The 57,671-nt window shown below is 43.5% G+C and carries 52 protein-coding genes, 4 pseudogenes and 1 CRISPR repeat array (2 of these 57 cut by a window edge); of the genes and pseudogenes, 28 read left to right on the top strand and 28 right to left on the bottom strand.

Annotated elements, in window-relative coordinates; translation table 11 throughout:
- Together B1A85_RS02455 and B1A85_RS02445 are read left to right on the top strand one after the other, a co-directional pair.
- Positions 1-187 carry the end of an ABC transporter ATP-binding protein gene (locus tag B1A85_RS02455; protein ID WP_104545327.1) on the top strand. Its footprint begins 623 nt before the window's first position, so only the last 187 of its 810 coding nucleotides appear in the window; its start codon lies off the left edge, out of view; its stop codon occupies positions 185-187.
- Positions 188-367: 180 nt separating this feature from the next.
- Positions 368-1,177: a dipeptide/oligopeptide/nickel ABC transporter ATP-binding protein gene (locus B1A85_RS02445; RefSeq protein WP_104545326.1), complete on the top strand. Its 810-nt coding sequence runs from the start codon at positions 368-370 to the stop codon at positions 1,175-1,177.
- 109 nt (positions 1,178-1,286) lie between these two features.
- Here B1A85_RS02445 and B1A85_RS02440 read toward each other — a convergent pair whose 3' ends face one another.
- The 5 genes and pseudogenes from B1A85_RS02440 to B1A85_RS02420 all read right to left on the bottom strand — a co-directional run bounded on the left by B1A85_RS02440 (position 1,287) and on the right by B1A85_RS02420 (position 11,302).
- Positions 1,287-4,190: an S-layer family protein gene (locus B1A85_RS02440; protein ID WP_104545325.1), complete on the bottom strand. Its 2,904-nt coding sequence runs from the start codon at positions 4,188-4,190 to the stop codon at positions 1,287-1,289.
- A 340-nt stretch (positions 4,191-4,530) separates the two neighbouring features.
- Positions 4,531-4,956 (bottom strand): annotated as a pseudogene (locus B1A85_RS02435) (M16 family metallopeptidase); the annotation flags it as partial.
- Positions 4,957-5,107: 151 nt separating this feature from the next.
- On the bottom strand, positions 5,108-7,684 hold the full coding sequence (locus B1A85_RS02430; protein ID WP_168192333.1) for a fused MFS/spermidine synthase: 2,577 nt from the start codon (positions 7,682-7,684) through the stop codon (positions 5,108-5,110).
- A 380-nt stretch (positions 7,685-8,064) separates the two neighbouring features.
- On the bottom strand, positions 8,065-9,558 hold the full coding sequence (locus tag B1A85_RS02425; RefSeq protein WP_104545323.1) for a pitrilysin family protein: 1,494 nt from the start codon (positions 9,556-9,558) through the stop codon (positions 8,065-8,067).
- Between the two features lie 175 nt (positions 9,559-9,733).
- Positions 9,734-11,302 (bottom strand): pitrilysin family protein, encoded by a 1,569-nt coding sequence (locus tag B1A85_RS02420; protein ID WP_104545322.1) that lies wholly within the window; start codon positions 11,300-11,302, stop codon positions 9,734-9,736.
- A 127-nt stretch (positions 11,303-11,429) separates the two neighbouring features.
- Here B1A85_RS02420 and B1A85_RS02415 point away from each other — a divergent pair, with 127 nt between their 5' ends.
- On the top strand, positions 11,430-12,047 hold the full coding sequence (locus tag B1A85_RS02415) for a TetR/AcrR family transcriptional regulator (RefSeq protein ID WP_104545321.1): 618 nt from the start codon (positions 11,430-11,432) through the stop codon (positions 12,045-12,047).
- Positions 12,048-12,156: 109 nt separating this feature from the next.
- Positions 12,157-13,470: an aminopeptidase P family protein gene (locus B1A85_RS02410; RefSeq protein WP_104545320.1), complete on the top strand. Its 1,314-nt coding sequence runs from the start codon at positions 12,157-12,159 to the stop codon at positions 13,468-13,470.
- A 2-nt stretch (positions 13,471-13,472) separates the two neighbouring features.
- Here the strand turns inward: B1A85_RS02410 and B1A85_RS02405 are convergent, their stop codons facing one another.
- The 5 genes from B1A85_RS02405 to B1A85_RS02385 form a co-directional block, all read right to left on the bottom strand.
- Positions 13,473-14,183, bottom strand: coding sequence for an SDR family oxidoreductase (locus tag B1A85_RS02405; RefSeq protein WP_104545319.1), 711 nt, complete (start codon positions 14,181-14,183; stop codon positions 13,473-13,475).
- Positions 14,184-14,404: 221 nt separating this feature from the next.
- A complete protein-coding gene (locus B1A85_RS02400; protein WP_104545318.1) occupies positions 14,405-15,394 on the bottom strand; it encodes a pentapeptide repeat-containing protein in 990 nt (329 codons plus the stop codon).
- A gap of 17 nt (positions 15,395-15,411) precedes the next feature.
- On the bottom strand, positions 15,412-16,143 hold the full coding sequence (locus B1A85_RS02395; RefSeq protein ID WP_104545317.1) for a gamma-glutamyl-gamma-aminobutyrate hydrolase family protein: 732 nt from the start codon (positions 16,141-16,143) through the stop codon (positions 15,412-15,414).
- Between the two features lie 9 nt (positions 16,144-16,152).
- Positions 16,153-17,478, bottom strand: coding sequence for a type III glutamate--ammonia ligase (gene glnT, locus B1A85_RS02390; RefSeq protein ID WP_104545316.1), 1,326 nt, complete (start codon positions 17,476-17,478; stop codon positions 16,153-16,155).
- A 218-nt stretch (positions 17,479-17,696) separates the two neighbouring features.
- Positions 17,697-18,581, bottom strand: coding sequence for a phytanoyl-CoA dioxygenase family protein (locus B1A85_RS02385; protein ID WP_104545315.1), 885 nt, complete (start codon positions 18,579-18,581; stop codon positions 17,697-17,699).
- 151 nt (positions 18,582-18,732) lie between these two features.
- Here B1A85_RS02385 and B1A85_RS02380 point away from each other — a divergent pair, with 151 nt between their 5' ends.
- The 5 genes and pseudogenes from B1A85_RS02380 to B1A85_RS25905 all read left to right on the top strand — a co-directional run bounded on the left by B1A85_RS02380 (position 18,733) and on the right by B1A85_RS25905 (position 20,705).
- Entirely contained in the window at positions 18,733-19,443 is a 711-nt protein-coding gene (locus B1A85_RS02380; protein ID WP_104545314.1) for an ABC transporter substrate-binding protein, read from the top strand.
- A gap of 5 nt (positions 19,444-19,448) precedes the next feature.
- A complete protein-coding gene (locus B1A85_RS25500) occupies positions 19,449-19,739 on the top strand; it encodes a Uma2 family endonuclease (protein WP_168192332.1) in 291 nt (96 codons plus the stop codon).
- Between the two features lie 35 nt (positions 19,740-19,774).
- Positions 19,775-19,960, top strand: a complete 186-nt coding sequence (locus B1A85_RS25495) for a Uma2 family endonuclease (RefSeq protein ID WP_146087127.1) — start codon at positions 19,775-19,777, stop codon at positions 19,958-19,960.
- A 130-nt stretch (positions 19,961-20,090) separates the two neighbouring features.
- Positions 20,091-20,381 (top strand): annotated as a pseudogene (locus B1A85_RS02370) (nucleotidyltransferase family protein); the annotation flags it as partial.
- A gap of 26 nt (positions 20,382-20,407) precedes the next feature.
- A pseudogene (locus B1A85_RS25905) lies at positions 20,408-20,705 on the top strand (DUF86 domain-containing protein).
- A 202-nt stretch (positions 20,706-20,907) separates the two neighbouring features.
- Here B1A85_RS25905 and B1A85_RS25490 read toward each other — a convergent pair.
- The 4 genes from B1A85_RS25490 to B1A85_RS02350 form a co-directional block, all read right to left on the bottom strand.
- Entirely contained in the window at positions 20,908-21,033 is a 126-nt protein-coding gene (locus B1A85_RS25490) for a hypothetical protein (protein WP_256387427.1), read from the bottom strand.
- A 122-nt stretch (positions 21,034-21,155) separates the two neighbouring features.
- Positions 21,156-21,455 carry a hypothetical protein gene (locus B1A85_RS02360; protein WP_104545313.1) on the bottom strand — a complete coding sequence of 100 codons (300 nt, stop codon included), beginning with the start codon at positions 21,453-21,455 and terminating at the stop codon, positions 21,156-21,158.
- A 135-nt stretch (positions 21,456-21,590) separates the two neighbouring features.
- Complete coding sequence (locus B1A85_RS02355; protein ID WP_104545312.1) at positions 21,591-21,812, bottom strand: type II toxin-antitoxin system HicA family toxin; 222 nt, start codon at positions 21,810-21,812, stop codon at positions 21,591-21,593.
- Positions 21,809-22,036: a type II toxin-antitoxin system HicB family antitoxin gene (locus B1A85_RS02350; RefSeq protein ID WP_104545311.1), complete on the bottom strand. Its 228-nt coding sequence runs from the start codon at positions 22,034-22,036 to the stop codon at positions 21,809-21,811. The genes B1A85_RS02355 and B1A85_RS02350 overlap by 4 nt, the downstream gene beginning before the upstream one ends.
- 66 nt (positions 22,037-22,102) lie before the next feature.
- Here B1A85_RS02350 and B1A85_RS02345 point away from each other — a divergent pair, with 66 nt between their 5' ends.
- The 3 genes from B1A85_RS02345 (at position 22,103) to B1A85_RS02335 (ending at position 24,497) form a co-directional block, all read left to right on the top strand.
- Positions 22,103-22,336: a hypothetical protein gene (locus B1A85_RS02345; protein ID WP_104545310.1), complete on the top strand. Its 234-nt coding sequence runs from the start codon at positions 22,103-22,105 to the stop codon at positions 22,334-22,336.
- A gap of 162 nt (positions 22,337-22,498) precedes the next feature.
- The gene (locus B1A85_RS02340; RefSeq protein ID WP_104545309.1) at positions 22,499-22,735 is read left to right on the top strand and encodes a hypothetical protein; all 237 of its coding nucleotides are present in this window, start codon (positions 22,499-22,501) and stop codon (positions 22,733-22,735) included.
- Positions 22,736-23,030: 295 nt separating this feature from the next.
- Complete coding sequence (locus B1A85_RS02335; RefSeq protein WP_104546279.1) at positions 23,031-24,497, top strand: glutamine synthetase family protein; 1,467 nt, start codon at positions 23,031-23,033, stop codon at positions 24,495-24,497.
- 78 nt (positions 24,498-24,575) lie between these two features.
- On the opposite strand, the gene B1A85_RS02330 is transcribed toward B1A85_RS02335, so the two are convergent.
- Entirely contained in the window at positions 24,576-24,776 is a 201-nt protein-coding gene (locus B1A85_RS02330; protein WP_210404137.1) for a GNAT family N-acetyltransferase, read from the bottom strand.
- Positions 24,777-24,904: 128 nt separating this feature from the next.
- On the opposite strand from B1A85_RS02330, the gene B1A85_RS02325 reads away from it, so the two are divergent.
- The 3 genes from B1A85_RS02325 to B1A85_RS02315 all read left to right on the top strand — a co-directional run bounded on the left by B1A85_RS02325 (position 24,905) and on the right by B1A85_RS02315 (position 28,446).
- On the top strand, positions 24,905-25,795 hold the full coding sequence (locus tag B1A85_RS02325) for a DUF3445 domain-containing protein (protein WP_104545308.1): 891 nt from the start codon (positions 24,905-24,907) through the stop codon (positions 25,793-25,795).
- Between the two features lie 161 nt (positions 25,796-25,956).
- Complete coding sequence (locus B1A85_RS02320; RefSeq protein WP_104545307.1) at positions 25,957-26,505, top strand: hypothetical protein; 549 nt, start codon at positions 25,957-25,959, stop codon at positions 26,503-26,505.
- A 168-nt stretch (positions 26,506-26,673) separates the two neighbouring features.
- A complete protein-coding gene (locus B1A85_RS02315; protein WP_104545306.1) occupies positions 26,674-28,446 on the top strand; it encodes an ATP-binding protein in 1,773 nt (590 codons plus the stop codon).
- Positions 28,447-28,610: 164 nt separating this feature from the next.
- On the opposite strand, the gene B1A85_RS02310 is transcribed toward B1A85_RS02315, so the two are convergent.
- Positions 28,611-29,975: an MATE family efflux transporter gene (locus B1A85_RS02310; protein ID WP_104545305.1), complete on the bottom strand. Its 1,365-nt coding sequence runs from the start codon at positions 29,973-29,975 to the stop codon at positions 28,611-28,613.
- A 107-nt stretch (positions 29,976-30,082) separates the two neighbouring features.
- On the opposite strand from B1A85_RS02310, the gene B1A85_RS02305 reads away from it, so the two are divergent.
- Together B1A85_RS02305 and B1A85_RS02300 are read left to right on the top strand one after the other, a co-directional pair.
- A complete protein-coding gene (locus B1A85_RS02305) occupies positions 30,083-30,763 on the top strand; it encodes a GntR family transcriptional regulator (RefSeq protein WP_104545304.1) in 681 nt (226 codons plus the stop codon).
- Entirely contained in the window at positions 30,756-31,442 is a 687-nt protein-coding gene (locus B1A85_RS02300) for a haloacid dehalogenase type II (protein WP_104545303.1), read from the top strand. The genes B1A85_RS02305 and B1A85_RS02300 overlap by 8 nt, the downstream gene beginning before the upstream one ends.
- Before the next feature lie 38 nt (positions 31,443-31,480).
- Here the strand turns inward: B1A85_RS02300 and B1A85_RS02295 are convergent, their stop codons facing one another.
- Entirely contained in the window at positions 31,481-32,869 is a 1,389-nt protein-coding gene (locus B1A85_RS02295) for a flavin monoamine oxidase family protein (RefSeq protein ID WP_104545302.1), read from the bottom strand.
- Positions 32,870-33,134: 265 nt separating this feature from the next.
- Here B1A85_RS02295 and B1A85_RS02290 point away from each other — a divergent pair, with 265 nt between their 5' ends.
- From B1A85_RS02290 to cas2, 8 genes and pseudogenes are all read left to right on the top strand, one after another.
- The gene (locus tag B1A85_RS02290) at positions 33,135-34,121 is read left to right on the top strand and encodes a YafY family protein (RefSeq protein ID WP_104545301.1); all 987 of its coding nucleotides are present in this window, start codon (positions 33,135-33,137) and stop codon (positions 34,119-34,121) included.
- Between the two features lie 4 nt (positions 34,122-34,125).
- Positions 34,126-34,779, top strand: a complete 654-nt coding sequence (cas6, locus tag B1A85_RS02285) for a type I-MYXAN CRISPR-associated protein Cas6/Cmx6 (RefSeq protein WP_104545300.1) — start codon at positions 34,126-34,128, stop codon at positions 34,777-34,779.
- Entirely contained in the window at positions 34,769-37,042 is a 2,274-nt protein-coding gene (locus tag B1A85_RS02280; protein WP_104545299.1) for a CRISPR-associated helicase/endonuclease Cas3, read from the top strand. The genes cas6 and B1A85_RS02280 overlap by 11 nt, the downstream gene beginning before the upstream one ends.
- On the top strand, positions 37,039-38,514 hold the full coding sequence (cas8a1, locus tag B1A85_RS02275) for a type I-MYXAN CRISPR-associated Cas8a1/Cmx1 (protein ID WP_104545298.1): 1,476 nt from the start codon (positions 37,039-37,041) through the stop codon (positions 38,512-38,514). The genes B1A85_RS02280 and cas8a1 overlap by 4 nt, the downstream gene beginning before the upstream one ends.
- Before the next feature lie 79 nt (positions 38,515-38,593).
- Complete coding sequence (gene cas7i / locus B1A85_RS02270) at positions 38,594-39,448, top strand: type I-B CRISPR-associated protein Cas7/Cst2/DevR (RefSeq protein WP_104545297.1); 855 nt, start codon at positions 38,594-38,596, stop codon at positions 39,446-39,448.
- Between the two features lie 5 nt (positions 39,449-39,453).
- Positions 39,454-40,110, top strand: a complete 657-nt coding sequence (cas5, locus tag B1A85_RS02265) for a type I-MYXAN CRISPR-associated protein Cas5/Cmx5/DevS (RefSeq protein ID WP_104545296.1) — start codon at positions 39,454-39,456, stop codon at positions 40,108-40,110.
- A gap of 190 nt (positions 40,111-40,300) precedes the next feature.
- A pseudogene (gene cas1, locus B1A85_RS25075) lies at positions 40,301-41,968 on the top strand (type I-MYXAN CRISPR-associated endonuclease Cas1).
- Positions 41,969-41,977: 9 nt separating this feature from the next.
- Positions 41,978-42,271 carry a CRISPR-associated endonuclease Cas2 gene (cas2, locus tag B1A85_RS02255; RefSeq protein ID WP_015189441.1) on the top strand — a complete coding sequence of 98 codons (294 nt, stop codon included), beginning with the start codon at positions 41,978-41,980 and terminating at the stop codon, positions 42,269-42,271.
- Positions 42,272-42,524: 253 nt separating this feature from the next.
- Positions 42,525-45,762: direct repeats of the CRISPR family, unit length 36 nt; unit sequence GTGTTTTCACCTTAGATGCCACAAGGCGTTGATCAC.
- 139 nt (positions 45,763-45,901) lie between these two features.
- On the opposite strand, the gene B1A85_RS02250 is transcribed toward cas2, so the two are convergent.
- From B1A85_RS02250 to B1A85_RS02220, 8 genes are all read right to left on the bottom strand, one after another.
- Positions 45,902-46,099, bottom strand: coding sequence for a hypothetical protein (locus B1A85_RS02250; protein ID WP_104545295.1), 198 nt, complete (start codon positions 46,097-46,099; stop codon positions 45,902-45,904).
- Positions 46,096-46,281: a hypothetical protein gene (locus B1A85_RS23515; protein ID WP_146087125.1), complete on the bottom strand. Its 186-nt coding sequence runs from the start codon at positions 46,279-46,281 to the stop codon at positions 46,096-46,098. Before B1A85_RS23515 ends, B1A85_RS02250 begins: the two co-directional genes overlap by 4 nt.
- Before the next feature lie 253 nt (positions 46,282-46,534).
- Positions 46,535-47,008: a hypothetical protein gene (locus B1A85_RS02245; RefSeq protein WP_104545294.1), complete on the bottom strand. Its 474-nt coding sequence runs from the start codon at positions 47,006-47,008 to the stop codon at positions 46,535-46,537.
- A gap of 8 nt (positions 47,009-47,016) precedes the next feature.
- On the bottom strand, positions 47,017-48,846 hold the full coding sequence (locus B1A85_RS02240; RefSeq protein ID WP_210404134.1) for a DUF1989 domain-containing protein: 1,830 nt from the start codon (positions 48,844-48,846) through the stop codon (positions 47,017-47,019).
- A gap of 35 nt (positions 48,847-48,881) precedes the next feature.
- Positions 48,882-49,700 carry an MOSC domain-containing protein gene (locus B1A85_RS02235; protein WP_104545293.1) on the bottom strand — a complete coding sequence of 273 codons (819 nt, stop codon included), beginning with the start codon at positions 49,698-49,700 and terminating at the stop codon, positions 48,882-48,884.
- A 9-nt stretch (positions 49,701-49,709) separates the two neighbouring features.
- Positions 49,710-50,111 (bottom strand): hypothetical protein, encoded by a 402-nt coding sequence (locus tag B1A85_RS02230; RefSeq protein WP_104545292.1) that lies wholly within the window; start codon positions 50,109-50,111, stop codon positions 49,710-49,712.
- A gap of 15 nt (positions 50,112-50,126) precedes the next feature.
- Entirely contained in the window at positions 50,127-51,542 is a 1,416-nt protein-coding gene (locus B1A85_RS02225; protein ID WP_104545291.1) for an ammonium transporter, read from the bottom strand.
- 316 nt (positions 51,543-51,858) lie between these two features.
- Positions 51,859-53,301: an acyl-CoA dehydrogenase family protein gene (locus tag B1A85_RS02220; protein WP_104545290.1), complete on the bottom strand. Its 1,443-nt coding sequence runs from the start codon at positions 53,299-53,301 to the stop codon at positions 51,859-51,861.
- 162 nt (positions 53,302-53,463) lie between these two features.
- Here B1A85_RS02220 and B1A85_RS02215 point away from each other — a divergent pair, with 162 nt between their 5' ends.
- The 3 genes from B1A85_RS02215 to B1A85_RS02205 are packed head-to-tail and all read left to right on the top strand — an operon-like array spanning position 53,464 to position 54,512.
- Complete coding sequence (locus B1A85_RS02215; protein ID WP_104545289.1) at positions 53,464-53,925, top strand: chemotaxis protein CheW; 462 nt, start codon at positions 53,464-53,466, stop codon at positions 53,923-53,925.
- Positions 53,861-54,037 (top strand): response regulator, encoded by a 177-nt coding sequence (locus B1A85_RS02210; RefSeq protein ID WP_104545288.1) that lies wholly within the window; start codon positions 53,861-53,863, stop codon positions 54,035-54,037. Before B1A85_RS02215 ends, B1A85_RS02210 begins: the two co-directional genes overlap by 65 nt.
- Positions 54,038-54,056: 19 nt before the next feature.
- A complete protein-coding gene (locus B1A85_RS02205; RefSeq protein ID WP_104545287.1) occupies positions 54,057-54,512 on the top strand; it encodes a chemotaxis protein CheW in 456 nt (151 codons plus the stop codon).
- A 126-nt stretch (positions 54,513-54,638) separates the two neighbouring features.
- Here B1A85_RS02205 and B1A85_RS02200 read toward each other — a convergent pair whose 3' ends face one another.
- The 3 genes from B1A85_RS02200 to B1A85_RS02190 form a co-directional block, all read right to left on the bottom strand.
- Positions 54,639-55,952, bottom strand: a complete 1,314-nt coding sequence (locus B1A85_RS02200) for an FMN-binding glutamate synthase family protein (RefSeq protein ID WP_168192331.1) — start codon at positions 55,950-55,952, stop codon at positions 54,639-54,641.
- Positions 55,953-55,987: 35 nt separating this feature from the next.
- On the bottom strand, positions 55,988-56,689 hold the full coding sequence (locus tag B1A85_RS02195) for a hypothetical protein (RefSeq protein WP_104545286.1): 702 nt from the start codon (positions 56,687-56,689) through the stop codon (positions 55,988-55,990).
- Positions 56,690-56,752: 63 nt separating this feature from the next.
- A protein-coding gene (locus B1A85_RS02190; RefSeq protein WP_104545285.1) for an amidophosphoribosyltransferase crosses the window boundary here: on the bottom strand, positions 56,753-57,671 show its 3' portion. The gene runs 17 nt beyond the window's last position; only the last 919 of its 936 coding nucleotides appear in the window; the start codon falls outside the window, past its right edge — the gene reads right to left on this strand; the stop codon is at positions 56,753-56,755.

Raw genomic sequence — 57,671 nt, 5'->3', positions numbered from 1 at the left:
GATTTTGCTGGTGACGCACGATCTGGGTGTAATTGCTCAATTAGCTGATGAAGTTGCCGTAATGTATCAAGGAGAATTTGTCGAACAAGCAAATGTTAGGCAACTATTCGACCAACCGCAACATCCTTACACGCGATCGCTGCTTGCGTCTCGTTTGCAAGTGAGGACTGATACCGTTTCATTTTGAAGTTACTACAAAGAGGGAGCAGAGGAGCAGAGGAGCAGAGGAGCAGAGGAGCAGAGGAGCAGAGGAGCAGAGGAGCAGAGGAGCAGAGGAGCAGAGGAGCAGAGGAGCAGAGGAGCAGAGGAGCAGAGGAGCAGAGGAAGAAGTTACTTGTAGTTTTTATTTAGTGAAATGGTATGAGGTATGACGCTGTTATCGATTCAGAGGGTGTCCAAAACCTATGAGGTTCAGCAAGGTTGGTGGGGGCAAAAGCACTTGGTAAGGGCATTACAAGACGTTTCGCTTACGGTTGAACTTGGTTGCTGTCTGGGAGTTGTCGGCGAGAGTGGTGCGGGTAAAAGTACTTTAGGGCGGATTGTGCTAGGGCTAGAACAACCCGATCGCGGAGAAATTTGGTTTCAAGGCAAAAATCTGAAACATTTGAATCGCGCTCAACGGCGAATTTTGCGTCGCGATCTCCAAGTTGTGTTTCAAGATAGTTTGAGTGCGGTGAATCCTCGGTTAAGCGTGGGTGAAATTATCGGCGAACCGATGCGGAACTATCTTAATTTGTCGGCAACGCAGATGAGCGAACAAATCCAGCAGTTGCTAGAAATTGTCGGATTACGTGCAGCCGATATCGATAAATATCCTCATCAGTTTAGCGGCGGACAATTGCAGCGCGTTACCATTGCGAGAGCGATCGCGCTTAAGCCTAAGTTGATTGTTCTCGATGAACCTGTTGCGAGTTTAGATATGACGATTCAAGCTCAAATTCTGCACTTGCTAGCAGATCTTAAAGAACAGTTTGAGTTATCTTATTTGTTTATTTCTCACGACTTAGCCGCAGTTTCCTTCATAGCGAATAAACTCGTGGTGATGTATCAAGGGGCGATCGTAGAAACAGTTGAAGATCTTAAACAATTGCATCACCTTCAGCATCCTTATGCTCAACAACTGATGGCTGCGCAATTACCGTCTCATCCAGGCGATCGCTTGCTGTTTACTTCCTAATAGTAGGGGTCAGGATTAAAAGCCTAGCGACTCCCTGCGCGGCTCATAAAAAAAGACCACCTTCGCGGTCTGATTGCTAATATCAGCTTTAACTTTAATTGAGATTGAATCAAGAAATAGTTTGCGTGAGGTCAGTACCAATTAATAGCGTTGCTGCTCCAGCAGTAAACTGATTGTACGTGATACCATTGAGTGTTGTTTCATCACCACGAATCCATCCTTGACCAGTAGACGTTACCGAATCGCCAGCATTACCATTGACAATCAAGCGATTGGTAGTATCCGAAAGATTGAGTAAATTTAAGCGCGTCAGGATGAGGTTGTTATCACCTGTACCAGTCAAGTCAATAATTTCAATCGAGCGAATTTGATTGCGGGGTAGAGTCGTTAAGTCAATTGTGGTGTTGCTAATGTCAACAGTGAGAGTATCTGTACCGCTACCGCCATCGAGACGGCGATCGCGTACGCCAAAGCTGAGGGTATCATCGCCAGCACCACCGTAGAGGACATCAGCACCGCGCCCACCGATCAGGCGATCGTTCCCTCTGCCACCAATGAGGATATCATCACCATTTGTGCCAATGAGAGTATCATCGCCATCAGTACCCAGGTGAGTAACAGAGTTTGTAAAGTCGCGACCAAAAATGACGTAGCTTTCTCCTGCATCATATTGACCTAAAAAATTAGCACCAGGTGCGTCAATAATTAAGTCAGCAAAGCCATCGCCATCAATATCTCCTGCACTGCTAACAGAACTTCCTGAGAAGTCGTATGCATTAATGCCATTAATGACAAAACCATCGCTACTATCGAGTGTTGCTAAATCAAGACTGGCATCAAATCCCGATGCTTTACCAAAAATAACGTAGCTTTGTCCGGCACGAATTTGTCCATTAGAAGGAACATTTGGTGCCCCAATAATCAAATCATCATAGCCATCACCATTGACATCTCCCGCATTACTAACAGAACCGCGTGAGTAGTTATTAACCTCGACATTATTAATAACAAAACCATTGCTACCATCGAGCGTTGAAACGTCGATATTTGCATCGAACCCCGATGCTTTACCAAAAATAACGTAGCTTTGTCCGGCATATTTGTATTGACCCAGCGGTTTAGCGAAAGGTTCATAAACAATCAAGTCAGCGAAGCCATCACCATTAATATCTCCCGCATTACTCACTTCTCCACCAGCACCACTAATCACAAAACCATTGCTACCATTGAGTGTCGTCAAATTAAAACTAGCGGCAAACTCTGACTCTTTTCCAAAGATAACGTAGCTTTGTGCAGTATATTGCCCGTTAGACTTAGCCAAGGGAGCATTAACAATTAAGTCATCAAAGCCGTCACCATTAACATCTCCTGCAATACTGACTGAAGAACCTAAAGAGTCGCGCTCACTAATGGCAGGAATTGTAAAACCATTTCTACCATCAAGTGTCCCAGCCTCGAGATTGGCACTGAATCCCGATGCTTTGCCAAATACGACATAGCTTGCCCCAGCATAACGTTTACCGTCAGGATTAGCATTAGGTGCACCGATAATCAAATCAGCAAAGCCATCTCCGTTGATGTCTCCTGCACCACTGACTGAAGCGCCAAAACCATCAGATGTGTAAATACCATTAACGGCAAAGCCATTGCTACCATTGAGTGTTGCTAAGTCGAGACTAGCACCAAACCCTGATGCTTGACTAAACACAACATAGCTTACTCCTGTCCTAGTTCCATATGTAGAGATAGCACTAGGTGCACCAATAATTAGGTCAGTAAAGCCATCACCGTTGACATCTCCCGCATTACTGACAAAGAAGCTAGTGGAGTCACGTTCATCAATGATGGCAAAGCCATTGCTACCATCAAGATCTGCCAAGTCGATACTTGCATTAAATCCTGATGCTTTACCAAACACAACATAACTTGCTACCGCGATGTCATCAAAACCATCTCCGTTAACATCTCCTGCATTGCTAGTCGCAACACCATTAATCACAAAGCCATTGCTACCATTGAGTGTCGCAAGGTCGATTTCATCATCAGTAAACTTAAAATAGTTACCATCCAAACTCAGTGAGGAATTTCCTTGAATAATTGCAATCAATTCATCCGCTTCTCCATTAACTTTGCGGAAGATTGCAGTTCCTGCTGGTAAATTGTCTTCCCCAGAAGAAGCGCTTAAGAAATAATCAGTTCGTTTACCGTTGAGACGGATAAAATCATCATTGATATTGAAATCGGTAATTAATGCATAGTCGTTCAATCCTGCAGATGTACTGTTGCGATCGTCATAAAACACAGTTGTGGCATTTCCTAAAATAAACGTATCTCTGCCACTACCACCTGTGAGCGTGTCTTTGTCACCTATAGTTCCATCAGTACCGACAAGAGTGTCATTACCTGCATTTCCAATTAATAAGTCATTACCAGCCCTGCCATGAAGTATGTTATTCAGTGAATTTCCAGCGATCGTGTTGTTAAGATTATTTCCAACACCAAAAAAAGCATCATTATTCTCTATTAATGTTAAATTCTCTACATTCGCACTCAACTCATTAATAGAACTAGAGTCAACAATGACAGTATCTATGCCTGAGTTAGGATCTTCAATAATTTGTGTATTAGGGTTGTAGACTAATACATAAGTATCGTCACCTTGACCGCCATACAAAAAGTTTTCCCCATAAGATCCTCCATAGAGTGTGTCATTACCTCCACCACCATAAAGTGTGTTATTCCCTTCAAAGCTGGCGTAAAGCCGATCATTGCCTAGACCGCCATAAAGTACATTATTACCTGCATTGCCCTCAAGTACATCATCACCTGCATCGCCATAGAGAGTATCATCACCATTATTACCTCTAAGCGTGTCCTTTCCTCTGCCTCCTCTAAGAACATCATTACCTCTTCTACCCAACAGCAAGTCATCGCCGGCAAAACCCAACAGTGTATCGGCGAATTGAGTGCCTACAAGAGTGTCGTTACCCGAAGTTCCTCTAATGATTGCCATAAAGTGCCTGCCTATGATAGTAAATAAAAACAGGTTAAAAGCTGATAATTTTTGACAGCAAAAACCTACTATTTCCCGAGAAATGATATTAGGAAATAGCAGCAATTATGAAGTTGAATTGAGAATATTTTTCCTCAAGCCCGATAATTTGAGATTAATTGAAAAGTCAAGCTCAAACTATGAATTTTTGATAAAGAAATCGGGCAAAAACACGCATAAATTAAAGTTGCGGTAAATTCTTAGTAAGTACAAGTGTATAAAAAAAGAAGATGGTAATACAAAATCTAGTAAAAATACACATCTTCTGGCAAAAAGTATTAAGTACTCAGTTATATTGCACTTAACGATTTTGTTGTGTTGCCACAGGTTCAGCTTCAGGAATTGTGATGTCGATTGATGTCACTTCTGATGCTAGTGCTGTTAATGGTGGTTGAATTGCACTGGCGTTACCTACGACTAAAGTGACTAAGTTTTCCGGTTTGAGGTGAGTTTGGGCGACGCGTTGGATATCTTCAGCCGTAGTGGCTTCGACAGCTTGACGATAGCGGAAGAGAAAATCGGCAGGATAGCCGTAATATTCGTAACGTAAAAGTCGCGTTAGAGTTTGTGCTGGGTCTTCAAAGTTGAACACAAAAGAATTGAGAACAGAATCTTTCGCTAAAGCAAGTTCTTCTGGCGTGACTAATTCTGTTTTGAGGCGTTCAATTTCTGTTTGCATTGCTTGAATAAACGACACTGTGGCATCAGATCGCGTTTGTCCGCCAGCAGGTGATTCAGATTCCGCAGTTGTGAAAGAATTAATTGCTGTATTAGTTGAAGGTTGAGTAGGTTGCTACAGGAAAAGATTTTGCAAGTATTGCCAGTGGATTGAATGCGAGAATGGCACCTTTGCGGAGTGTTGAGCAAATAATAAATATTTACTGCCTTAGCAACATTCTAGCTGGAGATAAGTTTTCTGTTGTATTAGGTGGAGAAAGTGCTTGAAATTTCTCGAAGTAAGCACGAGCTTGCGCTCTGTTGCCTTGGACAGATAACTGAGCAGAAAGAGAATAATTGCGTCCTGCTTGCACATATTCATATTGTTTTGCAGTCAGGTTAGCAAGGTAGGGATCAGTTTCAGGACTGACAGTAGAATAGATTTGCTTGTATAACCGCTCGCGCTCAGAGCCGATTAGAAAGCTGGCTGTTTTGGTTTGCACCTGGCGCTGAGTTTGTGGTGCTAGATACTCAATTAAAGGACTGTTGTCGGTATTGAGTGGATAGTTATCGAACAGTCCACTAGTGGTGATGTTGCCGACATATAAACGCAGCAAAAGAGCTAATAATGCTTCATCGGTTGTATTAGCTGTAGCGCGATCGCTTACTGCTAACTGATTCATCAATTGATGACCGTGCTGAATAATCGCTTGTGGAGCAAGTGGCTGTGCCTGATTTTGCCCAACTAGTGCGATAATCGAGCGTTCAGGTGCCAAATCACCGCGCCACATCACCACCTGCGGAAAAACTTCTGTCATTGTTCGAGCGATGATACCTAACTCGCGCTGTGACACTTGATATAAGGGAACCCACTGAACAAAGATACCATTTGGTTCCAAGCGTTGCTTAGCAATTTGATAGCTTTCAAGCGTGTAAAGATTACCTGTTCCTCGTTCCCACGGGGTAAATAAGTCGCTGATAATCACATCGTAGCGATCGCGACTGCGGCTGAGGCAGTTGCGTCCATCTTCTGCATAGATCGTTACCCGTTCGTCATCAAATAATCCTCGTGTCCAAGAGGTAAAATGAGATTCAGCTAACGAGACGACTTCTGGTAATAGCTCGCAGACAACAACTCGCTTGACTGGAAACGCCAAAGAAGCTCCTGCTGTAATTCCTGTACCCATTCCTAGATAAAAGACAGATTCAGGGCGGGGATGGGTCATCATTGGTATAACTGTTTGATTTTGCTCTAAGTGTAAGTTGCGCGAACTGCCAAGCGTGTAGTAGGTATTCACTCGAATCGCTCGCCCTCCGCCGGATACATCCACCACTGCAACTGTGGCATGGGATCCTTCCTGAATTTCCACAATTCGGTCATTTACCCATACTCGAATTGGTACTGCTGGTAGTGTTTGCCAATTGATCCCAGTTAACAAGACTGCTGCTGTAACAGCAAGTCCAGCAGTCATAAGGCGGGTAAAGGTTGTACGAGTCAGGGCAATTGCTACTAGAATTACCAAATAAACCGCAGCTAGCAGCAATAAACTTCGCCAGGCTCCCAATTGTGGCAGTAGCAGGAAACCGGTGCTCAAAGAACCCAAAATGGCACCTAGTGTATCAGCCGCAACCAGTCGTCCCACGCCTTCGCTGGGATGTTCAAGATGAGTTTCGAGCATTCGCATGAGGTATGGTAATACTGTGCCCAGCACCATAGCTGGGAGTAACATCACGAGTCCTGCCACGCGGGCGATCGCCAGGAGATAGCCACTCCAGCCTAGATCTTGCCCTAGATAAGAAAATCCGTCGGTCACTTCATAAAATAACCAAGGAGAAAATGCTGTCATACTACTTGCTAGCAATAACAGTCCACAAAGAATTGCGGTTGGAGTAGGATAGTGTAGCCATGAAAGGGCATTAGCGATCGCTGCTCCTAACGCTAGGGCAAGCAAGAATGTTGCCAAGACAAGGGCGTAGGTATAGACAGAGTTCTGTAGAACTTGAGAAAACAACCTAGTCCAGATCACCTCAACTCCCAAAGTGGCAAAGCCAGAAAAAAAGGCTGTTGCCCAAATTAAGGACGTAGGTAGTGGGAAAAACTGCGGTGGTTGTTCTAGAGATGTAGTATCGCGAGTAAATTTTGTTGAACTGTGTTTGTCATGCAGTTGACATGCCAGTAAAACTGCTGAAAACCCCACTGTAAAATCCAGTCCCACAGCTAACAAATAAGTGTTGCGAAATCCCAACACCAGAGGTAATACAAAGCCAGTTGCTAAAGTTCCTAATGCGGATCCAGCTGTATTCACGGCGTAAAGTCGAGTACCCACTGTTGCTAATTGATTGGGATAGCGTACGCAGTGTTGCACCATTAATGGCAAAGTTCCTCCCATCAAAAATGAGGCAGGAAGAAGCAATGTTGCCGCAATGAGAGCTTTTGCTAGGGTATCTAATACGGTAGAATGACCGAGTGTTGCGTAGAGTATGGGATACAGAACGTGATAGGCATCCACCAGCACAAAATGTCCGAGTGCAGTTAGCGCTACTCCCATTTCCAAATACCCAAACCAACGCAGGCTAGAGGTAAAGTGAGGGGCGCGACGACCCCAAAACCAGCCGCCAGAGGCAAGCCCACTAAAGAAAATTGCCACAGTCAGTGCAGCAGCTTGGGCTGTGCTGCCAAAGAGTAATCCTAATTCCCGTACCCATAGCACTTGATAAACTAGCGCAGCAAAGCCTGAGAAGAATAGCAAAATAAGTAGTAAGCTATTTAAGGCAGGTAAGCGATTAGTTTTTGGCATGTCCTGGTTCATCTATCTAAGTTATGAACATCTGGTTGGGATTATTTGTGGGAATTGCTATTAATTTTTAGTCAATAAACTATGCGTTTAATAATTATTTATTAGCGTTATATGTTTCTACTAAATAAATGATTGGTTATTACAGTTTAACAAACTATTTCATAGCTTTTATACGAATTTATAGTCTAATATTTAATCAGTATTTATACTAGAAAAATTTAGACAGATTTGAAATTAAATTATAATATTTTCCAGACTGGAATATAAAAAAATACTTAAGTAAATTATGCCAAAAAAAGTCTGTTCAGTAAGAATGAAGATGGCAATAAATATTAGGAATATTGCACATCTTCTGATAAAAAACAATCCAATTAATGAGTTTATTTTGTGGCAATAGGTTCTGGTTCAGGAATTGTGATGTCGATTGATGTCACTTCTGATGCTAGTGCTGTTAATGGTGGTTGAATTGCACTGGCGTTACCTACGACTAAAGTGACTAAGTTTTCCGGTTTGAGGTGAGTTTGGGCGACGCGTTGGATATCTTCAGCCGTAGTGGCTTCGACAGCTTGACGATAGCGGAAGAGAAAATCGGCAGGATAGCCGTAGTATTCGTAACGTAAAAGTCGCGTTAGAGTTTGTGCTGGGTCTTCAAAGTTGAACACAAAAGAATTGAGAACAGAATCTTTCGCTAAAGCAAGTTCTTCTGGCGTGACTAATTCTGTTTTGAGGCGTTCAATTTCTGTTTGCATTGCTTGAATAAACGACACTGTGGCATCAGATCGCGTTTGTCCGCCAGCGATGAATAAACCAGGATAGTCATAACGCGGACTCCACGCGCCGTACACCGAGTAAGCTAAACCTTGACGCGATCGCACATTATTAAATAACCGCCCACCAAAGCCATTTAATACCCCATTCATCACATCTAGTGCCGCATAATCAGGGCTATTAAATTGACCGCCCAAATGCCCAATTTGTAAATAACTTTGCGTTAGTTGCGGTTGATCTACCAAGAAGATACCACCAAGCTTTGCTTGACATACTGTTGGTAACTCTGGTAGTTGCATTCCAGGATTCGGTTGCCAGCTGGCAAAATACTTTTGGATAAGCGATCGCATTTGTTGCGAGTCAAAATCCCCCACAATTCCCAAAATCATATTATTAGGATAGAAGTACTCGCGATAGAAATTCACAACATCTTCTCGCGAAATATTATCTACCGTTTGGTACTCAGGAATCCGCGCATACGGACTATCATCACCGTAGATTAACTTCTGAAACTCGCGCTGGGCAATGCTACCAGGTTCATCATTACGCCGTGCAATACTTCCACGCAACTGCGTTTTCGCTAAATCCAACTTATCCTGCGCAAACACCGGTTGACGAATTACCTCAGCAAACAACCCAAACACCGTTTCAAGATCTTCACTCAATGCATTGAAACTTGCCGAACCCGAAGCAGTACTAATCGACGTTTCTACCGTAGCTGCCCGTTGTTCTAATAACTCATTAAGTTCATCACCAGAATGCTGTTTCGTTCCTCCGGTGCGCATCACTGTTCCTGTCAAACCAGCTAAACCCGTTTTCTCTGGAGGTTCCCAGCGCTGTCCAGTGCGAAACAACGCCGTACCACTTACCAACGGCAATTCGCGATCTTCCAGCAGATACACAATCATGCCATTATCCGTCACGAAGCGCGTATATTCTGGTATTTGTACCTCTGGCAACGGCGCAAACTGCAACTCAGTAAAATGCACCGCTCCCGCAACTGCAGGTAACCGCAACATTACTACTAACAGCAGCGCCACCAACCAAAGCCCGATCCAATTAACACGCCGCTGACTCCGACTCGTACCAACCCAATACATCAACATTCCCAAAATTCCTTACTATTAAATCTCTGCTTACCTGGGGTTTCAACTCCAGGCTATGTGGTTCGCCTCTAATACCATTTCACTTCAGAAGAGCTACAAATATCTTCTCCTCTGCCCCTCTGCTTCCTCTGCGCCCTCTGCTCACCATATGCACCAGCCCTAAAGGAAAACAGTATCAACCCTGCGGCACTAACCGTCCGATCGTACGATTCTGAGCTGTAAAAGTCGCCTGCGCTACGCGCTGAACATCCGCAGCCGTCACTGCTTGAATCGCCTCCAACTCCTTAAATAAATTGCGCCAGGAGCCAGTTTTCACTTCATATTCCAACAACAACTGCGCCATACCCATATTCGATTGCAGCGATCGCAATAATCCTGCCCTTGCTTGCGTTTTTACGCGGTCCAACTCCATAGCCGAGACAGGTTCTGTCTTCAACCGTTCAATCTCCTGTCTCAACGCTGCACCCACTTCATTTGCAGTATGACCAGGAGCCGTTAACGCATAAAATAACATGACATTTTGGTGCTTATCCCCTGGAAATCCGCTAAAACCTTGGGCAGAAAGGGCTAATCTTTGTCGTTCAACTAAAGATCTATACAACCGCGACGTGCGACCATCACTCAGTAATCTACCAATGATGTCGTAAACAACATGATCTGGATCGGTAATTGCCGGACGATGATAGCCTTCTAGATACCAAGGCTGCGATCGCAACCGTAATTCAAATTCGCGCTGTTGCTTTTGCGGTGGTTCAGAAACTTCTACACTAGGGGGAGCAGGTTTTGCTTTGTAACGTCCAAAGTAAATTTTTGCTAACTGCTGTACCTGCTTAGCATCAACATCACCAATCACGGCAATTGTTAAATTACTCGGTACATAGTGTGTATCAAAAAAATCTTGTAAGTCTTGCCGCGTCAAGTTGCAGATATCTTCTTCGTAACCAATTACCGGACGACGATAAGGATGCTTCGTAAATGCCGTATCGAGAAACTTCTCCACCATTTGACCAATAGGAGAATTATCAACTCTTAATCGCCGTTCTTCTAAGATGACATCTTTTTCTTCATAAAACTCTCGAAAGACAGGTTCTAGAAATCGCTCCGACTCTAACGACATCCACAGTTCTAACTTATTACTTGGAAAACTATAGAAATAGCGCGTTGCATCGGCTGAAGTATTCGCATTCAAACCAACGCCACCTGCTTGTTCGACGATTTGCCCTAGTTCGTTTTGCTTGACAAAACTCTGAGCTTGTGCTTGCACTTGTTCAAATTCAGCCTGCAAGCGGGCGACTTCCGCTTTGTTTCCCCTAGCTTGCGCTGCACGAATTTGGGCATCGAGTTCATCCAGGCGATCTAACAGTGGCTTTTCTGCTGCGTAATCAGTTGTGCCAATGCGTTGCGTTCCCTTAAATGCTAAATGTTCCAAATAGTGTGCGATTCCTGTTTTACCATCAGGTTCATCCGCGCCACCGACATCAGCATAAGTAAGAAACGAAACAACAGGCGCTCGATGGCGTTCTAAAACAATAAATTTTATGCCATTTTCTAAACGAAACTCACTCAGTTGAGCGATAACGCGGTCTAAATAAGGCTGGATCGATTCCGACGTTGGTGTTTGCGTACGGGCAAAGGCAACTGCTGGCAACGATGCCCAAGAAAATAAAATAATGATTAAGAAAGTGAATATTCGCCATCTTACATGATGAGGTAAGAACAATTGGCAACAACGTTTCAAACTCATAGGTCACAATAAAAGTACTTTTCCAGGATAGATCCGTTAACGATCTATTACACTTTCAGCGGGGAATCTGCGTGATAGTAGAAAATATCGCTACAAGTGGCACTGCAATCATACAGGCATTGAGTTTATGCAAGTTTTTCATCGTCCTTCCCAATCTGAAGAATCTTCCCGCGATCGCATTTTAAAAGCAGCACAGCGATTGTTTGCCCGTCAAGGCTATGATGGCACGACAACGCGCGATTTAGCCGTTGCAGCAGGCGTTGCAGAAGGAACGCTATTTCGTCATTTTGCTAATAAGAAGGCGATTTTGATTGAAATTGCTACGCAAGGCTGGGTAGAAATTCTCACCGATTTGCTCACGGAACTAAGCGAAATGGGTAGCTACAAGGCGGTAGCACAAGTGATGCAGCGGCGGATGTGGAATTTCCATAAAAATGCCGATATGATGCGCGTGTGTTTTATGGAAGCGCAGTTTCACCCCGATCTACGCGATCGCATTCAAGCCGAAGTGATTAACAAAATGACGGATGTTGCTGAAGCATTCTTTCAAACCGCGATGGAACGGGGAATTTACCGCAAAATGAATCCGAAAATTGTCGCGCAAGTATTTTTGGGAATGTTTGCGATCGCAGGTTTTAGTCACAATACACTTATGGAACCAGATGCATCTCCCAAAGCTATGCAAGAAATGGCAGAAGGACTTGCGGATATTTTTCTCAATGGTGTGTTAGAGAGGGGTGAGTGAAAGAGTGGAAGTAGAACTGATGAACTTTACTTTGGTGTATGAATAGTTACGGTACTCCTAGCCTTGCTGATATTCTTGGCGATCGCCGTCGGCGACGCGACTTGCTGAAATTTTTGCTGCACCCGTTGTATTATGGTCAGGGCGTCGCAGTCCGCGTAATTTTGCGGCGAATACGTTTCCGTTTCGCGCTAGCAGTCATTTTCTTTATTTTGCTGGGCTACCGTTAGAAAATGCGGCGATTTGTTTAGAAGCTGGGCAATTAACTTTATTTATCGACGATCCGTCGCCTAGTTATACATTGTGGCATGGAGAAACACCGACAAAAGAAGAGATTGCTCAAAAAATTGGGGCTGACGCTGTTTTCCCCATGGCAGAATTACCAGCACACTTAGCCGGAGTAGCAACAATTCCAGTGCAAGATGCGGCGACTTGGACAGAACAAACGCAGTTACTCGACCGTTGGGTATTGCCAGAAAGACCGTTAGAAGGCATTGATTTAGAATTAGCAAAAGCAATTATTACTCTACGCCTGATTCACGATGCGGGTGCGTTAGCTGAATTACGCAAAGCTGCGGCGGTGACAGTAAAGGCACATCAAGCCGGAATGGTAGCAACTCGGAGTGCTAAAACTGAAGCTGATATTCGCGCGGCGATGGAAAGTGCGATTATCGCAGAGAATATGAGTTGTGCGTATGCAAGTATTGTGACGATTCATGGCGAAGTGTTGCACAACGATCGCTATCACAACATAATTAACCCTGGAGATTTATTGCTTGCAGATGTAGGTGCGGAAACTGCGACAGGTTGGGCAGCAGACGTGACGCGGACTTGGGCAGTTTCGGGTAAGTTTTCATCTACCCAAAGAGATATTTACGATATTGTATTAGCTGCCCACGATGCTTGCATTGCTAAAGTTTCTCCAGGTGTTGAGTATCGCGATCTTCATTTTTTGGCAGCAACGACGATTGCGGAAGGGTTAGTGAATTTAGGCATTTTGCGGGGGAACGTAGAAGACTTAGTCGAAAGGGATGTCCATGCGTTGTTTTTCCCGCATGGTGTCGGTCATTTACTCGGCTTGGATGTTCATGATATGGAAGATCTAGGCGATTTGGCAGGGTATGAACCAGGAAGAACAAGAAGCGATCGCTTTGGTTTAGGATATCTGCGTTTGGATCGTCCTTTACGTTCTGGAATGCTGGTGACAATTGAACCTGGCTTTTATCAAGTTCCCGCAATTTTAAATAATCCCGAAGTCCGCACTGCGTATCAGGATGCTGTTAACTGGGAACTCTTGGCGCAGTTTACCGATGTACGCGGAATTCGGATTGAAGATGATGTGCTGGTTACAGACACAGGAAGCGAGGTATTAACCGCAGCTTTACCCACCCAAGTCGAGGATATTGAACAGTTAGTAGGTGGATAAGTTTAATAAGAAATCTCCTGGCGATCGCGGAAAAACTTGCCACTGAGATCGGTTGATGCTTCCGTTGCTAACCAAATTGCGGTATCTGCGCCTTGTTCTGGCGATCGCGGTGCATTCTCTCCACCCATGTCAGTTTTTACCCAACCAGGACACATCGCATAAACTACAATTCCTTGCGATTGTAGCGCTTCTGCAAGCATAATTGTTGCGCCATTGAGTGCAAGTTTGGATAAACAATAACTAGGGACATCCGCAGATAATCCATTCAGTTCCCCGTAACCACTTGAAACATTAATCACGCGGGCTTGAGTCGCTTTTTGCAATAATGGGAGGAAAGCTTGCGTAACGTGAATGGGACCAAAGGTATTGGTATTCATTGCCTGTTGCAGTATACTACGCGAGACATTGAGAATATTTACGCCTCGATCTGGGTAGACTCCCGCATTGTTAACAAGAACATCTAAAGCGTCAATTTCTTGACTTAATTGTTCTGCTGCACGGCGAATACTATCATCATCGGTGACATCAAGTTGCACAACACGCACAGATGCATTCACAGGTAACTTTTGCGTTGCTGCTTTGGCTTTATCAAGCGATCGCGCTGCCATAATTACCTCAAAACCTGCTTGCAGTAACCCTTGACAAATTGCAAATCCAATGCCTTTATTACCGCCAGTCACAAGTGCCCGTTTTCCTTGAAATTCAGAATTCATAGCGATTGCGTCTAATGCGTCTTAATTTTGATAAACTCTTGCTAATTTAATGCGTTTTTATATTTTTTTATCTACCTTAAGGAATACAGTCACCTATTACAGTTAGCATCGCAATGTGAGAACCTCTGCAATTTCTTCGCGTACTTTGGGCACTTTGTGGTTTGTTTCAAAAAACCTGACAACTCAGCTACAATCGCCATATGTCTACTACTGCTCTTTCCTCAATCGTCAGCGATAGCACCGCGTTCTAGCAAGTAACGCTTCATCTCAGTAGAAAGTCCTTTGGCATTGTGCATTTGAGTGTTTTCTACTTTCACATCATTAAGTTCAACGCGAGTCAAGTCTGCGTTACTTAAGTTTGCATGACTCAAATCTGCGCCATTTAAATCAGCTTGTTGCAGTAGTGCGTCTGTGAGATTAGCACCACGCAGGTTTGCACTTTGCAAATATGCACTACACAAGTTAGCACTCGTTAGTATTGCCTCAGTAAAGTTAGCACGAGGCATTAAACAACGTAAATCAGCATTTTGCAAATCAGCACCTTGCAAGTTAGCATCGCGGAGATTGGCATTGCTAAGATTAGCATCGGCTAAACAAGCACTAGATAAGTTAGCACGACTTAAATCAGCAAGTTTGAGATCGGCATTGTTAAGAATTGCGTGCGCTAAATTAGCAGAATTGAGATTAGCATAACTCAGATTGCAGCAACTCAATGTAGCACCTTGCAGATTTGCTGCTTTGAGGTTTGTATTACTAAGGTTAGCACCGCTTAAATTTACTCCCGCAAAATCTTCAATTGGGTTTAAGCCAAGCATTGTGGCGACTTTTGTAAAATTATCGGCGGTAGAGGAAGTTAAGATTTCTTGGGCTAAAGCTAACTGCTGCTGGTGGTATTCACTCGCTTTTGTGGCATCATCAAGGGCTAAGTAAGCGTTTCTTAAGTTTAATAATGCGTTAATTCGACCTTGGCGATCGCCTATGCGCTGCGCTAATCCTAAATGTTGCTCAAAACACGCGATCGCTTCTGGTAAATTTCCTAAAGCTTGATACGCTGCACCCAAGTTTCCTAATGCTGCACCTTCGCGTTGCAAGTCTCGATCTATGCGATATAAATTTAACGCTTGTTGCCAAGATTGTAATGCTTCCTCAAATGCGTTTGTTTGGTAGTGGATAATTCCTTGTTTGAGTAGTTGGTTAGCAGCTTGAGTCATAAGTTAGGAGTTTGTTGTTAATATTCGCAGTTAGCCATTGCTACTTGACGTGTTGCGGCAATAAAAGCTTGGAAAATCCGATGTTGTAAAGGATCGACGCTACTCGAAAGTTCAGGATGCCATTGCAATGCGATCGCCCAAGGGTGATACTTGTGTTCGAGGGCTTCGATAACTCCATCCGCCGCCCATCCGGTAATGTGCCATTCTGAAGATATAGTACGTACAGCTTGATGATGCCAAGAGACGACATCGACTGTGGTTGTACCGATGATTTCTTTGGCGAGACGACTATCAGGAATCAGATCTACTGAATGTTGAATTGATAGTAATTCTTCAGCGCGATGCGTTACTACTTCACCATACTCATCAGGAAGATGGGGAATCAACGTTCCTCCAGTTGCAACTGCAAGGATTTCTAAGCCGCGACAAATACCAAGTATAGGAATATCAGAGTTTAATGCGGCTTTGGCTAAGGCAATTTCGGCGCGATCGCGTTCCGGATCGACATTATAAATTGTCGGATGCATGACACCGTTGTAAATTGCCGGATCAATATCTCCGCCACCGGAGAAGATTACTCCATCAATTCTTTGTAAAATTATCTCGCTTGCTGTGGGTTCACTTGGAGGAATCAATACTGCTATTCCACCAGCGGCTTTAACGGCTGCTGCATACGAACTAGGTAAGCAATAACTACTTGTTTGAGCGTGACCAGAGGTGGTAATTCCAATTATCGGAGGCTGTATCATTTCCCAAGTTTAGCAGTTAACATACTGCTCAACTTCCCAGCTTGTCACTTGCGCATTGTAACTGTTCCACTCGTGATATTTAAAATCGAGAAAGGTTTTTGCCGCTTGTTCTCCTAAAGTTTGCATCAATAAGGAATCTTTTTCTAAGCATTGCAGGGCTTCGAGTAAACTTGTTGGTAGAGTTGGTAAATCAGAAAATTCTAAACCTCGCACAAACATATTTTCATCTAGCCGTTTTCCTGCTGTGAGATGTTTTGCCATTCCTTCCATCCCTGCTGCTAAAATACCCGCTAAAGCAAGATAAAGATTCGCTGCACCATCGACAAGACGACACTCAAAGCGCCCGCCTTCAGGAATGCGGATCATGTGCGTGCGATTGTTTCCACCATAAGAAATATAACGGGGACTCCAGGTACTACCAGATGCAGTTGTTGTTGCACCAATACGGCGGTATGAATTAATCGTTGGGCTACAGAGTGCTGCTAATCCACGACCATGCGCTAGAACACCTGCAAGAAATTCATACGCTATATTTGATAATCCCATTTCTTCGGTAGCGTCGGCAAAGATATTTTGACCGTCATTCCACAAACTCATGTGGATATGTGCGCCGTTTCCGGTAAGCTGACTGAAGGGCTTGGGCATGAATGTGGCAGTTAAACCGCGTTGTTCGGCTAGAGTTTTCACCATGTACTTGAAAAACACATGGCGATCGCACGTTGTCAAGGCATCACTATACGTCCAGTTAATTTCAAATTGACCGTTGGCATCTTCATGGTCGCACTGATACGGTTCCCAACCCAACTCTTCCATATATCCCACGAGTGTGGAAATTAATTCAAATTGCCGCATCAAGTTCAACTGATCGTAGCAAGGGCGCGTGGCAGTATCTTGTGTATCTGCAATTTGATAACCTTGTTCGCTTTTTTTAAGTAAGAAAAACTCAGCTTCAACTCCGGTTTTGTAGCTGTAACCCAGATTTTCGCACTGTTGCAGCACTTTCTTAAAAATGACGCGCGGCGATGCAGCAAACGGTTCGCCATCTAAATATACGTCACTTGCTAGCCAACCAACATTCTGTTGCCACGGTAGCACAATCAGCGAATTGGGGTCGGGTACAGCCGCAATATCATGCGCATCAGGTCCTAAACCTAGATTACTCGCAAACGGCGCAAAGCAAGCTCCATCGTTTTCTACTGTCGTAATCTTCGCAGCGGGAACGAGCTTAGCACGGGTTCCTCCCAACAAGTCAGTGTAAGATACAAGAAAAAAATCGAGTTGTAATTCTTTGGCTAACTCGGCTAGGGCTTTGCCTCGGGTCAAGGTTGTCGTCACTGCCGTACTCCCAATTGCTCTGTCTCCGAGTAAACCAAACTTGTTATGACAGATTTGTAGCTGATGATACTGTCTTAGTTGAGGGTCTCTATGAAGAGAAGCAAGGGTGCAGGATAAGTTTTACGTTTGGTGAAATGATCTAGCGATCGCATTCCCGCAATCAGACTAACAAGCTATTCTCACCCGATTACCAGTTACCAATTACCGATTATCCATTTCTACCCTACCAAAACTCGTGACTTTGCTAATGCATCTTTGCAGTAATCAGCTAAAAAAGGAGTGCGATCGCCGTTTTTTGTCCACAATATTGGAAAGAAACTCTCATCCATTGTCGTATCGCCCACGCGCTGATAACGTCCGTAGATGTATCCTGCACCTGTAGGACGAAACTTCGCTTCTGATGAGAGTGTATGTACCCCTAAACTGCGACGTACTTTATCGGTTCTGGTATTTTTCCCTGAACCGTGCCACGCATTACCGTGATGAAAAACGCAGCCTCCCGCCGGAATTTCTACCTGCACAATTTCAGGATTGCTAATTCCCATTTCTGCCGCAGCTTGTAGCATTTGCGCGCGATATCCGCCAGTAGGTGCGTGAAATTCTGCCACGCGATCGAGCAAGCGCCATTTGTGCGAACCTCTCACATACTCAATCGTACCAGCATCGGCACTGGTATCATCTAAGGCAATCCAACACGTGATCATCTCTGGTGGATCGATGTATTTAATATAAGTTGCATCTTGATGCAGTGCGACTTCTTTACCACCAGCAGGTTTCCACCATAAGCTATCTTGTCCAATTCTCGCACCATTCCATCCTGCTAAAGTTGCACTCAAACGCCCAATTTCTGCGGATAAAACCACACTGGCAATTGTTAAGTCACTTTTCCAAACATTACACATTTCTCTAGTAACATCCGGTAAGCTTAATCCAGGACGCCAATACCATTCATCAGGATAAATTCCTGTTTCAAACTCACCCGAAAACAACGGTTCAATTCTTGCAATTAAACGTGCCACTAAGTCAGCATCAATTAATTGAGGAATAACCAAAAAACCATCGTTATTAAACTTATTTATATCTAATGTAGTTAATTTTATCATATTTTTTAGGATGAAATGCCATTTTAAATATTATCGATTCAACTTGTTATAATAACAATATATAAGAAGTAAAATGTAGTTTTCAATACAGTTATTAGCTTCAATGTATTGAAATTTATTAACGAACAGAACTACTGAATTTTTATAGTAAATGAACTTAAAAACAGTTAAACCAGGTTATCTAACCATTGCCGCAAGTAATTTTGATGCTCGTCCGATGACGTATCTAGAAGGAGAACGTTTAGGATACGAGCCAGACGTCGCACGGGCAGTATGTGCCAAACTGGGATTAGAGCCAGAATGGATAAACATACCGTGGATTGAATTTTATCCAACCTTAGCGGCAAAACAGTGTGATGTCGTTTGGTTTAATCAAGCAATTACCGAAGAACGCCGTACTCGTGCCAATTTTACGCAACCGTATGGCTTCTTTGATGAAGCTGTGTTAGTTCAAACAAAAAGTGAAATTTACTCGGCTGCTGACTTAGCAGGGTTACGTGTAGGAGGATTAGCAACAAGTACCAACTTGCAACTAGCTGAAAGTTTTGGTGATGTCGAGATTGTGCCTTTTCCTGGTAGCGATCGCGTTTTACCAGAGATGCTAGAAGCGTTACGCAAAGGTGAAATTGATGCGTTGGTAGATGATGAATTAGTTTTAATTGCGGCTGCTAAGCTAGATCCAAACTTGCGCATTGCGTTTAGCGTACCGACACGCATTCCGTTTGGGATAGCAGTGCATCAAGAGAATTTAGAATTGTTGCGATCGCTCGACGATACTCTTACTGCATTAATTCAAGAAGGTAAGCTAGCTGAAATTTGGCACCGCTGGATTCCCGAAAAAGAATTTCCCATACAATGGTGATGGCGATGAATCGTACTGCACATCAATTTAGCCTTCAGGAGTTTCTGGATTTACCAGACAGCGATCGCTACGAGTTGGTCGAGGGACAACTTAAACCCAAAATATTACCTAAATATAAACGTTCGACATTGCAACTACGGCTGTTAATAGCATTAAATCAATGGTGCGAGCAACAAAAATACGGTCGAGTTCGTCCTGAATGGGGTGTCGTTTTAAAACGACAGCAAAAAGATTGGGTTCCTTGTTCCCGATCTGATCTATGTGTCTTACGAACAGCTACCGCAAGCGTGGAATGAGGATGAACCTTGTCCTGTTGTACCAGAGTTAGTCAATGACCGAGAAAGCAACTGATTATCTACTTGCTGGTGTCGTCCAAGTTTGGGTGGTAGATACTAAAGCGCGATCGCTGACAATTTTCGAGCATGATTCGTTACCGCAAATAATTCAAAGTCCTAGCTCAGTTAGCCTATTACTAAGTTTTGTCTTAAGTGTTTCTAATTTATTTGACGTAGTTTGAGGAGAGTCATTATTAGTGCCATCTCACATTATTCAGTAGAAATCTAAAGCAATTGATACACTAATTCTCTTCCCGATAGAGCAAGATAAGCTAGATCGTACACTGTGACTTTAAGCAGAAGATAGAGCCTATGAAAACACTGGAGGAGGTCAAGCAATGGCTGAGTCAACACAAATCATTGTTGCAAGAACGTTACAAGGTTCGGGAGTTAGGGATTTTTGGCTCCTATGTTCGACAAGAACAGACAGAAACCAGCGATATAGACGTGCTGGTAGAGTTTTCGGAGACACCAAGCCTTTTGAAATTTATCAATTTAGAAAACTATCTCAGTGATAATCTGGGCATCAAAGTTGATCTAGTGCATAAGTCTGGATTAAAGCCTCGCATTGGCGAGCGAATTTTGGCAGAGGTAGTTTACCTGCGATCAAACGGCAAGTTGAGGACTACTTGCAGGATATTTTGGATGCGGTTGCTGCGATCGAGCAATTTACAGCAAATATTGAATATGAAGCGTTTTCGCAGAATTTAGAGAAGGTGTTTGCGGTTTCAAGAGCGATTGAAATTATAGGTGAAAGTGAGAAACCAATATCCTGATATTCCCTGGCGAGATATTGCCGGAATGCGAGATAAACTGATTCATGATTATTTCAATACGGATGTAGAAATAATTTGGAAAGCAGTTCAGGATGATGTTCCCCAGTTGGAAATTACAATCTCTAAAGTTTTAGAGGACTTTAAAAGATAAAGTACTTAGTCGTCTTAAGGGATCTGTGAATCAACTGTACAACGTTATGGTGAACTGAAGACCACTGGTGCTAACTAAGTTTACGATGAGTAGGAGCCACTGACCGTGACTGTTAATTGTATAACAACAAAAGTAGGCGATCGCCTTTTTGTGTCCATAATATCGGAAAGAAACTCTCATCCATCGTTGTATAACCCACACGCTAATAACGTCCGTAGATATATCCCGCACTCGTAGGACGAAACTGTACTGCTGATGAAAGCGGATTTACACCTAAACTGCGACGTACTTTAAAGCTCTTTGTTTGTAATAAATATAGGTTGAGCATACTCATTTGTGAATACGAATGCCTTTACATGCTTCACAGTATTCAGTTTTCCAAGGGCTAGTTCTGCATAGACATTGGCGTAATTGACAGCCTGTTTTTCAACCATTTGTCGTTTTTTGCGGTTACTCGCCCTCTTTGTTGTTCCAGTTCGTGCCTACCCCTTCAAAGTCAATCCACTTTACCTCAACAACAGCAAAACAGCCAGTGCCATCAGTAAATACCAAATCTCCGCGTCCTTTGTCAGTTCGACCTGCTTCTACTTCCCATTCATCTTCAATCACATACGGATAATTAGGTAGTAGTTGATGACTGCTTAGAACAAGTTGGCGCTTGAGAGTGTATTTATTGTTTCTATCCCAGTCTCGCCCGCTGAAATATCTTCGAAGTACATGGTTGCGATGCTCTATCTCACTCTTATCCATTGCTTAAACGCGAGCAATACCGAAAAATATGCTGTGAATGCCATTAATCAGGAAGCTTGTTTGGCAACTTTCGGAGTAGGTGCTTTCTGTAACACATTCCTTCTGTACTGAGATCTTCATCTACATTGACCATTTTTATAAAAGGGCAACAAACTCATCAACGCTCAAACCAACTTGCCAAATAATTGCCCGCAAAGTTCCTCGATCAAGTTCTTTATGGTCTGGTACAGAAACAGTTGTTCTAGGATCTTCACGTATCAGAATAATGTGGCTTCCTCGCTGACGCTCTACTACAAAACCTATTTGCTTAAGTGCTTTAACACATTCTGCACCTGAGATGACAGGCAGTTTGCTCATACCAGCACAACTTCAACTAGATCATCTGGAATCGTTTCACCTCGCTCTTGCAAAACTTCGATATAAAGAGTAATGGCTTCTTCAGCATTGGTAAGAGCCTCTTCACGAGTCTTTCCCTGAGTGATGCATCCAGGCAAACTAGGTACTTCAACAACAAAGTAACCATCCTCGCCAGGATATAACAGTACCTTGCGTGGAGAATTCGTTCGAGATGCCTTGCTCATGGTTCCATACCTGTTTTATGTACTCAAAATATTAACAAACTGTGAGTAATTACGATTGAAACCACGATGAAGACTGCTATATCTCTACCAAATTCAGTTTTTGAAGCAGCCGAAGCACTGGCTGCACAGCTAAGTTTATCACGCAATGAACTTTATACGAAAGCGTTGCAACCATATGTACAAAAATATAACCGTCATCAAATTTTAGAGAAGCTGAATCAAGTTTATGCTAAAGAATATTCTGAGCTAAATTCCGTGTTAGCAAAGATGCAATTTGTATCTTTGCGATATGACGAATAGTAGTATATTGAGAAGAAATTTGGTAAGCGAACTTAGCTGATTCAGTAGGTTCAGATTCTGGTTATTTTCGCCGTGTTTTAATTAGTTAAGACATACATTTAATCAAAGTTGTATTAGTATAAACTTATACTAAAAGTAATATAATCATTTTGTTTTATTATTATGTCAATCAGCAGTGAGGCTCTTAAGCAAGACCTCGATCAACTTACAGAGGAACAACTGCAACAAGTAGCTGACTTCATCGCATTCCTAAAGTTTCGAGATAAACGCCGCCATGTTGTGCTTGATCCTGCTCAGTTAGTAACCCTTGCTACTGAGTTTGCAGAAGAAGACCGTGCGCTTGCCGAAGTTGGAATAAGTGATTATACCGCAATGCTTGATCGAGAAGATCGACAATGACCAACCAGCAGAAGCGTGGTGAAGTAAAGCCATCTCATTCGGAGCTTAGGACAACTAGCTCCAGAAACAGTAACTCAGTTGGAACAAGCAGTCTTGCTAACCTTAGCATATGAGTTATGAAGAATTCTATTTAATACTTTCAATTTGAGTCTTTTGATAACGATTTTGATACCTATTCGGAAACTAGTAGTGAAAGTATCTCTAGATACAGCCTTGTTATAACAAGATTGCTTTACTACAAAAAAGCGTATTAGGAGTCATGGCAGTGACTGGCACCTTAACACGAGTCGAAGCGCTGACCGATTTGGAAGCTTATGTTGATGCTGAAGGTCGTGCGGAACTGGTAAAGCAAGTACGAGCAAAGATCAATGAACTTAAGATTCAGTACATATATTATCAATTTGTTTCCGTCACAGGTCGCATTGTTGGTAAAGGTGTCCCTGCGGAACACTGGGAAGCGATCGCCCAAAATGGTTTTCAGTTAGTTTACGGTGCAACGGCTAATTTATACCTCGATCGCCACCGCAATTATATTGGTTATGGTCCGGAAGCTTCAGAACTTGTGGCAATTCCCGATCCGGAAACGTTTTGTCAATTACCCTGGGATAAGCGTGTTGCACGAGTTTTTTGTACGTGTTTTCGCAACCGCGAAGAACCAAACAATCCTGGTGCATATCTAACGTCAGATTGTCGCGGAAATTTACGTCGAATTCACGCGCAGTTTCAACAAGAACACGATGGATTGCATCTGCGTCATGGTTGCGAACCGGAAATGATGTGGTTGAAAAAAGGTGCGGATGGAAAACTTGATGGTGGAGTTACGAAACCAAATTGCTACCATATCGATCAGTTTGAAGAATTGCGCCCCGTGTTCTTAAAGGTCATAGAATACAGTCGGGCAATGGGATTAGATATGATTCAGGGCGATCATGAAGATGCACCAGGGCAATTAGAACTCAATTTTATGTTTGATGATGCATTGAGAACGTGCGATCGCCTCACAACATATCGTCAAATCTGCGCTCAAGTGGCACGAGAGTATAATCTCATTGCTTGCTTCATGACAAAACCTTTCATGGGTGTCTCGGCTTCGGGTTGCCATCACAATTTATCTTTATGGCGTGGTGGAGAAGCGATCGTGAAAGATTTTGGTTATGAAACGCTACCAGGAATGGCAGGAACTTTTCAATACTACAAAGGTGGAGAAAATACTTTTCTACCATCACAATCGTCGCATTTGCCTGGGGCGATTGGTTTAAATTGTATTGGTGGTGTCATTGAACATTTGGGGGCTTTGACTGCAATCGGTTGTTCGACAGTAAACTCTTACCGACGATTGTGGGATACTGGCTTGTGGGCACCTGTCTATGCAGATTGGGGCTATCAAAATCGCACGTGTGGGTTACGAGTTTCTGCACCAGGAAGATTTGAGTATCGCGCGGTGGATTCGATGGTGAATCCGTATCTCATGGCAGCTGCACTGCTGAAAGCCTTTGATGATGGTATCAAACGCAACCTCGATCCAGGAGAACCTGAACATCGCAATTTGTATGAGGCGATGGAAGCTGGTAAACAAGTGAAGAAATTACCGATGTCTTTGGGTGAAGCGTTAGATCGTTTAGCGGCGGATGAGGTGATTAAATCTGCGTTACCTGGAGAGATGTATCAAGTTTACACTTGGTACAAGCGCGACGAGTGGGAGCGATTTTTATCAACAGTTAGTAACTGGGATGTCGAAAATTATCTCGATTGTTTGCCGTAGTAACAGAAATTAGCCTGAATATTCTTCAAGTTTTACGTATACCTCTGTTGGGTGCGATCGCGCATAAAAAACATCCCATTACCGAAATTTTATCTGATAAAGCCTTGCAGCTGCATCATTCTCTTTTCGATAACTAGTCGCAATGATTTCAACATCAAGACACAGCTTGAGGGGACGAATGACCTCAATCATAGTAGCTTGTCCACAGCCTTGACGCTGATACTTGCTATCAATCATCAATCGCATAATGAATCTCACATCCATAACAATTTCATACATTGAAAATCCAAGCCTCTGCAAATATTGCCTCAGCATATTCTTGAACTGCTTGGCACGTTAATAACAATCGTTAAGCAGACTTTATTAAACTTTAGTAGGTGTGGCGATATTCGAGGGAGAAGTATTAGGTGAAACCTCTTTATTTACCCTTTGCAGATGGGCAATGGCGAATGGCAATGGGGCTGAAGCCTCTACAGTTGCAACACTGGATTGAGATTGATGAAGACTTTGCTAAAGAATTGAACTACAAAGATAAGTTACATAGAGAACAATACTCAGATGTGTTTGGCTGTCTTCCCGAAAGTGAAGCAGGACAACAGGAAGTATTAGAGCTTATATTAGAGCATTTATTGCAGTATTTCCCCAACTATTATCAGCAGCAAGACGACCATATAGTTAATAAAGTTACCAACCAAATTTGGAATTTACGTGATTTTACTAAAAATTCACTCGATTTAGCTGGACGTTTGGTTCAAGAAGATTTATGTTTAATGCAACGCAACGACAGTGAATATATCTTGACAGCAGGTTCAGTTTGCTTTCCAGCACGGTGGCGCTTGTCAGAAAAGTTGGGACGTCCGCTAATGCAGATTCACGATCCGGTTCCTGGTTATGCCCAAAAGCTAGAGCAACCTGTGAATAAATTCTTCGATCGCCTCAAACCAGAGTTTCCTGGATATCGTCTTAACTGGGGTATTGTTGACTCTCCTGAGTTGTTTCTCACCCAGCCGCATGGTTGTGCAGCATTTGGTGAGGATATTACTGCTGAGAATGCTGGGGAGAAATTGTGGCTAAGAGTCGAGCGACAAACTCTGCGACGGTTGCCTAAAAGTGGTGGTATCTTATTTACGATTCGTACTTACGTGTATGCATTAAAGTCAATTGTGCGCGATCGCCAAATCGCATCGCAACTAGCCGCAGTAATTCAGCAAATTCCTCAGGAAATGCAAATTTACAAAAATATTTTGCCTATTAAAAGTCCACTTTTAACCTACTTACAGCAATTGACAGCTTTTTAAGCTTTGCTATTTCAACCTTTAGTATGATGAGCGTTTTATCAGATGCAGTATAAGTATGTGATATCGCTAGCTTAGATAGAAAAGTAATAAATATTACTTGATAGCTAGTAGTGATTAGCGATTAGCTGTTTTTCTGTAATACATTTCACCAGGGCGAACTCATGTTCAAGTATGTTGCTGCAACCGGATGCACAATCTTAACCGTTGGATTCGGTGGAACGGTACAAGCTCAAAGCATCACTGCAAATCCGCAACAAGCGGAACCTTTAGTCATTGCTCAAGGCTTACAGCCGTTAACAGGTGATACAAATGGGCGATCGCGCTTCTCGATTGGTGTTAGTGGTAACGTTGGCATTACTGGAGATACCGCCATGGGCGAAAGTAGCTTCTCAATTAATAGTAGAATTGGCTTGACTGACTCGCTTTCAGTGCGTCCTTCGGTCGGTTTAACGTCTGACCCAAATATTACTGTTCCTTTAACGATCGATTTTCCAACAGGCGCAGACACAGACATCGAAGATAGCGTGACTCCTTATATTGGTGGTGGTATTGTCATTACAACAGGAGACAATGGACAAGTGGCTCCGATGGCAACTGTCGGTTTAGATATACCGATCGCGGATGCTTTTGGTGCAAGTATCAGCGTTGATGCTGGTTTTCTGGATACAACACAAGTGGGTGCTTCGGTGGGAGTCAGTTATTCTTTCTAAAAACTGCACGAAAGCTAGCGAGTAGATACCGCTACTCATTTTTTGTTTTTCGAAACATATGCTCGTGAATTAAATATCATAATGATTGAATCGGGCTGAAATGATCTCTCAAGGTTGAATGAACCTAAATCTTTCCGCACGCGTGGGATGGCTCAATAATAAATAAAGATGAACAGTTTGACGTTAGAATTTTTGCATGGTGAGCTAGGACATCTGAGCGGATTTGCTCAGCAAACTATCGTTGAGGCGTTTATTCCTCACGGACACTGCTATCTTTGGAAACCAGAATTAGTAGGGCTACATATCTTCTCAGACTCACTGATTGCGCTTGCTTACTACTCAATTCCCTTGACGCTGTTCTATTTTGTTCGCCAGCGGAAAGATTTACCTTTTAACTGGATCTTTCTGTTGTTTGGTGCTTTTATTGTGGCGTGCGGAACCACTCACTTAATGGGAATCTGGACGCTATGGTATCCTCATTACTGGTTGTCAGGAACAATTAAACTTTTAACAGCTGTTGTTTCTGTTTATACTGCTGTATTGCTTGTGCCGCTAGTACCGCAGGCTTTAGCCTTGCCAAGTCCAGCCGAGCTTGAAGCAGCTAACTTAGAGTTACGCAATCAAATTGCTGAACGCGAACGGGCGGAAGCACAAATTCGCACTTTGAATCTGGAACTCGAACAACGAGTAAGCGATCGCACTGCGCAGCTAGAAGCTGCCAACAAGTTGAAAGATGAGTTACTCGTACGCGAACAAGAAGCCCGTGCAATTGCAGAAGCAGCAAATCGCGCCAAAGATGAGTTTCTGTCGATGCTTTCGCATGAGTTGCGTACCCCGCTCAATGCCATGTTAGGATGGTCGCAACTTCTCCGCAGCCAGAAGCTAAACGAAGCAACGCGATCGCGGGCGCTAGAAGCGATTGAGCGTAACGCCAGAGGTCAAGCAAACTTAATCGAAGATCTGCTGGATATTTCGCGAATTATTACTGGGAAACTGCGCTTACACGTTCGCCCGATTGAGCTTGTTCCGGTGATTGAGGCAGCAATTGATACTGTACGCCCAGCGGCTGATGCCAAGCAAGTGCGGATTCAAAGTGTACTCGATCCCTCAGCAGGTCCGGTTTCGGGAGATTCGGATCGCTTACAGCAAGTCGTGTGGAATTTATTATCGAATGCGATTAAGTTTACGCCAAAGGGCGGGCGGGTGCAAGTGCGACTAGAGCGAGTTAACTCGCACGTTGAAATTATTGTTAGTGATACAGGAAAAGGCATTAGCGCTGATTTTCTACCGTATATTTTTGAGCGCTTTCGACAAGCTGATAGTACGCACACGCGATCGCATGGTGGTTTAGGTTTGGGATTAGCGATCGTGCGTCATTTAGTCGAACTGCATGGCGGTACTGTGCAAGCACAAAGCCCTGGTGAAGGGCAAGGAGCAACTTTTGTGGTGCAATTACCGCTCACAGTTGTTTTAAAGACAAATGAATCAGAACGAGTCCATCCGACAGTAGGCGGTGACGTTTCTTTTGATTATGCCCCAGTATTGAGTAATTTAAAAATTCTTGTCGTTGATGATGAGGCGGATGCACGCGATTTACTCGCAACAGTACTTCAAGAATGTCAAGCCCTCGTAAAAACAGCAGCGTCGGTTGCAGAAGCGATCGCCGCCATTGAACAGTTTCAACCGGATATTTTAGTTAGTGATATTGGTATGCCTGGGGAAGATGGCTACAGTCTCATCCGCCGCATCCGAGCGATGGAAGCACAAAATGGTGGTAAAATTCCGGCTGTTGCTTTAACAGCCTACGCCAGAGTAGAAGACCGCACCCGTGCCCTAGCAGCAGGATTTCAAATGCATATAGCCAAACCTGTAAATCCTACTGAGTTAGTTGCTGTGATTGCTAACCTTGCAGGATGGACAGGAAAAGCGGCGCTTACTTAGAAGTTATGAGTTATGAGTTTTGAGTGGCTAGTGACTAGTAGTTAGCGACCAGTTTTGAGTTATGAATGGCTAGTGACTAGTAGTTAGCGATCAGTTTTGAGTTATGAGTTTTGAGTTGAATATCACTAATTACCGATTACCAATTACCAATTACCAATTACCAATCACCAACTTTTAGACAAACTAAGTTGATGAAAGCGCCATACGAAAACTCCAGCAGCGATCGCCACGCCAATTGATTGTCCTAACCACAATCCCGTACCACCCAAACCAAAATGAAATCCAAGTAGGTAGCCAGTGGTTAAGCCAACTCCCCAGAAGGTACAGAAGCTAATCAACATTGGTACGCGCGTATCTTTGAGTCCATAAAGTGCGCCGGATGCTGTTTTCTGCATGCCATCAATAATTTGAGCGACAGCCGCGATCGCTAGCATGGGCATGACGATCGTCAATAGTGAGGCATTTTCTGGCGCGCGGACATCGATATATAACCCTATAACTTGCTGGGGAAATGTCAAAAGTGCGATCGCCATAAATGTCATAAATACCACTCCACTCGTTATCCCCACATAACCTGCTAGTCTTGCCGCAGTATAATTTTGCTGTCCACTCCACTGTCCAACGCGAATCGTTGTCGCAAACGACATTCCTAGCGGTACCATGAAGATGACGATAATGGTTTGCAAGATGATTTGATGCGCAGCGAGTACTTCAGTTCCTAATGCACCCATCAAATAAGTGACAACTGTAAAGAGTCCGGTTTCTAACGCCGCAGATACCCCAATTGGTACGCCAATTAACACCAATTCCCAAAAGATGCGCAACTTCAACTGATGTAAATTTTCAAACAAGCGATAAGTTTTAATTTTCGGGTGTCTCAACGTGTAAGCAACGAGCGATAAAAACATTCCCCAAAGCGAGACAATACTTGCCCAAGCAAGCCCCTGTAGCCCCAGTGCGGGAAACCCTAATTTACCAAACCCTAAAACATAGTTACCTGCAATATTAAACAGCGTACCGCCAATAACAATGAGCATGACTGGACGTGCATGCGAAAGCCCTGAAACAACACTACGCAACGTTGCAAACGCTAAAGCAGGGAATAAACCCCAAAGCATGATATCTATATATGTCTTTGCTAGCGCTACTGTTGTTGCTTGTTGTCCAAACTGACGCATCAGCGTATCGATGTTGCTGAGGAAGATCATTACAGGAATTGCAAGTATCAATGACAGCCATAGCCCTTGACGCGCCACTTGTTGAACTCGTGCTTTGTTTCCTGCGCCGTAAGCTTCCGCCACTAAAGGGCTAACTCCGATGACAACACCACTTGCCGTATTGAGTAGCGCAGTGAAGGTAATTGCCGCAAGTCCTCCCGCGGCTAAGGTTTCTTGTCCTAATCTGCCCATAATCACAGTATCGACAAACCCTGTTGCTGATTGCGCAACTTGAGCGCTTGCCAAGGGGATTGCGAGTCGCAGAAACTCCCTCAATTCAGTACGGAGTGATGGGCTAGAAGTTAAAGACATCTTGCATGCACGAGATTAGCTCTTGTTCACTTTAGCATTGTAGATTGTTGACAATCTACAATTTTCTTCATAGACTATTGCTTAATGCTGCTCCCAGTACATTCTCTATGAAGAGGCGATCGCAACTTACAATTGTTCATCGCAGTCTTGAAGTACAAGCTGCGGATGCGATTCGTGAAGAAATTCTCAGTGGTGTTCTTCCACCAGGTTCGCGGTTGTTAGAAATTGAATTATCTGAACGATTAAATTTAAGTCGCGGTACGATTCGCGCCGCACTACAACAGTTAACGTACGAAGGTTTAGTCGAACAATTTCCGTATCGTGGTTGTGCAGTTTCTGGATTAAGTTCGCGCGATGCTTGGGAACTTTATACGCTACGCAATGCTTTAGAAGGATTAGCTGCAAAACTACTTGCTGAATCAATTACACCTGCTAAAACAAAGATTTTGCATACTAAACTACAGCAATTAGTCAAAGCTGCAAAACTCGGAAAATGGCAAGAGTTAGCAGATACAGACTTTGCGCTGCATAAAACTATTATTGAACTTTCAGAACACCAACGCTTGCAGCAACAATACAAAATTGTCGAACAACAAATTAGATTATATATCGTGTCTTGCAATGCGATTCATCCAGATCTAGATGAAATTAGATTGCAACACGAAAGTTTAGTTGACGCGATTTGTTCAGGTAATGCTGAAGTTGCAGAGCAAATTGCTCAAGAACACAACGGTGATGGTCAAGCGTTAATAGCACATTTAAATGCCTTGGAACAGAAAGATGATTGATTTTAATAATTATCAAGCTTTAACTTTTGATTGCTACGGGACTCTAATCGATTGGGAAAGCGGTATTTTAGGTGCATTGAAGCCCATTCTATCGGCTCATGATGTAAAAGTTAATGACCGTGAAATTATTAATTATTATGCTGAAGTTGAACCAGGAATTCAGCAAGAGGATTATATTAAATATCGAGAAGTTTTGCAAAAAGGCGTACAAAAGTTTGGCGATCGCTTTGGTTTTACACCAACGGCAACTCAAATAGAATCACTTCCTGAATCGCTACAAAATTGGCAACCTTTTCCTGACACGGTAGAAGCACTTCAGTGGCTTAAACAGAAGTATAAGTTAGTCATTATTTCTAATATAGATGACGATCTCTTTGCAGCGACTGCGAAGCACTTAAAAGTTGAATTTGATGAGATTATTACAGCCGAACAAGCAAAAAGCTACAAACCTTCCTTAAATAATTTCAAGCTGGCATTTTCTAGAATCGGCATCCCACAAGAGCAAATCTTACACGTTGCCGCCAGTTTGTATCACGATATCGTTCCAGCGCGATCGCTGGGATTAACAACAGTCTGGGTAAATCGCAACGCGCAAGATAGCACTCATTTACCCAAGAGTAGTCAACCAAATTTAGAAGTACCAGACTTGCAATCGCTTGTTTCCTTAATGAATAGCTAGCGATCGCGTAAACTTTAGACTAAGCTCAACTCAATTTTTTATTGAGACGATCCGGCTAATAGAAGCGACTGAATTGCCTCAGCTGCTGCCTCACCTGTCCGCACAGCACCATCAAAGAAACCAGCCCAGCGGTCAGCCATTTCAGTACCTGCCCAATGAATGCGTCCTACGGGGGCTGTGAGTGCCTCACCAAAGCTTGTCCACACCCCAGGTGGCATAAACGCAGCATATCCGCCTCCTGTCCAAGGGTCGCCTGGCCAATCCACTTCATTATAAGTAGAGGGCGACAAAGCTTCCTCGCCAAAGTAGATTGCTAAGTCAGAAAGAACAGCAGCACGGCGATCGCTGTCACTTTTTGCCCGCCAACGACTGTAGCGATCGCCTACGACAAACGTTGCGATTACTCCAACTCCAGTTTCTGGATCGGAACTATCTGCACAAAGTTCAAGCCACTGACAATTGCCAATCGCAATTCCAGCCAACTTCTTTGCCCGCCAGAATGGGCGATCGTAAGAAACCATAATTTTGGCACAGCATCCCATCGGTACCCGCTGTGTCAGTTGCGATCGTAAAGGTGGCATCGGCGGATCGTAAGTGATTCTACCTGCGTGATAAGGTGGCATTGCTACAATTGCAAACTGTGCCGTGTAGGCATTTTTAGTTGTTTCAACTTCAACTTTTGTACTGTCTTGACGAATGCGTAACACAGGTTCGCTCAGCCGAATTTGATTTTTCAATTCATCTGCTATTTTCTGGGGAATTTGTCCTGCACCACCATGCAAAAGTTCGGCTTCGGGGTGTTCAGACTGGGGCGCAGATTTTTGTCCCCAAAGGGCGTGTAAAAGCGATATCTGATGAGGTTCGGCAGGTCCAAGGTAGCCGATAGCACGAGCCATATAAGAAAAGTACCAGCGACCAAAAGCAGTGTGCGTATTATCTGCAATCCACCTTGCAAATGTATCGCTGTCGAGTTGTTGATTTGTGTCATTGCGATGTGGGTGTCCTGCGGGTAAAGCTTGCGAAAGAGCTTCAAAACGCTGCCATGCATCCATAGCATCGCGCCATTCTGCTTCGCTAACTCCTGGGGCTTCTCCTTCAGGGAAACCTTGGAAAAAACCGTCAAACTCGTAGCGCTGTCCATCAAATACAAGTACTTTCAGCCCTTCAGATGGTGATGGAAAACGACGTACGTTGTACTCGTCAAGTAAGGCTAAAATGCGATCTTGCGTTGGACCCACCCATTGTCCTCCCCGATCGATCCACTGCTTTGATGGTAAATACTGACCGTGCATCCGACCACCAATGCGATCTTGTGCTTCAATAAGCAGCACACATCGACCTAATCGCTGTAGATTGCGGGCAGCAACAAGTCCAGCAAGTCCTGCACCAATAACAATGCAGTCAAAAATAGTAGAAGGCGATGACATGAGAATTTGATCTCGATACACGAGTTTTGAGTTGATAGTCAACTAATATCACTCTTTGCGAATTAAAAGCCAGAGAAAACTTGAGTATAAGTGTCTAAAAACCAGACAGGACAATGGATGTAGGGTGACAAACCTTCAGACAGGCAGTCTAATTACAAGTCTTTGTTATCAGAACTTTAAAAATTGGGAAAACTGACAAAGAAAGCGGAAGCTTTTTTTCCTGGTTACTTTCATAGGATGAGATAAACTCTCAATCTATAGAACTATGTCGCGTCATCTGGAAAGGCTGCTACAAATCGATCATCTCTTGCGCTCAAGTGGCGGTCAAACTAGCCTTAGCTTGGCTCGGGCTTTAGAAGTAAGCGATCGCACGATTCGAGACGATTTAGCATTTTTGCGCGATCGCTATCATGCACCCTTGGAGTATCGCAAAAAAACAGGTTGGCGTTACACCGATCTGGCATGGCGACTGCCGAGCGTTTCTTTGAGTAAAGGAGAACTGTTTGCGCTGACATTGGGAGCAAGAATGCTAGAAGCCTACGCAGGTTCGGCGTACGAACAGGAATTGCGATCGTCAATTGAACGGTTATCCGAGCGATTACCAGAGCAAACTTGGATTGATTTACAGCAGCTAGCCGACGAACGAATCGTCTTTCGGGCAGGGGCGCAAATGGTCAACCTTAACCCGCTGATTTGGCAGCAGTTATTAGAAGCTTGTCGAACGTCAAAGCGGGTGTGGATTCGCTACTATGCAGCAACTCGGCTTGAGGAATCCGAACGAGTTATCGATCCTTATTTGCTTCACATTTACCGCGCTACTAACCCTTATGTAATTGGTTTTTGCCACAAACGCCAAGAAATCCGTTGGTTTCGCATCGACCGCATTCAGGAACTACGGCTACTCGATGAAACCTTTGAGCGCAAGTCCAATTTCGACCCGAAAACTTACTTGCAGAAGATTTTTCAGCATGAGGTCGGGGGACACCCAGTCTCTGTGGCTATTTGGTTTGACGCATCGGTAGCGCCTTTTATTCGCGAACGTCGCTGGCACGTTACTCAAGAAATTGAAGAACACCTCGATGGTTCATTAACTTTGCATCTGACAACTTCGGGGTTAAATGACTTGAAACGTTGGGTACTGGGTTACGGCAAGGGTGCAGTAGTGCAAGCGCCAACTGAGTTGGTGGAATTGGTGAAAGCAGAAGTTGAGGGAATGAGTAGAAGTTATCACTTGTTAATAACAAAGGAGTAAACTTATGAATTTTGTGGAAGTTCAATTTTCCTTACGAGGGCAGACCTTACCCGCAGATCATGGCTACGCCCTTTACTCAGCATTAAAACACCTGTGCCAACAGCACCAAGGTTTGTTAGGTGACGATTTACCTCCAGAAGTTTTGCTCTGTAGCATCCCAGGCGTTGCAGATCGTAGTGGAGTCATTTATTTAAACCAAGCTTCTCGGTTTCGATTGCGATGTCCAACTCAACAAGCGCAACAGTGGTATCGCTTGCTGCAAAATCAGGTTTTAGATATTCGCGGACATCTAATTCGACTGATTCAGCCCCGCTTAACGTTGCCTCAAAGCAGCAAAGTTCTCAAAGCTAGATTGGTGACGTTTCGTTTAGAACGATGGAACGCTCAAGACGCACCATTTTATTTTCTGGAATCTTGTCAGAAAGCCCTCGCCAAAATGGAAGTCAATGCTCAAGCGTTTATTGATAGCAATTCTCAAGGAGATTTAGCTTTACGGGCGCTCAAGATTAGAGAGAGAAATGTTTTGGGCTACGGCGTGGTTATTGAGGGGTTAAACGAAACTGATTCGCTGAAAGTTCAATTTTTAGGTTTAGGAGGACGCAAACACTTTGGCTGTGGTTGGTTTTATCCCGTCAAGGAGGAAACGCATGCCGCCTAAATTAGTGCCAGACATTCTACTAGCTAAGTCTTTTAAAGCAGGTGCTTGGAGAGGTTCTTATGGACTGGTAGGACATACCGCAGATGTGGTTAATGCTGTCACCACGTTAGTAGATACTTTGGGCGATCGCTTAATTGAACAGTTTGGACTTCAGTGCAGTTTAGCTGAACTCAAGGTAACAGCCCGTCTAAGTGCTTACATTCACGATTGGGGAAAAGCCAACGATCATTTTCAAGGAGTCGTTCGTGCCAAGATGCCGAATGCTTCTCCACAGCGATATTTACCCGATAGTCCTCAAATGATTCGTCATGAGGTGGCTTCAGTACTTCTAGCGTGGGAGTTTCGAGAATGGCTGCAAAATCAAGGAGATTTTTTAACTGCGGTAGTAGCAGCAGGAGGACATCATTTAAAACTTGGAGGTAGAGACGGAAAATGCACTGATGAATTCGGAGAAATTCGTGCTAGTGGCGACGATCGCATTCATTTGTACGTTCTCGATGCCGTTGATGGAAAAATTCAATACAATCCTCATTTTCGCCAATTGCTGAAATATGGAATTAAAGCTTTGGGATTGCCGCAAACTATTAAACTTGCTCGGAAACCTTCAATTACGTGGTCAGTAAGCCAGATTAAAGAAAAACAATTTGAGATTCAAGATTTCTTGACGGATAGGCAAGTCGATCCAGTGGTGCTGGCGGTTATCAAAGCTCTTTTAATTGCAGGTGATGCAGTAGGTTCTGCGATTCCCAATACAAAGTTATCGATTCAGCATTGGATTACTGAACAAATTCAACGCACCCTTGATGAAAATAAACTTCAACAAGTTATCAACGCGCGACTAAATGGCAAAGAATTGCGTCCTTTTCAAATTCAGTTAGCGCAAAGTTCAGCACGAGTCACTTTAGCAAGAGCAGGCTGTGGCACAGGAAAAACGCTTGGAGCCTATAAATGGGGACAGTCGAAAGCCATTGGCAGAAAAATGATTTTTTGCTATCCCACGACAGGAACTAGCACCGAAGGGTTTCTTGACTACGTTCATCATCAAGTTGATTCAGTTCTGCTTCATTCTCGTGCTGATGTGGATTTAGAAATGGCTACTACAGGAGAAGAAGAGGAAGTTGGTGAAACAAATGATGAAGCCAATCTCAAATTAGAATCGTTTCAAGCTTGGGGTAAAGAAGCGATTGTTTGTACGGTTGATACCGTCCTCGGACTGCTGCAATGCAATCGGAAATCGATTTATTGTTTTCCGGCGATCGCCCAAGCAGCTTTTGTGTTTGACGAGGTTCATTGTTACGATGACCGCTTATTTGGTGCTTTGCTGCGGTTTTTAGCAGTTGTCAAAGCGCCGATTTTACTGATGTCTGCGTCTTTCTTACCTTGGCAAAAAGAAGCGATCGCTACAGCAGTCGGCGAACCGATTGAAATTATCTCTGGTCCTGTGGAGATAGAACAACAGCCTCGCTATCGTTTTCATTTCGCCAAAACGCCTGATTGGGAGAGAGTTGAACGAGAACTGCAAACAGGAGGAAAAGTACTATGGGTGTGCAATCAAGTTAATACTGCTATCGCAGTTTACCAAGAAGCCAAAGCCAAAGGATTCAACACTCTTCTTTATCACAGTCGCTATCGCTATCAAGATCGGGTACGACATCACCGCGATGTTGTCGATGCGTTTAAACCCGAACAACAGAAGCCTGTACTTGCGATCGCCACTCAAGTTGCAGAAATGTCCCTCGATCTTTCAGCAACCCTGTTAATTTCCCAAATTGCCGATCCAGCAGGGTTAATTCAGCGACTAGGAAGACTAAACAGACGCTACTGCGGTCGTGCTTTGGATGCTGTTTTTTATGAAGATGAGAAGAAGGGCTATCCCTACAGTGAAAAAGAACTTAATGATGGATTAAGACTTATTCAGTCCTTTACAGGAGAAGTCTGTCAAGGAGATTTAGCGCGGTGGTTAGAAAGTTCGGATGACAAAGGTAATCCAGATCTGCAATCAGTCTTACTAGATGGAAACTGGCGAACTTACTCGACATCGCTACGAGAAGCAGGTAATAACATTACTGCCTTACTCGAACAAGATTTGAATACAGTTAAATCTCTACGCGCTAAAGAACTTCCTCGTTACACCGTGCCAATTCCTACCAAGAATACTCACAAATGGGAAAGATACAAATTTTATCCTGTAGCGCCAAAACAACAGTGGAGTTATTCAGCCGAATTAGGAGCTTATGAGCTTAAAGAGGAGAACTCAAGGTGACACTTACTCTATCTATTTTTGACCCCAATACTTTACTTCCCCATCGTGCTGGAATTGCTGGCTTAGCTTTAGCTTTATCTGCGATCAATCCTGATGATGTGCCTTTCGAGTGGGAAGTTACCGAAGATGCTGTCAAACTGTCATGGAAATGTAGCGATAAAGAAGCAGTCTTAAGTTTAATTCAGCAAACCTATCGCATTCAAAATGGCTATCTAGATGTGCCAGCATTAAATCTTGATTTACAAGGTAAGTACACATTTACTGAAGGAGTTATGTCAACTTTTCTTCAGCATGGAAAACAACGCAAACAATCGAAAGCAGCGATTAATTTAACTTTTTCAATTGATGAAGGTCAACCAGAAATCTCGCGCTCTTTTCGCCCTGTTGAAGACTGTTACTATACAGGAGATTTTCAAGAACTCTTTAGTAGTAAAGGTGCCTTTAAATCCAAAATTCCAGTCAAAGGTCATCATTTACCAGGCTTAGTAGAGTGTTTTGCTCATGGTGCCTATCAAGAATCTCCCCAAGGTTTTTTATCCTTGCTCTTTCTCCCACTAGCTTGTAGTTATTATCATTTACCAGGATACCGTTCAGCCGTTGTTATCCCAGAAGTTAAAAATCTTCAACAATGGGTTGGACGACGACAAAAATTAGCTGGGAGAACTTACAAAAACTTCCACTCTAGCAGTTCAGGAGAATCAGCTTTACGATTTTTACTCCAAGAAAGATTGCTTCAAGATAACCGACAATTTCGAGTTGATTATTGTGAAGTTTATCAATTAGGTAAACAGCAATGGGATGGAAGTCAAAGTTACCTTAAACAAGCTGTGTATCGAGTTAAAGTAAGCGATGCTATTTTAGCACTGTACGATTCAGCTTTTCAGTTTTTTAAACCACAAGTTCGTCAAAATGAAAAAGGAGAAACATGGTTAGCTACTTCAAAAGTGTTGCCTTGGCTTTGCGACAATTTAATTGCGAATAAGCCTTGGTATTTTGGTTTTCATGCTTTTTACAAACAAAACGAGATTTACGAACGTAAAGGATTAGTAAAAATGACTCAATATCTTGAACCATTAGAACAGATTTTTTTTGATGCTGTGCAAGGAGCATTTCGTAGTTATTTACGAGAACAACGCATACAAGCTCAAAAACAAGGTCGCGAACCCGATTATCCGCAGGTTACTGATAAAGTTATTAATCGCTTACAGCGTCCAAGCACTCAGCAAGATTTTGCCAAAACAATTGTTGATTTTTTAAGTCGTCATCGCAGCAAAGCTACTAGAGGTGTTGGTGCTGAAATTTATCAGTGGTTGCATAAAGATAACCAATGGAAACAAGCGCGAGATTTAGCTTTACTTGCTATTGCTAGTTATACAGGTAAGGGAAAAGATGGTCAAACAGAAATTCCTGAAGAAGTACTTGAAGAATCTAACTCTCAAGTTGATGCCGAATTTGAACTTTCAGTCTCTTGAAAAACACCTCTCAACAGAGGAAACCTCCGCACGAGGGTTTTTGCTTTTGTAATCAGTTTTGTAATTTTTAAGGAGAATCATGACACAACATATCTTTGTTACCGTAGTTACACCCACTGCTGTTGCTGCTAATAATCGCGGAGAGGGAGATGGTAGTACTCTTTCTACTTTGCAAAAAATTACGAGGGGTAACGATCAATATACAACAGTGAGTGCTGATGCTATTCGTTGGGCTTATCGAGAATATTTACAAAGTATTAAACCAACAGAAGTGAACCGAACTTTCGATCCAGAAACTGATAAATACAATATTAAAGATGAACGATATAAAGCTGAAGATTATATCGATGACGATATTTTCGGCTACATGGATGCAAAGAAAGGAGCAGATAATAAAGATGCCACAACTAAAAGACGGGGAGTATTAGAGGTCAGTCGAGCTATCAGCCTCGATCCTTATTGGGGGGATATTGTCTTTGGTTCTAAAGGCGGCGAAAAAGGCAAAACTTCCATTCATAATACAGAAGTTCATTGCACTGCCTATCAGTATACGATGGCTTTGACGCCTAGCGCTTTAAAAGATTCAGACCGCGCTAAATTAATTCTTGATGCTATTCCTATGATTAAACATGTTGGTGGAAATCATGCTCGGTTCTTGTATGAATTTCGCCCCGAATCAATTGTTATTCGAGTCACTCAAGATCCCAGTCCTTGGATTATGAATTGCTTTGAACGAGTTGGGGAATCAGTTGGATGTCCTCGTTTAGTTCGGTTAGTAGATGTTAAAGATATTGCTGCTAGCGAACTTATTGTTGCTGGAGAAATTGCTGATACTCCCTATGGTAAGCAATTAGAGAAATTAGGTGTGAGTGTGTTTCGCGGAATTAAAGCGGCGATCGCTGCGGCTCAAGGACTTTTGAAAGTAGGGGTATAAGTTTTATGAGTGATATTCTGTATCTAGAATGCCCTTGTAGTAGCTTTCCTCGCAGTTTCGCTCGCGATTACAAGGAAACGTATCTTTATCCTCCACCTTCGACTATTTACGGTTTTCTCCTATCATTAGTTGGCGAAGAAGATTTAACCGCCCATTTAGGAGTAAAGTTAGCGATTGGTATTGTGGGAATACCTTCTATTTCTCGCATCCTCCGAAAACAACGACATCACAAGTTTAGTAAAACGCACATGGGCACTTACCCGCCTAGTCAATTTTCTAAGCCCAATTTTCAAGAACTCCTCACTGATATCAAGGTTGTCATCAAAATTGATTCAACTCAAGAATCGGCTACTGTCAAACTTGATGAACGAGTTGCAATTGCTTTGGCAACCCCCGAACAGATTACTCGTTTTGGTGGGTTAAGTTTAGGGGAATCTTGGGCATTAATTAATGGCATTAGAAATTATCGTCCAGAAGACGGTGAAATTCAGTGGTTAGTCAAGGATAATCGGGGGTTAATTGGCTTACCAGTTTGGATTGATCGCCAAACCACGCAGGGAACATTTCAACGATATAGTCTCATTATTAATCAATTCGATGAGAATTGCTGGACTGAGATTCAAGCGCCTATAAAGACAAAAGCAACAAAGTCTCGGTCTTAATGCTTGCCGATTAAGTAGGCGATCGCTGTCTTGCTAATTCTAGTGGGTTAATTCTAGTGGGTTAAGATGCGATCTTGTCGCAAAAACGTACCATGAAAATTACATAAATTTGGTGCAACGCGGAAGCTTTTTTGCCTGGTTGACTGGCTAGATTGATGGCTGTAACACCTAGTAAAACATTTGTATTACGATGCACGCTATCGATCTAGACCAAACCGTAACAGAAGTCTCAGACACTCTGCGCGTGTGCGCCCTTCATGCTTTCGCTTACTGTCCTCGCCTGTTCTACCTAGAAGAAGTTGAGGAACTCTATACTCAAGATGCTGCTGTCTTTGCTGGACGGCAGTTACACGAGAAAATAGAGCAGCAGGAAGACGAAGAATGGCTCGACCTTTATCTTGAAGATGAAATCTTGGGGTTAAGAGGGCGAGTAGATGCCTTGCGTACCCGCGATGGGCAAACAATTCCCTACGAACACAAACGCGGGCGTTGCTATCGAGAAGATTGTAAACCTCAAGCATGGGAAAGCGATAAGCTACAAATTTTAGCTTATTGTTGTCTGCTAGAGGCAGCATTAGGAATTACAGTGTCGGAAGGAAGAATCCGCTATCATGCTGATAATGTGTTGGTTCGCGTTCCTTTAGACGAGCAAGGACGTCAATGGGTTAAAGATTCGATTCAACAAGCAAAAGAGTTGAGGAAGTCTGCCTATCGTCCTCCTGTAACGAATAATGAACATTTGTGTACCCGCTGTTCGCTGTCTTCGGTTTGTCTACCAGAAGAAGCACGGTTGGCACATAACAAAGAATGGCATCCCCTGCGGTTATTTCCTCAAGATGACGAACGAGAAGTGCTGCACATTCTCGAACCAGGAACGAGAGTGGGGCGTACAGGAGAACAACTAAAAATTAGCCACCGCGATCGAGCCGATGAAAAGGTTTCGGTTGGGCAGGTTAGTCAAGTTGTGCTTCATAGTTTCGCGCAAATTTCCACTCAAGCTGTCCATTTTCTTGCTTACAAAGATGTTGGGATTCACTTTGTTTCTGGAGGAGGACGTTATATCGGCAGTGTGGATACTCGTTCGGGGAGTATTCAACGGCGCATCCGTCAGTATTAGGCGTTGAGTCAGTCGGACTTTTGTCTGGAACTGGCACGAAAACTGGTGAATTGTCGAGGCGAAGGACAACGTAAGTTTTTGATGCGGGGAAAGCAGAAGAGTAAGTCAGATAAGGCGGAATTAGAATATGCGATCGCACAAATGAAAGCAGTTCTGAAACAAGTTCCTCAAGTTCAATCGCTGGAATCTTTGTTGGGTATTGAAGGTAATTTGGCTGCACTCTATTTTGGGGCATTACCGCACCTGTTGGCTCCAGATACCTCTGACTTACTAAAATTCTCTGGTCGAAATCGTCGTCCTCCTAAGGATCGGTTCAATGCTTTATTGAGCTTCGGTTACTCTTTGCTGATCAAAGATGTGATGAATGCCATTCTCACGGTTGGTTTAGAGCCAGCTTTGGGATTTTATCACCAACCCCGCACCCAAGCCCCGCCATTAGCATTAGATCTGATGGAAATTTTCAGAGTTCCTTTGGTCGATCTGATTGTCGTTACTTCGATTAATCGCCATCAATGGGATGTTGATGCTGATTTTGAGGTCAGAGGTCAACAAGTTTGGCTGAGCGATCGCGGGCGGCGCAAATTCATCAGTATTTACGAGCAACGTAAATCAGAGTCTTGGAAACATCCCGTGACTGGTTATTCATTAACGTACCGCCGTTTATTAGAGTTAGAAGTTCGATTGCTCGAAAAAGAGTGGTCAGGCGAGGGTGGTTTGTTTGGGCAGTTGATTGTGCGGTGAGGGAGTATCATGGCAGAACTAAAGAATTGGTATTTGGTTTGTTACGATATTCGCTGTCCCAAGCGATGGCGTAAAGCTTACAAGCTACTGGAGGGTTACGGAGAGCGCGTTCAATACTCGATTTTTCGTTGTTGGTTAAGTCAGCGGATGCGGGAAAAGCTGCGATGGGAATTAGAAAGAGTTCTAACGAAAGAAGATGATTTAATCTTGATTCGTCTTTCTCAGCAGTGTGTGAAGGATTTGCCAAAGTACAATCGTCCTAATACTTGGTTGTTAGACGAAAAAGGTTTTCGGGTAATTTAAAAATGCAAGTACCTCTGAATGTGGCAGCCAAATAAAGCGTGACAATAGCTCTGTACGTTATTTTGTCTAGCTTAGAGGTTAAAAAAACACGTGCTGAGGTGCTTGCAAAACTCCCAAACCTTGACTGTACAGGGATCTTGAAGCCAAGGAAAGTATGTTTTCATCGTCCAATTAGTCATTTCTTGTCATCTATGAGGAGGTGCTTGTGTAATGTAGCAGGAATGCTTACCAAGAAATGGTTTCGGCGGTCGCTGTGTTTTCACCTTAGATGCCACAAGGCGTTGATCACAAAGAAGCGATGGAGCTAGCTGTTGTCAAAGGCATAGGAGGTGTTTTCACCTTAGATGCCACAAGGCGTTGATCACATGATTTTTCGGGGTTAGTTAACGGGCAAATTTACTTGTGTTTTCACCTTAGATGCCACAAGGCGTTGATCACCGGAAAACGCGATTTGTTCTGGGGCAACAATTTGGTGTTTTCACCTTAGATGCCACAAGGCGTTGATCACGTCTTGTCGAGTCGATCTTGTCCGCGGTTCCACTTAAGTGTTTTCACCTTAGATGCCACAAGGCGTTGATCACAGAAATAGGATCGCTAAAAGTGAAATTAGTAGAGTGGTGTTTTCACCTTAGATGCCACAAGGCGTTGATCACATTTTTGTTGAAGACCTCAACCTCAAAGCAACTAGTCGAGTGTTTTCACCTTAGATGCCACAAGGCGTTGATCACCAGGTAATAAGCATGGGGTATCGCACGTTGTGTACGGTGTTTTCACCTTAGATGCCACAAGGCGTTGATCACGTTAAAAATCGCGCAAAAATACGGAGGTAAATCGACGCGTGTTTTCACCTTAGATGCCACAAGGCGTTGATCACAACCTCGGTATGAAGGTACCGTTAAGCGACCTCAAGTGTTTTCACCTTAGATGCCACAAGGCGTTGATCACGCTGATAGCGATCGCGGACTTCTAGCCAATCGATAGGTGTTTTCACCTTAGATGCCACAAGGCGTTGATCACTTTCGATCGAACGCCACCATTCGCCTCGATTAAGATAACGTGTTTTCACCTTAGATGCCACAAGGCGTTGATCACAATTTTTTGGAGCGTTCAAAAATCGGTTGTGGGTAGGTGTTTTCACCTTAGATGCCACAAGGCGTTGATCACTGTTGACGACTGGTGGCTGCGTCGTGCTGTAGCGGGTGTTTTCACCTTAGATGCCACAAGGCGTTGATCACAAATCGATTTTTCTCAAGTAAGGTACCTCACTCCGAGTGTTTTCACCTTAGATGCCACAAGGCGTTGATCACGAATTTTACGATTTAACGGGCGGGTATTTTAGCAACAGTGTTTTCACCTTAGATGCCACAAGGCGTTGATCACTGGACAATCAGTGGATTTATTTAATGCCTTCCGATAAGTGTGTTTTCACCTTAGATGCCACAAGGCGTTGATCACCCCAAGATGCAATTGATTGGGCTACTCAGAAGCTCGGGTGTTTTCACCTTAGATGCCACAAGGCGTTGATCACGCGATCACCTCCCGCGAAATTATTGAGCAAAAAATTGTGTTTTCACCTTAGATGCCACAAGGCGTTGATCACCTTTTGGTTTGACGCAACTCGGTGATTGGTTTGACCGTGTTTTCACCTTAGATGCCACAAGGCGTTGATCACAGCGCAAAACTAGCTTCTCTTCACTGCAATTTTATTGGTGTTTTCACCTTAGATGCCACAAGGCGTTGATCACATCGGTCAAGCCGCGATCCTCGCAAATGGTAGTGAAGATGTGTTTTCACCTTAGATGCCACAAGGCGTTGATCACCCTCTGGTGGCGATCGCCCGGAAGTTGGTCTGTACCGTGTTTTCACCTTAGATGCCACAAGGCGTTGATCACCACAGCTCGTTCGCGGAATGCTCGGCGATTTCAACTGTGTGTTTTCACCTTAGATGCCACAAGGCGTTGATCACAGTTTTAAATCTACGCCCATTGCTTTTAAAGCTGCATGTGTTTTCACCTTAGATGCCACAAGGCGTTGATCACATGTTCAGGATCGGGTTATCGAGTTGAGGATTAGTGTGTTTTCACCTTAGATGCCACAAGGCGTTGATCACAATTTCTCAGGTGGAATAAAGCTGGTGGTAAGGTGGTGTTTTCACCTTAGATGCCACAAGGCGTTGATCACTTACGCGAGGTGACTTTGGCGTTCATTTTGATGCTGTGTTTTCACCTTAGATGCCACAAGGCGTTGATCACAGTGAAATAATCCGCGATACTCTTCTGGAAGCTAGTCGCGCGTGTTTTCACCTTAGATGCCACAAGGCGTTGATCACACCAATTTATCGTAAACAGGGAGTTTGACACCTCCCTGGTGTTTTCACCTTAGATGCCACAAGGCGTTGATCACATCTCACACGCATTGCCTAACTCAAACTCCAGCTGTGTTTTCACCTTAGATGCCACAAGGCGTTGATCACATGGAATTGCGAAGAAATCTTGAAAACCCGATCGTTATGTGTTTTCACCTTAGATGCCACAAGGCGTTGATCACTACTCCAGTTGATTTTTTAAAAATAAAGGTAAAGCCGTGTTTTCACCTTAGATGCCACAAGGCGTTGATCACAGATTTAATGCCGCAAAAGCGTAAGCATCAAATTGTGTTTTCACCTTAGATGCCACAAGGCGTTGATCACTTCAAAAAAGCGTCCTAACTTATTATGGAAACGTGGTGTTTTCACCTTAGATGCCACAAGGCGTTGATCACAAGAATTGGCGCTACAAAAGCGCCAATTTCTTTTAACTGTGTTTTCACCTTAGATGCCACAAGGCGTTGATCACAACGCCTTGGGGATTCGCTCTCAGTGACTTTTCGGTGTGTTTTCACCTTAGATGCCACAAGGCGTTGATCACTGGATGACGGCAGACAAAGCCCTGAAGAGTGAGCCAAGTGTTTTCACCTTAGATGCCACAAGGCGTTGATCACAGGCTTATATTTGGACTTCAGATAGCGTAAACGTTAGTGTTTTCACCTTAGATGCCACAAGGCGTTGATCACTAAAACAAAAGATTTAATTTCCGCCTCTTTTTGGTAGTGTTTTCACCTTAGATGCCACAAGGCGTTGATCACGACGAAGTTCGCCAATCTCGATTCGGCGGAGCGACGTGTGTTTTCACCTTAGATGCCACAAGGCGTTGATCACACAACTCACGATTCAACTCCTCCGCGAATATCTCTTGGTGTTTTCACCTTAGATGCCACAAGGCGTTGATCACTTCCGATTTGGTTTTTTCAAATTCGATTAATTCCTCAATTGTGTTTTCACCTTAGATGCCACAAGGCGTTGATCACTTAGAGTCGCGTAGCATTCGCGTTAGCGCGTCTTGGAGTGTTTTCACCTTAGATGCCACAAGGCGTTGATCACTCAACTATGACATGCTCATTACTCGCTTGCGGATATCGTGTTTTCACCTTAGATGCCACAAGGCGTTGTCACATCGCCGTCAATTACGTCAAGCAGCGTAACCCCTCATCAGCGTTTGGCTAGGTTTACTACTACTTTCTGATATGCAGTACAAATGGCGACGAGGCGAAGATTTTTACCAAGAAGCGCGAGAAGTTTGGTTAACTACTTTGTTAGATTTTACCGCTCGCTGCTGCGACTTTTGCTTTAAAAGTTTCTTTGTCGTCATGTACTGACAGCAGTACAACATCATTTCGCAACGCGGCAATTTCTTTAATTACAGTCGCGCGATCGCGTCCTGATGCTACTTGGCTTTCAACGTAACCTGGAATTTGATCGTGGCTCAAGCGTACTATTTCTATTGGATTCATAGCAGTTCTCCTTGCGAGTCAAGAATATATATTTGCTGATTATCTGCATCGCACGATTGTGTTGTTACATAGAGAAATCCTCCGACTATTTCCATTTTGCAGATAAATCTACGCGCCAACGATAGAACAGCCACCAAACTGCATAGTCTTTCCCATTGAAGTTCAGTTGGTAATTCAAACACTTAAAGCAATTCCCATTTTTTCTTGAACACGACTCTTCTCGCAATTCAATCAAACTCCAGCCGTTATCATACAATTAATCTCCTGGATAATTTTCTGCCAAAGATTCTAGCTTTACTTCAGACTTTGGTTTTTCTAACTCAAAATCAAGCGTTGCAATTTCAACTGCTGTTGCTTGTGCAGTTTACACACTTTCTGCTAACTTCTTAAACGGCTGGTTAACTTGAATGATTTTGCTGGAATTCATACTTAGTCTTAGCTATCGGGAAGCAAAGTTGCTTTTACTATAACGATATTTTTAACAGCAGTATGCAACTCTAAAACTGGTTTTTCTAGTGGAGAATGATACCAAATTAGAACAGAAATATTATTGATACGCGCTGGTATCGCACGGTTTAAAGCTAAATTTTGTAGTCGATGTGGTGGTTTTGTGGTAGCAATTTGAAGTAGATTTGGTGTAGAAGAGTTGGGAAGGGCGATCGCTTGTATTGTCTCACACTGCTTCACCCAGACGCGCATTTTAGCAGGAGATTGAATGGCAACCCCCCTCACCCCCAAACGGAAATTGTTTTCGCATAGCCGCAATAAGGAACACGGATAATCAGCGATCGTGGCTTCCAGCGATTGAAACGGTGCAAGTCTACCCGCAGCATCGCCTACCAGAGTTTTGGCAAATTGTAAGCCATCAACACCCGCAAAATCCCACAATTGATAGTGAGGAAGATCCATAGAAGTCTTCACGCCCGCACTCGGATTTTATCTGGATCGTAAGCCGCTATACGCCCTACGGTTGCTTTGACACGCCGGATTTTACCATCGACTAAGCCGACTTCGAGTTCAGTACCAATCGCTGCATATTCTGGAACAATCTGCGCTAAGGCAATGCTTTGATTCAAAATAGGGGAAAAAGTTGCACTGGTGATAACTCCCACGCGCCAGCGATCGCCTACTGGATAAACGCACATTCCTGCGGCTGCAACTTCGTTACTTGCAAGTGTTAACCCTACTGTAACTTTGGGTGGATGTTCCTTAATCTTCTCTAAAGCTGTTTTACCAATAAAGTCAGGCTTGTTCGTCGCCACAGCCCAACCAATTCCTGCTTGGTAAGGTGAAGTTAAATCGTCAAATTCACAACCAGGGCTTAATAAGCCTGCTTCAATGCGGGCGCGATCGAGTGCTAGCATTCCCATAGGAATCAGTCCTAGCGGTTCTCCGGCTGTGATTAAAGCATCCCATAAAGCATTACCATCCTGGGGGTGTATGAATAATTCGTAGCCCAATTCTCCAGTGTAACCCGTGCGGGAAATTAAGACGGGGATATCTGCAATTGTTGTAATTGCAAAGTGAAAGTAACCTAGTTTGTCGATATCTGAAATAAACGTGCGGAGAATATCGCGCGATAAAGGACCTTGAATCGCTAAATTGTGGAGGCGAGCGCTGGCATTTTCCACCGTAACTTGAAAGTTGTATTGTTGAGCAACTTTACGCAACCAATCTGCATCAGTATCGCAGTTACCAACGTAGCGATAGGTAGTCTCGGTAAGACGAAAGACAATGCCATCATCGATTATGCCACCGTGAGGGTTTAACAAACAACCGTACGCAGATTGCCCAACACTGAGTTTCGCAATATCGCGCGAGAAGGCAATTTGTAATAAATGAAAAGCGTCAGTACCAAATATTTCAAACTTGCGTAGTGCCGATAAATCGATGAGAACAGCACGTTCTCTTAGCGCCCAGTATTCGTTATGCACGCCGCGAGCGTAGCTATTTGCTACCCAAAAGCCATTATATTCAACGATATGATCGGTTAACGCTTGAATGCGATCGCCAAAGGCACTCCATTGAGTCAAACGTACAGGTGCATCGATACTCACTCTTTTGCCAATTGCTTTAGGGAAAAGACACGCAGCGTCATAGATGCGTACGTGAATTGCTGTCGGATTCCAACCATTCGCTGGATCGATATCGTCAGGACACGCGGAACTTGCACATAATAAGTCACGATGGGCTTTTAATAATACATAATCACCAGGACGCGACCAAGATTCCCCTGATGCGATCGCCCCTTCATTATTAACGGTTGTATTAAAAAAGAAGTTTACCGCCGCCCAACCGAGTCGCGGTGCAATACCATAAGGTTGCAATGCTTTATTAAAATTGTCACTACAGCTAGGATGTCCTGGATATCCTGCATCTTCGTAGTATTGTGCGGTACAAGCTAATAGAAAACTATCGTGACGATTGCAAGTATCTTGAATCACTTCAAACATCGGTTGCATTGCTTGCGAAAAGTACTTGCTATGCAAACCAGCTTGCGGAATTGTTAAACCGTTTAATGTGCGCGTGACGGTACTATCGAGTTCTTCAGTGTAGTTTTCTCCCGCAAAGGCTAGAAAATCTGAACACTGCGAACCTTCAACGTCGATAATTTGAATGTATTGTCCGGCTTTCACCGAGTAGGCGATCGCACTTCCAGGCGCAATGCGATATTCTGTGACGACTTCGCCCAGTGGTGCAGGTATGTCAAGATAAGATGCATGAGTTGATTTAGCCGCGACAGTCACTTCTTGTATTCAGTAATAGTAAATATGTCTCTGTGTCAATCTAAAAGTTGGATCGAATCACCACAACGAATTGTCCCTCCTTGCACGACGCTGGCATAAACGCCTACATTACCATTATTATGCTGCACTGCTGTTTTAAGAATACTCGAATCGTTTGGTAAATCGCCTTGCGGTAATGTTGTCATGACACAACGGGGACAAAAGTTTGTAATCTTGATTTGAACTTCTTCACCAATGGCAACGATGCGATTGATCCAGTCGTTTTCGACAAAATTGTTAGTTGCAGTCGAAGCAATTGCAATATTAGGACGAAATCTGCGCATCTCAAATCGTCCTGATGAATTTAGTTGTTGCAAGCGTTCAATTGTTGCTGTTGTCAGTAAATGTAATGTCGCTAAGTCAAAAAAAGTCCCCGCAGGTATTTTCTCATCTGTAACAGTTTCTCGGTGAGGAAGCCCATCCATGTCTAACCAGTATTCTTCTAGGATCGGTTCGGGTGGCGCGGTTGATGCGAGTGTGACTTCACGCCCTAAAACACTAGAAAGTAACTCGTTGATGTTTTCTTGTTCGCTGGATAGTTTTGTGTTGTCTGGGAGGGTAATGTCAACGGGAGGAATTGTATTTGTTGTTGGTGAATCTGCATAAGCAGCGTGGAAGTCGAATAGTTTAGCCCATTTACGGGGGTTTTTCGCGCTGACGACTTTCCCTGTGGCTGATTCGATTAACGCATAAGCGCGATCGCCTACTATTCCTTGTTTACCAATTTCAGCTGTGTCTAACTTCTCCCCCATCATTGATTTAACAGGGTAGCGCCACAAAGCGACAACTGAACCGACTACCGACGCTGCTTGCATCACAATACCTCATTGATACTTTCGCTTTCTTTGACGTTTTTGCGAATGACGTTGCAACCAGCTACCGGATGCAACCATACCTATTAAAGTTATTGGTAGTTGCCATTGCTGTTGTTTCGAGCTAATGACTCGCGATTCTCTTTTTGTAGGTTGATGAATTTTATCAACTGTAGAATTATATACGCCTCCTGCTAATGAAAAAGCGCTTGCCACAATTAAAAGGCTCAAAGCCACAGGATTTTTTGCTGGAGGTTTACCACTTTTAATTTTGTACGAAGCGTAGATAAACCATAAAAATAGAATACCACTAACAATCAGCAAAAAAGTAATCATTAATGGATTGTTACCAAAGGTGTAAATTGGTCCTTCAGCTTCAAGAAATTCTTTTGGGTTGCTAAACGGACTACTCATATTTTTCTTCCTTGTTTATTCTTGCATTCCTGGGTGTGGTTCTAATCTTCCTGTTACCGCTTCAGCGCGATTTTGGGCGGTGACTGTTGCTGTTGCCCAATTCATACTATATTCGGGATAGCCTTCTACGCCCAAGTCAGCAATGTCTAGTCCAGCAATTTCTTCGTCGCGAGGTACGCGCAAAAGACGCAGTTTCTTAAGGAGCCAGCTTGTAGCGTAACCTGGAATAAACCCTAAAACGATGACACAAATTAAGGTAGGAATTAATTGCCCAATAAAACCTGTGACGGGTACGCCTTCACCTTGAGGGTATCCAGTTGCTAAAACTCCTACTGCTAAACTTCCGAGTAACCCACAAAAGCCATGTACGCCAAAAGCACCCACTGCATCGTCAATCCCAAGTTTTTCAATAAATAAAGCCACTTTTGGCATCAAAAATGCCCCGAAGAAGGCTAAAACAATGACAACTGTGGGATGATATAAATCCATACCAGCACCAACGGAAATAATACCTGCAAGTCCTCCTGAAATTGTGAAAAAAGGATCGGCTTTAGAAGAAATATAAGCACCAATAATTCCCGCAGCTAGTGCTAGTGTTGTATTTACTCCAATCGAAGCTAAAGTCATTGGAGTTCCGTAGATTGTTGTTTCTCTGGTATAACCTGGTAGGAAAATTAAACACGCTGCTAAGAAGGCATAAAAGCCTACAAAAATCAGCATCAAACCTACCATTGTTAAGGGTAGATTATGCGGTAAAATTGGTCGCGGGTTTCCTCTTTCGTCGTATTTACCGATGCGAGGACCAAGATTAAGTAAGACGCCTAAAGTAAAGAATCCAGAAACACCGTGAACGACTGCTGAACAGCCAAAATCGTGGTAGCCAAACGCGGTATAAAACCAACCGAATGGATTCCATCCCCACGCCGCAGCAACTACCCAGGTAAACGAGCCGAGAACAATTGACATAATAATATATGCGCCAATTTTAACTCGTTCGATTAAAGCTCCTGAAAGAATTGAAGCTGTAGTCATTGCAAATAAGGCAAAGGCAAAAAAGAAAACTCCGGTTAGATGATCGGCTGTGTTGGGTGCTAAGGCAGGCGACCAAGGATAAGATGTTTCTACAACTGCCATTGCTGCTTTTACAGTTTCATTTGTGGCGGGATTTGTCCAGGGACCAAGGATTCCGCCACTCACAGGAAATAGAGGAAAAGCGTTATAAACCCACCAACCAAAAAAGAAAAATGCCAGCCCTACACTAGAAAGGGTTAGTAAGTTTTTTACCATCGTAGCGAGAACGTTTTTTGTGCGCGATGCACCGCCTTCGTAGGCAAGAAAACCCGCATGAATGAGTAACATGAATACAGAGGCATAGAAGTAGTAGCTCTCTGAAATAAAGGTTCCTAAAAATTCTTGTGCTTCAGCATTCATGAGTAATGCCTATTTAAGTTCATACTTGCGATAGATTTGTTATTACAAGTTTGCGGCTACTCTTGGCGAGAGTTTGTAATCAGTGTTACCGATAAGGATTTTTGATAAGGAAAGTAAGGTAAGCGTCTTGCTTGTACATAAGATAGAAAGGGTTAACGAATCCCTCCAGATACAGAGAGCATAGACAATGGCTCTAGAGAGTGAAAGCGTTAACTTTGATAGTTTTAAATCCGCTTAATAAATTTGATTTGCAAGTCAGTACAGAAAGCTTAAAACTTTTTTTCTTCTGCACTTCGATTGCCTTTTCTAGCTATCTTTAACTAGATGTAATAGTAGTTTCTTGAAGAACTTTAGGAGAATTTTTGGCTTCTTCTGCGGCTACTTGGGCAAGTAAGGTTGCAGCAAGTTGTTTTTTATCTTCAAGGTTTAATTTATTAATTTCGTTGTGTAATACACGCTCGTTAGCGCGTTGATTCCAATAGTCGAGCGAGTCGATTCCTAATAATGCTAATTTACCAACAAATTGCCTGAGAACTTCGTTCGTTGGTCCCATCACCCATCCGGCTTTACCATCGCGCAAATAGCGCTCAATTCCTAGTTCTTTTTTGAAACCTGTACCACCGCAAGCATGCAGCATTTTGTCACAAACATGAGCGACGTTTTTAGCAGCAATAAATTTAATTTGCCAGTACCAATGCAAGTAGGCAGAACGCGGCATTGCGGTAGGATCTTGATGAATTGACCAATCGCATTGATTTGTAATATCATCCATCAGCTTGGCGATAGAAAATACGAAGTTGCGGGAAGCATTTGTTTCCATAATCGCTTCGCCAACGTAATCTTGAATTGTCGGATAATCTGCAACGCGCATTCCTACATCTACGTGTTTTTTCTGTGTTGTGTGGCGTTTGGCAATATCGATCGCACCGAGGGCAATTCCATTCCAACAGGCGGAGGAACACAACAAAAAGAACGGATCGACAGTTTCGTCGTTGGAAGCCGCACCGTCGCCTGGGAAACCTACCATTCTTGCAGCAGGTATGGTAACGTTATCGACAAGTAGCGTACCAGATTGATTGCCGCGTAAACCTAAAGCATCCCATTGGGCAGGGTTGGCTTTAACTTCGTTTGCGTAAACGAGAAAACACGATAAGTCAGAGTAATTACCGTTGAATTCGGGGCTAGTGGTTTGCACAATATACCAATCGGCAAATCCGGCTGAGGTTGTCCAGGAAGCATTTTTTGTGATTTGCCAACCTGCTGCTACTTTCTCGGCTTTTGAAGAAACAGGATACCAAAAGTGCGAACCCGTTTCGGGATCGGAGTAGGATAAGGTACCAATGAATACGTCCCGATCTAGACGCTGCAAGACTCGTTGTAATTCAGGATTGCGTTCCGCCCGAAATAACGCTGCGGCTGTTGCGCCTAAGTGCATTGTGTAGCACATCGCCGTACTCGGACAACCATAACGAGCGATCGCTTCTACCACCATCGCCGCACAAGTATGATTTTCACCCAAACCACCCCACTTTTGGGGAACTAATAAACCGAGTAATCCTAAGGAGGCTAAAGCTTCAAAGTTCTGGCGCGGATAAACGCAATTTTCATCGGATTCTACCGCATTTGGGCGTAGTGTTGTTGCACACAAGTCGATAATTTTTGCTTGTAGTTCTTGTTGCGCTGGCGTTAATACCCACTGCGGATCGAAGTTATAATCCAATCCCCAAAATGCTTGCGAACCCCAAGATTTTGTTGTCATAGTATAAATTCTGGTGCTTCAGCATTACGAGCATGTTATTACAAGTGTGTGCTTGGTACTTGTGATTTTTTGTAGCTAATGTTACTAAAGAGCATAAGGGTTGGAATTAACCTCATGCCCTGCGACTTCCTGTGATTTGCAAGTATTTATGCAAAAGGCATAGTGAACGGCGATCGCCCTGTGCAGATGATAACGCAACATCAATACCCGCAAGCAGCTATGCTTTATCCTTTAGATTCTGTTGAACAAATCTTAATTCCGCACGCCGATCAAATACAGCAACGTCACGGATTAACGCTTTTAAAGCTGGGTGCTGAGAAAAAGCCAGTTTTGCTGTGTCAGATGCAACAAATTCTTCAGTACCATTCACCTATTACCGCATCCTTAAGTCCACAGCCACGACAAATAGATATGTCACCTGTCGTTGTTTTATCTTACCAAGATAAGCTTTTGGGTTTACAGGTAAAGCAAGTGATTGGAAAGCAAGAGTTAGTCATTCGACCCTTAGAGTCAACGATCGTACCGCCTAGCTACATTTATGGTAGTAGCGTCTTAGCCGATGGCAAATCGTCAACAACATCCACAAATTGCTCGAATTCCTGTTATTATTCTCACGGTCAATAATGACGATAAGCTGCGTCCAATCGCTTTCGAACTAGGAGTTACAGCTTATATGAATAAGCCTTATTCGGCTGAAGAAATGTTGACAAAAATAGCAAGTTTACTGGAAGAATAATCGATACTCTTACTTATGTATGCAATCTACATCAAAATTTGTCGTTTTCCAAATTGCTAACTATTTATTAGCCTTACCAGCCCACTCGATTGTCAAAGTCATTTACACTCCCTTATCAGAAAAAAATATTCATACAGGGTTAGTTCATACAGCGAAATATACGATTACGTTATTAAACTTGCAGGAGAAGTTAATTTCTGATAGAAACTCTCAAGATACGTACAATTTTATAATTATTACTCAATCTAAAATAAAAGAATTAATAGCAATTTCTGTCAAAGAACCACCCGATTTTCTGGAACTAGCCGATGAAAATATTCGAGCTTTACCTCACTCTTATCCTCGCAAAACGTTATTGCAGTTATCAGCAAATATAGGTGTTCTTGCCAAAGCAAATATCACCACTGTTTTTATTCTGGATGTTGATAAAATTCAGCACTCATTTGCTGAGATAGATAATCAAGAACTTGCTTAAAATTAAGTTTTGCAACTCGACTACTATAGCAAAGGTCATAGTTTGTAATTTGTAATCAGGGAAGATGTATAAGGTATAGGCTTTGAGTTTTTTAGTTACATTAGCATGATTTCTCCTCTGCCCTTCTTACTGCCCCATAATAAAATCAGTACCAGCGAGTGGTAACTTTGCCATTGCCGAGGCTTCTAATGTCAGCGCAACTAAGTCTTCGCGTTCGAGGTTGTGGACGTCAGATTTACCGCAAGCGCGGGCTAAACTTTGCACTTCCATCACGAGAGATTGCAAGTAATTAGCAACATACGTTGTCGCTTCGTCGATTGGCAATCGCTGCATCAACTCTGCATCTTGCGTTGTGATGCCAACAGGACACATTCCGGTATGGCAATGATGACAGTGATACGGTTCTGTGCCTAATTTGTGGTAATCTTCTATATATACAGGTTTATTACACCCCATCGCAATTAAAGTTGCAGTTCCTAAACTCACAGCATCTGCCCCTAGAGCTAAAGCTTTAGCCACGTCAGGTCCTGAACGAATACCACCAGAGATGACAAGTTGTACTTCGCCATAAACGCCAATTTCTTGTAAGGCTTCGACGGCTTGTACTAGTGCGGGAAGCGTAGGAATTCCAGTGTGTTCTTGAAAAATGCTTTGCGTTGCGGCGGTTCCACCTTCCATCCCATCCAAGACGATCGCATCTGCACCCGCTTTAACCGCAAGTTTGACGTCATCTTTGACGCGGGTAGCACCCATTTTGACGTAAATGGGAATTTCCCAATCAGTGGCTTCGCGCAATTCTTCTATTTTTATTCTCAAGTCATCAGGACCAATCCAATCAGGGTGACGACACGGCGATCGCTGATCGACACCTTCGGGTAATGTCCGCATTCCGGCGACGACTTTATTTACTTTTTGCCCTAGTAATAAACCACCGCCACCAGGTTTTGCCCCTTGTCCAACGACTATTTCAATCGCATCAGCTTTTTTCAAATCGGTTGGGTTGAATCCATAACGCGAGGGTAGGCATTGATAAACTAACTTAGACGATGCTTCGCGTTCGGCGGGTAACATCCCACCATCACCTGTTGTTGTCGAGGTTCCGAGTAAGGTTGCAGCGCGTCCTAGTGCCACTTTAGCATTGTAAGAAAGTGCCCCGAAGCTCATCCCTGCAATTGTAATCGGGATTTCTAACTCCATTGGGCGTTTAGCATAGCGCGTACCAATGAATGTTTTCGTTGTGCATTTCTCGCGGTAGCCTTCGAGGGGAAGTCGTGTAAGGGAAGTCGTGAGAAAAACGAGGTCGTCAAAGCGGGGAACATTCCGCAGCGCCCCATACCCGCGAATGATATAGCGCCCTAATTCTGCACGTTCTTGAATCGCCGCGATCGCTTCTGGCGTGTACGTACTACTTGTTTTTAATACCTGTTTTTCGCTATCCATTACTTTATTCTTTCCTCTTTTTCAGGCACTAATCCTTAATAATTCGCCCAGTCTTTCGCTTTGAAGTGATACAGTTGTTTCGCACAAATGACTTTCTTAAAGTTATAGTCTCTAGCACTAATGTTGAGTGCTGCTAGTTCTTGTTCTAAGAGTTGCCAGTCAGTATCATTCATTGGTTCGAGTTTGGCGTCTGCACCTAATGAGTTGATGTCTCCGCCGACGAAAATAGTACCGTCGTAAATGGAATCGGCTAAATTTGCTCCTGCATTACCGCAAACAATTATGCATCCTTGCTGCATCATAAATGCCGCACCGTAGCCGACATTACCAGTCACAATCAGTGTTGCACCTTTGAGCGAAATTCCGGCGCGGGGACCAGCATTGCCAAAAATGCAAATTTTCCCTCCGTGGGCAGATGCGGCGGCGTTGGCGGAAGCGTTGCCGTAAATGGCGATCGTACCACTCATCAGGTTCTCACCGACTGACCAACCACAGTCACCGAAAATTTCGATGTTGATATTCTCGCTTAATCCGCCACAGTAGTATCCCACAGGTCCAGCGATGGCGATCGCAATTTGTTGCGTAATGCCGACAGCGAGGTTGTGTCTTCCTGCGGGGTTGAGGAGTTTGACTGCGGGGATGTTTTCGGATGCTAAGGCTTTGAGTTTTTGATTGATTTCGCGGGTGGTGAGGTTGGCGCAGTCGATGAGGGTTTGTTGAGGGATTGTTTGGTGCATATGGGGTTAGGGGACGAACCACAAAGGCGCAAAGGACGCAAAGGAAAAATTTTTAATAAGGTTTTATACGAGTTCTAGGTGTGGCGTTGGTTGATTGGTGGTTAACCAAATTTTGATTTCTCCGGCGTCGGGTTCGGAGATTTTGGCGTTGGGGTTGTAGTGGGGGAGGTTGAGAAAGCAGCGGTATTCGGAGGCGATCGCAACTATTTCTGGGGTTTCGTAGATGACTGCTGGTTTAGCAGCGAATTTGTCGCGGACGAGTGCAATTTTATCAGTGGTGGCGACGAGAAAGGTGTATGTACCATCGATATCGTTGAGGAGATTTTGCAGGGCTTGTTCTAAAGAGAAGCCTTGCAGGAGTTGGTAGCGGATGTAGTGGGCGATCGCTTCGGAATCGTTGTCGGTTTCAAAAACGATGCCTTTTTTTTCTAAGGTAAATCGCAGTTTGTAGTAATTAGAAATCTGTCCGTTATGCACAATGCACAAATCGGGCGCTGCGGTGAAGGGATGCGAGTGATACGTATCGACGATTGATTCGGTTGCCATGCGCGTGTGTCCGATTCCATGACTTCCGGTAAAGTTGTTTAATTGATACTTCTGAAATAAATTTTCTGCTGTGCCTACTTCTTTATATATTTCTAATAGCTGCCCTGTACTCATCAAATGTACTTGAGGAAAAGCCGTTGCTAAGCGTTGCTTAATTTGTGTTAAATCTAAAGGCTGATCTGTAGTATCTAAAATGAGTCGCCTACCGTTTGCGATCGCATCACATTTAATAACTTTAGTTTGATTTTCCCACCATTGTTTTACTTCTTCCCAAGAGACATCTGCCGCAGCAAATAACAAAATTTTTAGTTGCTGTGTTGCCGATCCATAAACTCCTATTCCACACGAATCCGGTCCTCGTGTTTCTAGTGGTTGAATTAATCTTAGTAAATCGTTACCTAAGTTCTTGTATAGTTCAGGTTGTCGATAAATAATT

The organism is Chroococcidiopsis sp. TS-821 (genome assembly GCF_002939305.1).
Taxonomy (GTDB): Bacteria; Cyanobacteriota; Cyanobacteriia; order Cyanobacteriales; family Chroococcidiopsidaceae; genus Chroogloeocystis.
Note: the sequence above shows the minus strand (reverse complement) of the source record. Positions and strands in the feature narration are given on the sequence as shown.

Bases quoted from the DNA above. Each gene is read 5' to 3' on its own strand.
- B1A85_RS02445 (WP_104545326.1), top strand. From the start codon at position 368: ATGACGCTGTTATCGATTCAGAGGGTGTCCAAAACCTATGAGGTTCAG.
- B1A85_RS02305 (WP_104545304.1), top strand. From the start codon at position 30,083: ATGAAGAGGCGATCGCAACTTACAATTGTTCATCGCAGTCTTGAAGTA.
- B1A85_RS02330 (WP_210404137.1), bottom strand. From the start codon at position 24,776: ATGTATGAAATTGTTATGGATGTGAGATTCATTATGCGATTGATGATT.
- B1A85_RS25500 (WP_168192332.1), top strand. From the start codon at position 19,449: ATGAATCGTACTGCACATCAATTTAGCCTTCAGGAGTTTCTGGATTTA.
- B1A85_RS02280 (WP_104545299.1), top strand. From the start codon at position 34,769: ATGCCGCCTAAATTAGTGCCAGACATTCTACTAGCTAAGTCTTTTAAA.
- B1A85_RS25490 (WP_256387427.1), bottom strand. From the start codon at position 21,033: ATGCTCAACCTATATTTATTACAAACAAAGAGCTTTAAAGTACGTCGC.
- B1A85_RS02235 (WP_104545293.1), bottom strand. From the start codon at position 49,700: ATGCAAGCAGCGTCGGTAGTCGGTTCAGTTGTCGCTTTGTGGCGCTAC.
- B1A85_RS02395 (WP_104545317.1), bottom strand. From the start codon at position 16,143: ATGATACAGCCTCCGATAATTGGAATTACCACCTCTGGTCACGCTCAA.
- B1A85_RS02350 (WP_104545311.1), bottom strand. From the start codon at position 22,036: ATGAGCAAGGCATCTCGAACGAATTCTCCACGCAAGGTACTGTTATAT.
- cas7i (WP_104545297.1), top strand. From the start codon at position 38,594: ATGACACAACATATCTTTGTTACCGTAGTTACACCCACTGCTGTTGCT.
- B1A85_RS02300 (WP_104545303.1), top strand. From the start codon at position 30,756: ATGATTGATTTTAATAATTATCAAGCTTTAACTTTTGATTGCTACGGG.
- B1A85_RS02440 (WP_104545325.1), bottom strand. From the start codon at position 4,190: ATGGCAATCATTAGAGGAACTTCGGGTAACGACACTCTTGTAGGCACT.
- B1A85_RS02430 (WP_168192333.1), bottom strand. From the start codon at position 7,684: ATGCCAAAAACTAATCGCTTACCTGCCTTAAATAGCTTACTACTTATT.
- B1A85_RS02220 (WP_104545290.1), bottom strand. From the start codon at position 53,301: ATGACAACAAAATCTTGGGGTTCGCAAGCATTTTGGGGATTGGATTAT.
- B1A85_RS02225 (WP_104545291.1), bottom strand. From the start codon at position 51,542: ATGAATGCTGAAGCACAAGAATTTTTAGGAACCTTTATTTCAGAGAGC.
- cas5 (WP_104545296.1), top strand. From the start codon at position 39,454: ATGAGTGATATTCTGTATCTAGAATGCCCTTGTAGTAGCTTTCCTCGC.
- B1A85_RS02310 (WP_104545305.1), bottom strand. From the start codon at position 29,975: ATGTCTTTAACTTCTAGCCCATCACTCCGTACTGAATTGAGGGAGTTT.
- B1A85_RS02400 (WP_104545318.1), bottom strand. From the start codon at position 15,394: ATGACTCAAGCTGCTAACCAACTACTCAAACAAGGAATTATCCACTAC.
- B1A85_RS02320 (WP_104545307.1), top strand. From the start codon at position 25,957: ATGTTCAAGTATGTTGCTGCAACCGGATGCACAATCTTAACCGTTGGA.
- cas6 (WP_104545300.1), top strand. From the start codon at position 34,126: ATGAATTTTGTGGAAGTTCAATTTTCCTTACGAGGGCAGACCTTACCC.
- B1A85_RS02340 (WP_104545309.1), top strand. From the start codon at position 22,499: ATGTCAATCAGCAGTGAGGCTCTTAAGCAAGACCTCGATCAACTTACA.
- B1A85_RS02420 (WP_104545322.1), bottom strand. From the start codon at position 11,302: ATGAGTTTGAAACGTTGTTGCCAATTGTTCTTACCTCATCATGTAAGA.
- B1A85_RS02380 (WP_104545314.1), top strand. From the start codon at position 18,733: ATGAACTTAAAAACAGTTAAACCAGGTTATCTAACCATTGCCGCAAGT.
- cas2 (WP_015189441.1), top strand. From the start codon at position 41,978: ATGGCAGAACTAAAGAATTGGTATTTGGTTTGTTACGATATTCGCTGT.
- B1A85_RS02195 (WP_104545286.1), bottom strand. From the start codon at position 56,689: ATGCACCAAACAATCCCTCAACAAACCCTCATCGACTGCGCCAACCTC.
- B1A85_RS02295 (WP_104545302.1), bottom strand. From the start codon at position 32,869: ATGTCATCGCCTTCTACTATTTTTGACTGCATTGTTATTGGTGCAGGA.
- B1A85_RS02250 (WP_104545295.1), bottom strand. From the start codon at position 46,099: ATGAATCCAATAGAAATAGTACGCTTGAGCCACGATCAAATTCCAGGT.
- B1A85_RS02415 (WP_104545321.1), top strand. From the start codon at position 11,430: ATGCAAGTTTTTCATCGTCCTTCCCAATCTGAAGAATCTTCCCGCGAT.
- B1A85_RS02425 (WP_104545323.1), bottom strand. From the start codon at position 9,558: ATGTTGATGTATTGGGTTGGTACGAGTCGGAGTCAGCGGCGTGTTAAT.
- B1A85_RS02210 (WP_104545288.1), top strand. From the start codon at position 53,861: ATGGCAAATCGTCAACAACATCCACAAATTGCTCGAATTCCTGTTATT.
- B1A85_RS02355 (WP_104545312.1), bottom strand. From the start codon at position 21,812: ATGAGCAAACTGCCTGTCATCTCAGGTGCAGAATGTGTTAAAGCACTT.
- B1A85_RS02405 (WP_104545319.1), bottom strand. From the start codon at position 14,183: ATGAATTCTGAATTTCAAGGAAAACGGGCACTTGTGACTGGCGGTAAT.
- B1A85_RS02345 (WP_104545310.1), top strand. From the start codon at position 22,103: ATGAAGACTGCTATATCTCTACCAAATTCAGTTTTTGAAGCAGCCGAA.
- B1A85_RS02245 (WP_104545294.1), bottom strand. From the start codon at position 47,008: ATGGATCTTCCTCACTATCAATTGTGGGATTTTGCGGGTGTTGATGGC.
- B1A85_RS02360 (WP_104545313.1), bottom strand. From the start codon at position 21,455: ATGGATAAGAGTGAGATAGAGCATCGCAACCATGTACTTCGAAGATAT.
- B1A85_RS02290 (WP_104545301.1), top strand. From the start codon at position 33,135: ATGTCGCGTCATCTGGAAAGGCTGCTACAAATCGATCATCTCTTGCGC.
- B1A85_RS25495 (WP_146087127.1), top strand. From the start codon at position 19,775: ATGACCGAGAAAGCAACTGATTATCTACTTGCTGGTGTCGTCCAAGTT.
- B1A85_RS02200 (WP_168192331.1), bottom strand. From the start codon at position 55,952: ATGGATAGCGAAAAACAGGTATTAAAAACAAGTAGTACGTACACGCCA.
- B1A85_RS02230 (WP_104545292.1), bottom strand. From the start codon at position 50,111: ATGAGTAGTCCGTTTAGCAACCCAAAAGAATTTCTTGAAGCTGAAGGA.
- B1A85_RS02385 (WP_104545315.1), bottom strand. From the start codon at position 18,581: ATGATAAAATTAACTACATTAGATATAAATAAGTTTAATAACGATGGT.
- B1A85_RS02315 (WP_104545306.1), top strand. From the start codon at position 26,674: ATGAACAGTTTGACGTTAGAATTTTTGCATGGTGAGCTAGGACATCTG.
- B1A85_RS02205 (WP_104545287.1), top strand. From the start codon at position 54,057: ATGCAATCTACATCAAAATTTGTCGTTTTCCAAATTGCTAACTATTTA.